The 57,671-nt window shown below is 57.3% G+C and carries 54 protein-coding genes, 1 tRNA gene and 2 pseudogenes (1 of these 57 running past the window's edge); 36 read left to right on the forward strand and 21 right to left on the reverse strand.

Annotated features, from left to right (window positions below):
- The first annotated feature begins 263 nt into the window (after positions 1-263).
- Genes fliD through amyA form a run of 4 tightly spaced genes read left to right on the forward strand, consistent with a single transcriptional unit; the run spans position 264 to position 4,034 of the window.
- The gene (gene fliD, locus HBA26_RS14735) at positions 264-1,688 is read left to right on the forward strand and encodes a flagellar filament capping protein FliD (protein ID WP_048961150.1); all 1,425 of its coding nucleotides are present in this window, start codon (positions 264-266) and stop codon (positions 1,686-1,688) included.
- A gap of 21 nt (positions 1,689-1,709) precedes the next feature.
- The gene (gene fliS / locus HBA26_RS14740) at positions 1,710-2,114 is read left to right on the forward strand and encodes a flagellar export chaperone FliS (RefSeq protein ID WP_126345773.1); all 405 of its coding nucleotides are present in this window, start codon (positions 1,710-1,712) and stop codon (positions 2,112-2,114) included.
- Positions 2,115-2,119: 5 nt separating this feature from the next.
- Entirely contained in the window at positions 2,120-2,494 is a 375-nt protein-coding gene (gene fliT, locus HBA26_RS14745; protein WP_045260347.1) for a flagella biosynthesis regulatory protein FliT, read from the forward strand.
- Positions 2,495-2,546: 52 nt separating this feature from the next.
- Positions 2,547-4,034 carry an alpha-amylase gene (gene amyA / locus HBA26_RS14750; protein ID WP_126345774.1) on the forward strand — a complete coding sequence of 496 codons (1,488 nt, stop codon included), beginning with the start codon at positions 2,547-2,549 and terminating at the stop codon, positions 4,032-4,034.
- A gap of 102 nt (positions 4,035-4,136) precedes the next feature.
- On the opposite strand, the gene yedD is transcribed toward amyA, so the two are convergent.
- Together yedD and fliE are read right to left on the reverse strand one after the other, a co-directional pair.
- Entirely contained in the window at positions 4,137-4,550 is a 414-nt protein-coding gene (gene yedD, locus HBA26_RS14755; protein WP_045260349.1) for a lipoprotein YedD, read from the reverse strand.
- A gap of 74 nt (positions 4,551-4,624) precedes the next feature.
- A complete protein-coding gene (gene fliE / locus HBA26_RS14760; protein ID WP_013097729.1) occupies positions 4,625-4,939 on the reverse strand; it encodes a flagellar hook-basal body complex protein FliE in 315 nt (104 codons plus the stop codon).
- 228 nt (positions 4,940-5,167) lie between these two features.
- Here fliE and fliF point away from each other — a divergent pair, with 228 nt between their 5' ends.
- From fliF to rcsA, 14 genes and pseudogenes are all read left to right on the forward strand, one after another.
- Positions 5,168-6,847 carry a flagellar basal-body MS-ring/collar protein FliF gene (gene fliF, locus HBA26_RS14765; RefSeq protein WP_028013700.1) on the forward strand — a complete coding sequence of 560 codons (1,680 nt, stop codon included), beginning with the start codon at positions 5,168-5,170 and terminating at the stop codon, positions 6,845-6,847.
- Positions 6,840-7,838 carry a flagellar motor switch protein FliG gene (gene fliG / locus HBA26_RS14770; RefSeq protein ID WP_008500327.1) on the forward strand — a complete coding sequence of 333 codons (999 nt, stop codon included), beginning with the start codon at positions 6,840-6,842 and terminating at the stop codon, positions 7,836-7,838. The genes fliF and fliG overlap by 8 nt, the downstream gene beginning before the upstream one ends.
- On the forward strand, positions 7,831-8,538 hold the full coding sequence (gene fliH, locus HBA26_RS14775; RefSeq protein ID WP_126345775.1) for a flagellar assembly protein FliH: 708 nt from the start codon (positions 7,831-7,833) through the stop codon (positions 8,536-8,538). The genes fliG and fliH overlap by 8 nt, the downstream gene beginning before the upstream one ends.
- Positions 8,538-9,908 carry a flagellar protein export ATPase FliI gene (gene fliI, locus HBA26_RS14780; protein ID WP_023330814.1) on the forward strand — a complete coding sequence of 457 codons (1,371 nt, stop codon included), beginning with the start codon at positions 8,538-8,540 and terminating at the stop codon, positions 9,906-9,908. Before fliH ends, fliI begins: the two co-directional genes overlap by 1 nt.
- Positions 9,909-9,929: 21 nt before the next feature.
- Positions 9,930-10,373: a flagellar export protein FliJ gene (fliJ, locus tag HBA26_RS14785; protein WP_006811155.1), complete on the forward strand. Its 444-nt coding sequence runs from the start codon at positions 9,930-9,932 to the stop codon at positions 10,371-10,373.
- Complete coding sequence (fliK, locus tag HBA26_RS14790; protein WP_126345776.1) at positions 10,370-11,602, forward strand: flagellar hook length control protein FliK; 1,233 nt, start codon at positions 10,370-10,372, stop codon at positions 11,600-11,602. The genes fliJ and fliK overlap by 4 nt, the downstream gene beginning before the upstream one ends.
- A gap of 106 nt (positions 11,603-11,708) precedes the next feature.
- Entirely contained in the window at positions 11,709-12,179 is a 471-nt protein-coding gene (gene fliL / locus HBA26_RS14795) for a flagellar basal body-associated protein FliL (protein WP_021241388.1), read from the forward strand.
- Between the two features lie 4 nt (positions 12,180-12,183).
- Positions 12,184-13,188: a flagellar motor switch protein FliM gene (fliM, locus tag HBA26_RS14800; protein WP_028013703.1), complete on the forward strand. Its 1,005-nt coding sequence runs from the start codon at positions 12,184-12,186 to the stop codon at positions 13,186-13,188.
- On the forward strand, positions 13,185-13,598 hold the full coding sequence (fliN, locus tag HBA26_RS14805; protein ID WP_166720940.1) for a flagellar motor switch protein FliN: 414 nt from the start codon (positions 13,185-13,187) through the stop codon (positions 13,596-13,598). Before fliM ends, fliN begins: the two co-directional genes overlap by 4 nt.
- 2 nt (positions 13,599-13,600) lie before the next feature.
- Positions 13,601-13,975, forward strand: coding sequence for a flagellar biosynthetic protein FliO (gene fliO / locus HBA26_RS14810; protein ID WP_126345777.1), 375 nt, complete (start codon positions 13,601-13,603; stop codon positions 13,973-13,975).
- The gene (gene fliP, locus HBA26_RS14815; protein ID WP_028013705.1) at positions 13,975-14,712 is read left to right on the forward strand and encodes a flagellar type III secretion system pore protein FliP; all 738 of its coding nucleotides are present in this window, start codon (positions 13,975-13,977) and stop codon (positions 14,710-14,712) included. Before fliO ends, fliP begins: the two co-directional genes overlap by 1 nt.
- 9 nt (positions 14,713-14,721) lie before the next feature.
- Positions 14,722-14,991 (forward strand): flagellar biosynthesis protein FliQ, encoded by a 270-nt coding sequence (fliQ, locus tag HBA26_RS14820; protein WP_008500315.1) that lies wholly within the window; start codon positions 14,722-14,724, stop codon positions 14,989-14,991.
- 7 nt (positions 14,992-14,998) lie between these two features.
- Positions 14,999-15,791, forward strand: a pseudogene (gene fliR / locus HBA26_RS14825) (flagellar biosynthetic protein FliR); the annotation flags it as partial.
- Positions 15,792-16,078: 287 nt separating this feature from the next.
- Positions 16,079-16,702, forward strand: coding sequence for a transcriptional regulator RcsA (gene rcsA, locus HBA26_RS14830; protein WP_013097740.1), 624 nt, complete (start codon positions 16,079-16,081; stop codon positions 16,700-16,702).
- 102 nt (positions 16,703-16,804) lie between these two features.
- Here the strand turns inward: rcsA and dsrB are convergent, their stop codons facing one another.
- A complete protein-coding gene (dsrB, locus tag HBA26_RS14835) occupies positions 16,805-16,993 on the reverse strand; it encodes a protein DsrB (RefSeq protein ID WP_013097741.1) in 189 nt (62 codons plus the stop codon).
- Positions 16,994-17,121: 128 nt separating this feature from the next.
- Here dsrB and yodD point away from each other — a divergent pair, with 128 nt between their 5' ends.
- Together yodD and HBA26_RS14845 are read left to right on the forward strand one after the other, a co-directional pair.
- Entirely contained in the window at positions 17,122-17,349 is a 228-nt protein-coding gene (yodD, locus tag HBA26_RS14840) for a YodD family peroxide/acid resistance protein (protein WP_028013707.1), read from the forward strand.
- Positions 17,350-17,650: 301 nt separating this feature from the next.
- Entirely contained in the window at positions 17,651-18,451 is an 801-nt protein-coding gene (locus tag HBA26_RS14845; RefSeq protein ID WP_126345778.1) for a mannosyl-3-phosphoglycerate phosphatase-related protein, read from the forward strand.
- On the opposite strand, the gene dgcQ is transcribed toward HBA26_RS14845, so the two are convergent.
- The 3 genes from dgcQ to HBA26_RS14860 all read right to left on the reverse strand — a co-directional run bounded on the left by dgcQ (position 18,436) and on the right by HBA26_RS14860 (position 21,385).
- The gene (gene dgcQ, locus HBA26_RS14850; protein ID WP_063437729.1) at positions 18,436-20,136 is read right to left on the reverse strand and encodes a cellulose biosynthesis regulator diguanylate cyclase DgcQ; all 1,701 of its coding nucleotides are present in this window, start codon (positions 20,134-20,136) and stop codon (positions 18,436-18,438) included. The genes HBA26_RS14845 and dgcQ overlap by 16 nt on opposite strands.
- Positions 20,137-20,209: 73 nt before the next feature.
- Positions 20,210-20,392: a DUF2158 domain-containing protein gene (locus HBA26_RS14855; protein WP_028013710.1), complete on the reverse strand. Its 183-nt coding sequence runs from the start codon at positions 20,390-20,392 to the stop codon at positions 20,210-20,212.
- Between the two features lie 78 nt (positions 20,393-20,470).
- Positions 20,471-21,385: a DUF808 domain-containing protein gene (locus HBA26_RS14860; protein ID WP_169804339.1), complete on the reverse strand. Its 915-nt coding sequence runs from the start codon at positions 21,383-21,385 to the stop codon at positions 20,471-20,473.
- A gap of 175 nt (positions 21,386-21,560) precedes the next feature.
- Here HBA26_RS14860 and yedA point away from each other — a divergent pair, with 175 nt between their 5' ends.
- On the forward strand, positions 21,561-22,475 hold the full coding sequence (gene yedA / locus HBA26_RS14865) for a drug/metabolite exporter YedA (protein WP_028013712.1): 915 nt from the start codon (positions 21,561-21,563) through the stop codon (positions 22,473-22,475).
- Here the strand turns inward: yedA and HBA26_RS14870 are convergent.
- From HBA26_RS14870 to HBA26_RS14880, 3 genes are all read right to left on the reverse strand, one after another.
- Positions 22,447-22,938, reverse strand: a complete 492-nt coding sequence (locus HBA26_RS14870) for a very short patch repair endonuclease (RefSeq protein WP_126345779.1) — start codon at positions 22,936-22,938, stop codon at positions 22,447-22,449. The genes yedA and HBA26_RS14870 overlap by 29 nt on opposite strands.
- Complete coding sequence (locus HBA26_RS14875; RefSeq protein ID WP_041909349.1) at positions 22,919-24,334, reverse strand: DNA cytosine methyltransferase; 1,416 nt, start codon at positions 24,332-24,334, stop codon at positions 22,919-22,921. Before HBA26_RS14875 ends, HBA26_RS14870 begins: the two co-directional genes overlap by 20 nt.
- A gap of 61 nt (positions 24,335-24,395) precedes the next feature.
- Positions 24,396-25,097: a phosphohydrolase gene (locus tag HBA26_RS14880; protein WP_045260359.1), complete on the reverse strand. Its 702-nt coding sequence runs from the start codon at positions 25,095-25,097 to the stop codon at positions 24,396-24,398.
- Between the two features lie 285 nt (positions 25,098-25,382).
- On the opposite strand from HBA26_RS14880, the pseudogene ompC reads away from it, so the two are divergent.
- Positions 25,383-26,549 (forward strand): annotated as a pseudogene (ompC, locus tag HBA26_RS14885) (porin OmpC).
- A gap of 57 nt (positions 26,550-26,606) precedes the next feature.
- Here the strand turns inward: ompC and HBA26_RS14890 are convergent.
- Positions 26,607-27,470, reverse strand: a complete 864-nt coding sequence (locus HBA26_RS14890; RefSeq protein WP_126345780.1) for an N-acetylmuramic acid 6-phosphate etherase — start codon at positions 27,468-27,470, stop codon at positions 26,607-26,609.
- Positions 27,471-27,635: 165 nt separating this feature from the next.
- On the opposite strand from HBA26_RS14890, the gene HBA26_RS14895 reads away from it, so the two are divergent.
- Positions 27,636-29,252, forward strand: coding sequence for a sensor histidine kinase (locus HBA26_RS14895; protein ID WP_126345781.1), 1,617 nt, complete (start codon positions 27,636-27,638; stop codon positions 29,250-29,252).
- A complete protein-coding gene (gene dcuR, locus HBA26_RS14900) occupies positions 29,249-29,968 on the forward strand; it encodes a two-component system response regulator DcuR (protein ID WP_028013719.1) in 720 nt (239 codons plus the stop codon). The genes HBA26_RS14895 and dcuR overlap by 4 nt, the downstream gene beginning before the upstream one ends.
- Here the strand turns inward: dcuR and HBA26_RS14905 are convergent.
- On the reverse strand, positions 29,949-30,911 hold the full coding sequence (locus HBA26_RS14905) for an FAD:protein FMN transferase (protein ID WP_063437814.1): 963 nt from the start codon (positions 30,909-30,911) through the stop codon (positions 29,949-29,951). The genes dcuR and HBA26_RS14905 overlap by 20 nt on opposite strands.
- Positions 30,912-30,969: 58 nt before the next feature.
- Entirely contained in the window at positions 30,970-33,750 is a 2,781-nt protein-coding gene (locus HBA26_RS14910; RefSeq protein ID WP_126345782.1) for a flavocytochrome c, read from the reverse strand.
- A gap of 610 nt (positions 33,751-34,360) precedes the next feature.
- Between HBA26_RS14910 and HBA26_RS14915 the strand changes: the two genes are divergently transcribed.
- Together HBA26_RS14915 and fumA are read left to right on the forward strand one after the other, a co-directional pair.
- Entirely contained in the window at positions 34,361-35,869 is a 1,509-nt protein-coding gene (locus HBA26_RS14915) for an anion permease (protein ID WP_208298181.1), read from the forward strand.
- Between the two features lie 53 nt (positions 35,870-35,922).
- The gene (gene fumA, locus HBA26_RS14920; protein ID WP_063942263.1) at positions 35,923-37,572 is read left to right on the forward strand and encodes a class I fumarate hydratase FumA; all 1,650 of its coding nucleotides are present in this window, start codon (positions 35,923-35,925) and stop codon (positions 37,570-37,572) included.
- Here the strand turns inward: fumA and HBA26_RS14925 are convergent.
- Entirely contained in the window at positions 37,561-38,454 is an 894-nt protein-coding gene (locus tag HBA26_RS14925) for a LysR family transcriptional regulator (protein ID WP_126345783.1), read from the reverse strand. The genes fumA and HBA26_RS14925 overlap by 12 nt on opposite strands.
- Before the next feature lie 106 nt (positions 38,455-38,560).
- Between HBA26_RS14925 and HBA26_RS14930 the strand changes: the two genes are divergently transcribed.
- The 3 genes from HBA26_RS14930 (at position 38,561) to HBA26_RS14940 (ending at position 42,238) form a co-directional block, all read left to right on the forward strand.
- Complete coding sequence (locus HBA26_RS14930) at positions 38,561-39,859, forward strand: serine hydrolase (RefSeq protein WP_126345784.1); 1,299 nt, start codon at positions 38,561-38,563, stop codon at positions 39,857-39,859.
- 280 nt (positions 39,860-40,139) lie between these two features.
- A complete protein-coding gene (locus HBA26_RS14935; RefSeq protein ID WP_126345785.1) occupies positions 40,140-41,453 on the forward strand; it encodes an MFS transporter in 1,314 nt (437 codons plus the stop codon).
- Positions 41,450-42,238 (forward strand): substrate-binding domain-containing protein, encoded by a 789-nt coding sequence (locus HBA26_RS14940; protein ID WP_126345786.1) that lies wholly within the window; start codon positions 41,450-41,452, stop codon positions 42,236-42,238. Before HBA26_RS14935 ends, HBA26_RS14940 begins: the two co-directional genes overlap by 4 nt.
- Here HBA26_RS14940 and HBA26_RS14945 read toward each other — a convergent pair.
- The 3 genes from HBA26_RS14945 to HBA26_RS14955 form a co-directional block, all read right to left on the reverse strand.
- A complete protein-coding gene (locus HBA26_RS14945) occupies positions 42,213-43,112 on the reverse strand; it encodes a LysR family transcriptional regulator (protein ID WP_028013727.1) in 900 nt (299 codons plus the stop codon). The two genes, HBA26_RS14940 and HBA26_RS14945, sit on opposite strands and share 26 nt — an antisense overlap.
- A gap of 90 nt (positions 43,113-43,202) precedes the next feature.
- On the reverse strand, positions 43,203-44,732 hold the full coding sequence (locus HBA26_RS14950) for a cryptochrome/photolyase family protein (protein ID WP_080461430.1): 1,530 nt from the start codon (positions 44,730-44,732) through the stop codon (positions 43,203-43,205).
- Positions 44,729-44,875 (reverse strand): DUF2256 domain-containing protein, encoded by a 147-nt coding sequence (locus HBA26_RS14955; RefSeq protein WP_072001212.1) that lies wholly within the window; start codon positions 44,873-44,875, stop codon positions 44,729-44,731. The genes HBA26_RS14950 and HBA26_RS14955 overlap by 4 nt, the downstream gene beginning before the upstream one ends.
- A 189-nt stretch (positions 44,876-45,064) precedes the next feature.
- Here HBA26_RS14955 and mtfA point away from each other — a divergent pair, with 189 nt between their 5' ends.
- On the forward strand, positions 45,065-45,862 hold the full coding sequence (mtfA, locus tag HBA26_RS14960; RefSeq protein WP_045260370.1) for a DgsA anti-repressor MtfA: 798 nt from the start codon (positions 45,065-45,067) through the stop codon (positions 45,860-45,862).
- On the opposite strand, the gene HBA26_RS14965 is transcribed toward mtfA, so the two are convergent.
- A complete protein-coding gene (locus HBA26_RS14965; RefSeq protein ID WP_166720941.1) occupies positions 45,859-47,070 on the reverse strand; it encodes an MFS transporter in 1,212 nt (403 codons plus the stop codon). The genes mtfA and HBA26_RS14965 overlap by 4 nt on opposite strands.
- 138 nt (positions 47,071-47,208) lie before the next feature.
- On the opposite strand from HBA26_RS14965, the gene HBA26_RS14970 reads away from it, so the two are divergent.
- The 6 genes from HBA26_RS14970 to HBA26_RS14995 all read left to right on the forward strand — a co-directional run bounded on the left by HBA26_RS14970 (position 47,209) and on the right by HBA26_RS14995 (position 55,415).
- Complete coding sequence (locus HBA26_RS14970) at positions 47,209-48,951, forward strand: IucA/IucC family protein (protein WP_063154977.1); 1,743 nt, start codon at positions 47,209-47,211, stop codon at positions 48,949-48,951.
- Positions 48,951-49,898, forward strand: a complete 948-nt coding sequence (locus HBA26_RS14975; RefSeq protein ID WP_049000072.1) for a GNAT family N-acetyltransferase — start codon at positions 48,951-48,953, stop codon at positions 49,896-49,898. The genes HBA26_RS14970 and HBA26_RS14975 overlap by 1 nt, the downstream gene beginning before the upstream one ends.
- The gene (iucC, locus tag HBA26_RS14980; RefSeq protein WP_126345787.1) at positions 49,895-51,637 is read left to right on the forward strand and encodes an IucA/IucC family siderophore biosynthesis protein; all 1,743 of its coding nucleotides are present in this window, start codon (positions 49,895-49,897) and stop codon (positions 51,635-51,637) included. The genes HBA26_RS14975 and iucC overlap by 4 nt, the downstream gene beginning before the upstream one ends.
- Complete coding sequence (locus tag HBA26_RS14985; RefSeq protein ID WP_126345788.1) at positions 51,634-52,959, forward strand: SidA/IucD/PvdA family monooxygenase; 1,326 nt, start codon at positions 51,634-51,636, stop codon at positions 52,957-52,959. The genes iucC and HBA26_RS14985 overlap by 4 nt, the downstream gene beginning before the upstream one ends.
- A gap of 26 nt (positions 52,960-52,985) precedes the next feature.
- Positions 52,986-55,175 carry a TonB-dependent siderophore receptor gene (locus HBA26_RS14990; RefSeq protein ID WP_061097727.1) on the forward strand — a complete coding sequence of 730 codons (2,190 nt, stop codon included), beginning with the start codon at positions 52,986-52,988 and terminating at the stop codon, positions 55,173-55,175.
- Positions 55,176-55,339: 164 nt separating this feature from the next.
- Positions 55,340-55,415 (forward strand) — tRNA-Asn (locus HBA26_RS14995).
- A gap of 54 nt (positions 55,416-55,469) precedes the next feature.
- On the opposite strand, the gene HBA26_RS15000 is transcribed toward HBA26_RS14995, so the two are convergent.
- The 4 genes from HBA26_RS15000 to HBA26_RS15015 all read right to left on the reverse strand — a co-directional run.
- Entirely contained in the window at positions 55,470-55,802 is a 333-nt protein-coding gene (locus HBA26_RS15000; protein ID WP_049138518.1) for a type II toxin-antitoxin system PemK/MazF family toxin, read from the reverse strand.
- Positions 55,803-56,060: an antitoxin gene (locus tag HBA26_RS15005; protein ID WP_041909206.1), complete on the reverse strand. Its 258-nt coding sequence runs from the start codon at positions 56,058-56,060 to the stop codon at positions 55,803-55,805.
- Positions 56,061-56,337: 277 nt separating this feature from the next.
- Positions 56,338-57,297, reverse strand: a complete 960-nt coding sequence (locus HBA26_RS15010) for a zinc-binding alcohol dehydrogenase family protein (RefSeq protein WP_126346172.1) — start codon at positions 57,295-57,297, stop codon at positions 56,338-56,340.
- A gap of 48 nt (positions 57,298-57,345) precedes the next feature.
- Positions 57,346-57,671, reverse strand: partial view of a RidA family protein gene (locus tag HBA26_RS15015; protein ID WP_126346173.1) — the 3' portion only. Its footprint extends 64 nt past the window's final position; the window shows 326 of its 390 coding nt (coding positions 65-390); the start codon falls outside the window, past its right edge; it ends in the stop codon at positions 57,346-57,348.

Genomic DNA, 57,671 nt, shown 5'->3' on the forward strand with positions numbered 1-57,671 from the left:
TCCGTCGTCGGCAGCGTCAGATGTGTATAAGAGACAGTCATAAGGTTATTATTTACGGCTTTTTATTACGCGGAATATGCCAAAAAAGGCACACACTTATCTGTGTTATTGACGCACTAAAAATCGTCCCAAAGTGCAATCGTTTCATTTAACGCGCCAGGACATGCCTATTCTTTGGATTATTTTTTTCTCACCATCGTAAACTTTTACTATTCGAGGCCGATAAGAGTCCTGAACTACTTTCGTATTTAAGGAAAATATGCATGGCTACTATCAGTAACCTCGGGATAGGTTCTGCAGGACTCGGGGAATTATATAATCAGTTGGATGCAGCAGAACGAACCAAGCTGACGACGATTACTACCCAGCAATCAACGTATAACGCACAGTTAAGCGCGTACGGCAAGCTGCAGAGTGCCATGACCTCGCTGCAGACTGCGACCGCTGCGCTGGGTAAAGCGACCACATGGAACTCAACCGCCGTAAGCAGCACCAACACGGCCTTTACTGCAACCACGACCGCAGACGCATCCGTCGGCTCTTATGTGGTTAATGTCAACCAAGTGGCAAAAGCACAGGCGCTCACGACGGGTTCGTATGCCACCAACACGGAGCTGCTGGGCGATACGACCGGCACGACGCGTAAAATTACGATTACCCAGCCGGGGACAAAAACGCCTTTAGAGGTGAACCTGGCCGATGGCGATACGTCGCTTGCCGGGATCGCGAGCGCGATTAATAAAGCTAACGGCAACGTCACCGCCAGCGTAATCAAGGCGAAAGACGGCGATTACCGCCTGATGCTCTCCTCGAAAACCACCGGTACGGATGGCGAGATGACCATCAGCGTCACCGGGGACGACAAGCTGCAAAGCGTAATCGGCTACGACTCAACCGCCAAAACCGGCGCGCTGGCGGTAAATACCGCGGCCCAGAACGCGATTGTCGTTGTGAACGACATCAAGATTGAGCGTCAATCGAACACCATTTCCGATGCGCTGCCGGGGATGACCTTCACCGTGAAGGCAGAAAGTAAAGCGGATGAAATGCTGGAAGTGACGCGCGCCACGGACGCAAACCAAAAAGCCGTAACGGACTGGGTAACCGCGTATAACTCGCTGCAGTCCACCATTAACAGCCTCACCAAATATGTGCCGGTCGACGCAGGTTCTGGCAGCCAGTCCACTAGCAACGGCGCGCTGGTGGGTGATGCAAACGTGCGCGGGATCCAGTCTCAGCTGCGCGGTCTGCTGACCGAAGTTCAGGCTGGCTCCGTTCAGATCATGGCTCAGCTGGGGATTACCCAGGATCCGGTGAAAGGTGCAGACGGTACGGTCGGTAACCTTAAAGTGGATTCCGATAAGCTGAAAAAAGCGCTGACCGACAACCCGACCGCCGTACAGCAGTACTTTATCGGTGACGGAAAGAAAACCGGTCTGGCGACTCAGATGAACAACACGCTGACCACCATGCTCAGCACCAGCACCGGCAGCGCGGGCGTGATCCAGAACGCGAAAGACGGTATCAACAAAACGCTGAAAACCCTGGGCGAACGTTACGACTCTATGGAAGCCACTATTGATGCCACCATGGCGCGTTACAAAGCGCAGTTCACCAGCCTGGACGTATTAGTCACCAAAATGACCAGTACGGCCAACTATCTGACCCAACAGTTCTCACAAAAATAGTCGTAGCCTTCAGGAGTGGATATGTATAAGACCTCTGCTGTTCAATCCTATCAGCAGATAGGAGTAGAAAGCGCAGTTATGAATGCCAGTCCACACCAGCTGATTGTCATGTTGTTCGACGGGGCGCATAGCGCCCTCGTCCGCGCGCGTTTGTTCATGGAAGCCGGACAAATTCGTGAAAAAGGCGAAGCGTTATCGAAAGCCATTAACATCATCGACAACGGTTTAAAAGCAGGACTGAACATGGAGGTTGAGAGCGAGCTGTCCAGTAATCTTGCCTCCTTGTACGAATATATGGTTCGACGTTTATTACTGGCGAACGTCAGTAATGACGTAGACGCAATTGTTGAAGTCGAGGGTTTATTAAACAACATTGCGGATGCGTGGAAGCAAATCGGCCCCAATGCGTCCTCTATTTCAGGATAATTTTGATGAATAATCCCAGCGCAGCGCTTAGCCACTGGCAGGCGTTACATGCTCAGAGCATTGCTATGCTAAATCTCGCACATTCTGGTCAATGGGATGCGCTTATTGAGCAGGAAATGCATTACGTTCAACTGGTGGAAAGGATTTCGCAAACGCCCATCATGTCATGCCCCCCGGCTCAGGTTGAGCAAGCGCGTGCGCTGCTGGAGATGATCCTCGACAATGAGAATACGTTAAAGGCGCTGCTGAAAGTGCGGATGGACGAACTGCGTAATCTCATCGATCAGACCGGCAAACAGCAATCCATCACCTCTACCTATGGAAAGCTGTCAGGGAATATTCTTTATCCAGAAAGTGTTACCCGCGACACACAATTATGATTTCTTCATCCATACTCCAGAAGTCTGCCATATGGCTTCTGGAGCACGGACGATGAAAAACCCCACCCTGTTACAATGCTTTCACTGGTATTACCCCGCTGGCGGTGAATTGTGGCGAGAAGTCACGGCGTTAGCCCCCAATCTTAATGAAATCGGCATCAACATGATCTGGCTGCCGCCCGCGTATAAAGGGGCTTCCGGCGGATATTCGGTTGGCTATGACTCTTACGATCTGTTTGACCTCGGCGAGTTTGACCAGAAAGGCAGTATCGCCACGAAATACGGTGACAAAGCGCAGCTGCTGGAAGCCATCGACGCCCTCAAAAGCAACGAGATTGCCGTCCTGCTGGACGTGGTGGTGAACCACAAAATGGGGGCAGATGAGAAAGAGCCTGTCCGCGTGCAGCGCGTGAACGAACAAGACCGTACACAAATTGATGATGAAATCATCGAGTGTGAGGCCTGGACTTGCTACACCTTCCCCGCCCGCGCCGGGCAATACTCACAGTTTATCTGGGATTACAAATGCTTCAGCGGCGTCGACCATATTGAAAACCCGGATGAAGACGGGATCTTTAAAATCGTCAACGACTACACCGGCGAAGGCTGGAATGACCAGGTCGATGATGAGATGGGTAACTTCGATTACCTGATGGGCGAAAACATCGACTTTCGCAATCACGCCGTCACCGAGGAGATCAAATACTGGGCCCGCTGGGTCATGGAACAGACGGGCTGCGACGGTTTTCGCCTGGACGCCGTCAAGCATATTCCCGCCTGGTTTTACAAAGAGTGGATTGAGCACGTTCAGGAAGTCGCTGAAAAGCCGCTGTTTATCGTGGCGGAATACTGGTCTCACGAGGTTGACAAACTGCAGGCCTATATTGACCAGGTCGAGGGGAAAACCATGCTGTTTGATGCCCCGCTGCAGATGAAATTCCACGAGGCGTCGCGCCAGGGACGAGATTACGACATGAGCCAGATCTTCACCGGCACGCTGGTGGAGGCCGACCCGTTCCATGCGGTCACCCTCGTCGCGAACCATGACACGCAGCCTCTGCAGGCGCTGGAAGCGCCGGTCGAAGCCTGGTTTAAACCGCTGGCATACGCGCTGATCCTGCTGCGGGAAAACGGCGTGCCGAGCGTCTTCTATCCGGATCTGTTCGGCGCAAGCTATGACGATACGGGAGGCGACGGTGAGACCTATCACATAGACATGCCGGTCATTGAGCAGCTTCACGAGCTTATCCTCGCCCGCCAGCGTTTTGCCCACGGCGTGCAGACGCTCTTTTTTGACCATCCAAACTGCATCGCCTTCAGCCGCAGCGGCACGGAAGATGATCCCGGCTGCGTGGTGGTGATGTCGAACGGCGACGACGGCGAGAAGGTAATTTGCCTGGGGGAAAACTACGGCAACAAAACGTGGCGTGATTTTCTCGGCAATCGTGAAGAAACGGTCACCACGGCGGCGGATGGCGAAGGCACCTTTACCTGTAAAGGGGGAAGCGTCAGCGTGTGGGTGATTGAGGATGCGTTGTAGAACGGGAAACGTGCGGCCTGATGCCCTCAGCCCGTCCCTCTCCCCGTGGGAGAGGGCGCAAACACCAAAAACGGCAACAAGGTTGCCGTTTTGCTTTTACCCTTAGGGCAGTTTACTCTCCAGTGGATTCTTGCTCAGGTAATCCGCACATTCCACCGTTGGGCGGTCAACCTTCTGCAGCTCCATCCCGTCATATTCAAGCGTAGCGCCGTCGCGATCCAGCGGATAGATATCCAGCTTGCGTGTGACGTTGTAATAGCTGTCTGAACGCAGCATGATCTTACCCGGTACGGCAATCACGCGCTGCCACTGGCGGCAGTCCAGCGTATCGCCCTCTTCCGTCACCACCAGTGTGGCAATCGCTTCAGGGCTGACCAGACTGCTCTGCGGCCCTTTCGACTGCCAGTATCCCGCCAGGTTCGCCGGGACGGGATGCTTGATCACGTCATTATAGTTATCGACCTGAACGCACCCGGTCAGTGCCAGCAGCGCGCCAGCAATTGCTATTTTTTTCATCATCTTTCCTGCATTCGAAGAAAAAAATATTGTGGCATTAAAGCGCTGAGGCTGCCAGCGAAGATCGAGGGGGCTTAAACCTGCATGCCCATCACTTCCTGATACGCCGACACCAGCTTGTTACGCACCTGGATCCCCATCTGCAGGGAAACCGAGGCTTTTTGCAAATCGGTCATCACATCATTGAGCGCCACGCCCGGCTCGCCGAGGGTGAACTTCTCCGCCTGCGTACGCGCAGCGGTCTGGGTATCGCTGATACGGTCAAGAGCGGCATGCAGTTGCCCCGCAAAGCTGATGGTCGGCTGCTGTTCTGCCACATTCTGATTACGGGCCGTCATCGCCGTTGCTTGCAACTGACTGATGACCCCTTCAATGCCCTGTATAGCCATGACTCTCCCCTGGATGGTTTTTTACGCGGTCAAGACTAACAGCTTGTCAATAAGATAATGGCGGTAAATAGCGTGAAAAAACCAGGTTATTTGACGCATAGAAAATCCGGAATCGTCAAATAATGGCAGGGCCATCAATATGGAACTTTTGTCGTGTTTGCCGACCCGGGAGTCAGTTTTGTTTCTCTACACGAATAACGTAAACCACCAGGATTTAAGAGGTGCGCAATGAGTGCAACAGCATCGACAGCGCCACAAAATAAATCACTCGAGTGGATGAACCGCCTTCGCGCGAATCCTAAAATCCCGTTGATCGTGGCAGGCGCTGCCGCAATTGCGATCCTTGTAGCGATGGTCCTGTGGGCGAAAAGCCCTGACTACCGGACGCTCTACAGTAACCTTTCCGATCAGGATGGCGGCGCCATCGTCACCCAGCTGACCCAGATGAATATCCCTTATCGCTTTGCCGATAATGGCGGTGCGCTTGAGGTACCGGCGGATAAAGTGCACGAGCTTCGTCTGCGCCTGGCGCAGCAGGGCCTGCCGAAGGGCGGCGCGGTCGGCTTTGAGCTGCTGGACCAGGAAAAATTCGGCATCAGCCAGTTCAGCGAGCAGGTGAACTACCAACGTGCGCTGGAAGGCGAGCTGGCCCGCACCATTGAAACGTTAGGCCCGGTGAAGAGTGCCCGCGTGCACCTGGCAATGCCTAAACCCTCTTTATTTGTTCGTGAACAGAAATCCCCTTCAGCTTCTGTTACCGTGAACCTCGAGCCAGGCCGCGCGCTGGACGAAGGGCAAATCAGCGCGGTTACGCATCTCGTCTCCAGCGCCGTCGCCGGCCTGCCGCCGGGTAACGTGACTCTGGTTGACCAGAGCGGTCACCTGCTGACGCAATCCAATACCGCCGGTCGTGACCTGAACGACGCGCAGCTGAAATATGCCGCCGATGTCGAAAGCCGCCTCCAGCGCCGCATCGAAGCGATCCTCGGCCCGGTCGTGGGCAACAGCAACGTGCACGCGCAGGTCACCGCGCAGATCGACTTCTCGAACAAAGAACAAACCGAAGAGCAATACAGCCCGAACGGCGATGCGGCTCAGGCGGTCATGCGTTCACGCCAGATCAACTCCAGCGAACAGATCGGCGGGGCCTACCCTGGCGGCGTGCCGGGCGCGCTCTCTAACCAGCCTGCGCCGGCAAACGCGGCGCCGATTTCCACGCCGCCGGCCAACCAGCAGAACGGTCAGCAAAATAATCAGCAGACCACCTCAACGACCAATAACGCCGGTCCGCGCTCCAGCAGCCGTAACGAAACCACGAACTATGAAGTGGATCGGACGATCCGCCACACTAAGCTGAACGTGGGCGATATTCAGCGTCTTTCCGTTGCGGTGGTGGTGAACTACAAAACGCTGCCGGACGGCAAACCGTTGCCGTTAACCGCCGAGCAGATGAAGCAGATTGAGAACCTGACCCGCGAAGCGATGGGCTACTCCGAGAAGCGCGGCGATACCCTCAACGTGGTGAACTCTCCGTTTAACTCGGTTGAAGAGACCGGCGGTGAACTGCCGTTCTGGCAACAGCAGGCGTTTATCGACCAGCTGATGTCCGCAGGTCGCTGGCTGCTGGTGCTGATTGTCGCGTGGCTGCTGTGGCGTAAGGGCGTTCGTCCTCAGCTCCAGCGTCGTGCGGAAGCCGAAAAAGCGGCGCGCGAGCAGATGAATACGCGTCAGGAAACGGAAGAAGCGGTAGAAGTTCGCCTCAGCAAAGATGAACAGATGCAGCAGCGTCGTGCTAACCAGCGCATGGGCGCTGAGGTGATGAGCCAGCGCATTCGCGAAATGTCAGATAACGATCCGCGCGTCGTGGCGCTGGTCATCCGCCAGTGGATGGGTAACGAACATGAGTAATACGCTTACGGGCACCGATAAAAGCGTCATCCTGCTGATGACCATTGGCGAAGATCGCGCGGCAGAGGTGTTTAAACACCTCTCCCAGCGAGAAGTGCAAATTCTCAGTGCGGCGATGGCCAACGTGCGTCAAATCTCCAACAAACAGCTGACCGAAGTGCTGTCAGAGTTTGAACAGGAAGCCGAACAGTTTGCCGCGCTGAACGTCAACGCCAACGACTACCTGCGCTCCGTGCTGGTCAAGGCGCTGGGCGAAGAGCGTGCCGCCAGCCTGCTGGAAGACATTCTGGAAACCCGCGATACCGCCAGCGGGATCGAAACGCTCAACTTTATGGAGCCGCAGAGTGCCGCCGACCTGATTCGCGACGAGCACCCGCAGATTATCGCCACCATCCTGGTTCACCTCAAACGCGGTCAGGCGGCCGATATTCTGGCGCTGTTCGAAGAGCGCCTGCGTCACGACGTGATGCTGCGTATCGCCACCTTCGGCGGCGTCCAGCCGGCCGCGCTGGCGGAGCTGACCGAGGTGCTGAACAACCTGCTCGACGGTCAGAACCTCAAGCGCAGCAAAATGGGCGGCGTGAGAACGGCGGCGGAAATCATCAACCTGATGAAAACGCAGCAGGAAGAGGCCGTCATTACGGCGGTTCGCGAATTCGACGGCGAGCTGGCGCAGAAAATCATCGACGAGATGTTCCTGTTCGAAAACCTGGTCGAAGTGGACGACCGCAGCATCCAGCGCCTGCTCCAGGAAGTGGACTCCGAGTCGCTGCTTATCGCCCTCAAAGGCGCCGAACAGCCGCTGCGCGAGAAGTTCCTGCGCAACATGTCCCAGCGTGCGGCCGATATCCTGCGCGACGACCTTGCCAACCGTGGCCCGGTTCGTCTGTCTCAGGTGGAAAACGAACAGAAAGCCATCCTGCTTATCGTTCGTCGTCTGGCGGAAACCGGCGAGATGGTGATTGGCAGCGGAGACGACACCTATGTCTAATGAGCTGCCGTGGAAGCGCTGGACGCCGGACGACCTGGCCCCTCCCCTTGCCGAATTCACGCCCGCGGTGGTCTCGTCCGCAGAGCCCGACGCGGACGTTGAACAGCCCGAGCTGAGCGAAGAGGAGCAGCAAGCGCAGATGCTGGCGCAGCTGCAAATGCAGGCGCACGAGCAGGGCTATAACGCCGGTCTGAACGAAGGCCGCCAGAAGGGGCACGAACTGGGGTATCAGGAAGGCCTGGCGAAAGGGTTAGAGCACGGCATCGATCAGGCGCGCCAGCAGCAGGCGCCGATCCATGCCCGTATGCAGCAGCTGGTCAGCGAGTTTCAGCACACGCTGGACGCGCTGGACAGCGTGATTGCCTCGCGTCTGATGCAGATGGCGCTGGAGGCGGCGCGTCAGGTTATCGGCCAGACGCCCGTGGTGGATAACACCGCGCTGATCAAACAAATTCAGGGTCTGCTTCAGCAGGAACCGCTGTTCAGCGGCAAACCGCAGCTGCGCGTCCACCCGGACGATCTGCAGCGCGTTGAAGAGAGCCTGGGCGCAACGCTTAGCCTGCACGGCTGGCGTCTGCGCGGCGACCCGTCGTTACATCATGGCGGCTGCAAAGTCTCTGCCGATGAAGGCGACCTGGATGCCAGCGTCGCTACCCGCTGGCAGGAACTGTGCCGCCTGGCGGCACCGGGAGTCGTCTGATGACCGCTCGCCTCACCCGCTGGCTCACCACGCTCGACAACTTTGAGACGAAGATGGCGCAACTGCCATCTGTTCGTCGTTATGGGCGACTGACGCGCGCCACCGGTCTGGTACTGGAGGCCACCGGCCTGCAGCTTCCCCTGGGTGCGACCTGCGTCATTGAGCGTCAGGATGGGCAGGAAACGCGTGAAGTGGAAAGCGAAGTGGTCGGGTTTAACGGCCAGCGCCTGTTCCTGATGCCGCTTGAAGAGGTGGAAGGCATACTGCCCGGCGCGCGCGTTTACGCGAAAAACATCAGCGGCGACGGGCTGCAAAGCGGGAAACAGCTGCCGCTTGGCCCTGCCCTGCTCGGCCGCGTGCTGGACGGCAGCGGGAAGCCGCTGGATGGCCTTCCCGCGCCGGACACCACCGAAACCGGCGCGCTGATTACCCAGCCGTTCAACCCCCTGCAGCGTACCCCTATCGAGCATGTGCTCGATACCGGCGTGCGTCCGATTAACGCCCTGCTCACCGTAGGGCGCGGACAGCGCATGGGCCTGTTCGCCGGTTCCGGCGTCGGGAAATCCGTCCTGCTCGGCATGATGGCGCGCTATACCCAGGCCGACGTGATTGTCGTGGGGCTGATCGGCGAGCGTGGTCGCGAAGTAAAAGACTTTATTGAAAACATTCTGGGTGCGGAAGGCCGCGCCCGCTCGGTGGTGATCGCCGCGCCGGCGGACGTGTCGCCGCTGCTGCGTATGCAGGGTGCCGCCTACGCCACCCGTATCGCCGAAGATTTTCGTGATCGCGGCAAGCACGTGCTGCTGATCATGGACTCCCTCACCCGCTACGCGATGGCGCAGCGTGAAATTGCGCTGGCCATCGGCGAGCCGCCGGCCACCAAAGGCTATCCGCCTTCGGTCTTCGCCAAACTTCCGGCGCTGGTAGAGCGTGCGGGGAACGGCATCAGCGGCGGCGGCTCCATCACCGCGTTCTATACGGTGCTGACCGAGGGCGACGACCAGCAGGACCCGATTGCCGACTCCGCGCGCGCGATCCTGGACGGCCATATCGTGCTGTCGCGCCGCCTGGCCGAAGCCGGGCACTACCCGGCGATTGATATTGAAGCATCCATCAGCCGCGCGATGACGGCATTGATTACCGAGAAGCACTACGCCCGCGTGCGTAACTTCAAACAACTGCTTTCCAGCTTCCAGCGCAACCGCGATCTGGTCAGCGTGGGGGCGTATGCCAAAGGCAGCGACCCGATGCTCGATAAGGCGATTAGCCTGTGGCCGCAGCTGGAGGCGTTTTTACAACAGGGCATTTTTGAGCGTGCCGACTGGGAAGATTCAATCCAGGCGCTGGAGCTGATTTTCCCGCAGGTGTAACACAGGTGGAGGGCGAAGGTCATGGCGCAAAACAGCGCGTTATCAACGCTGAAAGATCTGGCTGAAAAAGAAGTTGATGATGCCGCATTGCAGCTTGGCGCAATGCGACGCGGGTGCCAGCAGGCTGAAGAACAGTTGAAGATGTTAATCGACTATCAGCATGAATATCGCACCAACCTCAATACCGATATGACGCAGGGCATTGGCAGCCAGCGCTGGATTAACTATCAGCAGTTTATCCAGACGCTGGAGAAGGCGATAGAGCAGCACCGCCAGCAGCTAAACCAGTGGACCCAAAAAGTCGATACCGCGCTGAATTTCTGGCGCGAAAAAAAACAGCGGCTGCAGGCCTGGCAGACCTTACAGGACCGGCAGATTGCAGCCTCGACCCTGGCGGAAAACCGCCTGGACCAGAAGAAAATGGATGAGTTTGCCCAGCGCGCATCAATGAGGAAACCGGAATGATCACACTGCAACAACTGCTGATGAGCGACAGCGACCTGTCAGGCGGGATGCAAACAGGGAAAGGCACCGAGGGTGCACAGGACTTTCTCTCCCTGCTGGCGGGCGCCCTGACGGATGCAACGGGCAAGGGCAACGATGCGCCGCTAACCCTGGCGGACCTGAAAGCCGCCGGCAGCAAGCTGTCGAAGGTCGCGCAGGAGGCCAAAGGCGATACCGCTCTGCAGGCCAAAATTGCCGACCTGCTCTCGCGTCAGCCTGCGCTGAATGGCGTTGAAACGTCGGAGTCCGCGCCGCTTGAAACGTTGGTCTCCGGGCTGGTACCGCTGTCAAAAGGCGACGCGCTGAAGACGCTCACTGCGGCCAACGGTAAAGATGACGCTAAAACCGAGCTGAGCGAAGAAGAGCTGGCGGGGCTAAGCGCGCTGATGGCGATGCTGCCGCACCAGCAGACGACCGCCTCTCGTGCGGCAGGCAGCGACGGCGTTCACGCCACCTCGGCGCTGAGTTCAGCCACGCTTTCGCAAAACGGTGCGGGACAGCCGCCGTCCCTGAACGCGCCTGCGGGAAGCCATGATAAAGCGCCGCTTTCTGCGTCCTATCAGAGCCAGGCGAAGAACAACGGTCCGGATCTCGCCGCCAACGCGCCAGCCACACCGGTCGTGGCCGCAGCCGCTGAGAAGCAGGACTTCGTCAGCGCCTCTTCGTCATCTTCGCCGACCGCTACCCTGGCGCCGATTATCTCCAGCCATGCGGCCAGCCAGCCTGCCGCAACCGTTGCCACCGCCCCGGTGCTAAGCCAGCCTCTGGGCACACATGAATGGCAGCAGTCCCTGAGCCAGCACATCACCCTGTTCACTAAGCAGGGCCAGCAGACGGCGGAGCTGCGCCTGCACCCGGAAGATCTGGGCCAGGTGCAAATCTCGCTGAAGCTGGACGATAACCAGGCACAGCTGCAGATGGTCTCTGCGCACAGTCACGTGCGCGCGGCGCTGGAAGCCGCGCTGCCGGTCCTGCGGACCTCGCTGGCGGAGAACGGCATTCAGCTTTCTCAAAGCAGCGTCAGCAGCGAGAGCTTTGCCGGGCAACAGCAGTCTTCATCCCAGCAGCACCATGCTTCACGCCCGGGCCAGCACGGCGGTTTTAATGAAGAGAGCGATGAGCTCCTGCCGACCCCTGCCGCCCTGCAATCCGCGGCGCGCGGTAACGGTGCCGTAGACATCTTCGCCTAAACGCCAGAGGTAGCGTGATTATCCCCGTCTTTTCCACGCTTTGACGACGGCAGGACACGGGATAATCACCTTATTAAGCTGTACCGAAACAGGAAGCTCGTATCAGATGACAGACTCCGCTATCACCAAAAAAAGCAAGCGTTCCATCTGGATCCCGCTGCTGGTGTTGATCACGCTCGCCGCCTGCGCTACCGCGGGCTATAGTTACTGGCGTATGCAGCAGGAACCTTCAACCGCTGCGGCCAAAGCCGAACCTGCCCCTCCGCCGGCGCCGGTCTTTTTCCCTCTGGACACCTTCACCGTTAACCTCGGTGACGCGGATCGCGTGCTGTATGTCGGTATTACGCTGCGCCTGAAGGACGAAGCAACCCGCGCGCGCCTGAACGATTATCTGCCGGAAGTGCGTAGCCGCCTTCTCCTGCTGTTTTCTCGTCAGGACGCCTCCGCGCTGGCTACCGACGTGGGTAAGCAAAAGCTGGTCGACGCCATCAAGCAGACGCTGGCCACCCCGCTGGTAAACGGTCAACCTAAGCAGGAAGTCACTGACGTTCTGTACACAGCCTTTATTCTGCGGTAACGACATGGGCGACAGTATTCTTTCTCAGGCAGAAATCGACGCGCTGCTTAACGGCGACAGCGATAAGAGTGACGACCCGCAGCCGGGTCTCACCGGCGACGATAATATTCGTCCTTACGATCCCAATACCCAGCGTCGCGTGGTACGTGAACGTCTGCAGGCGCTGGAGATCATTAACGAACGTTTTGCACGTCAGTTCCGTATGGGGCTGTTTAACCTGCTGCGTCGTAGCCCGGATATCACGGTCGGTGCGATCCGCATCCAGCCGTATCATGAGTTTGCCCGCAACCTGCCGGTGCCAACCAACCTTAACCTGATTCATCTGAAGCCGCTGCGCGGCACCGGTCTGGTGGTGTTTTCCCCAAGCCTGGTGTTCATCGCGGTGGATAACCTGTTCGGCGGCGACGGGCGTTTTCCGACCAAAGTGGAAGGTCGTGAATTTACCCACACCGAGCAGCGCGTCATTAACCGCATGCTGAAGCTGGCGCTGGAATCCTACAGCGACGCGTGGAAAGCGATTAACCCGCTGGAAGTGGAGTACGTCCGTTCTGAGATGCAGGTGAAATTTACCAATATCACCACCTCCCCGAACGATATCGTCGTCAATACGCCGTTCCACGTGGAAATCGGTAACCTGACCGGTGAGTTCAACATCTGCCTGCCGTTCAGCATGATTGAACCGCTGCGCGAGCTGCTGGTTAACCCGCCGCTGGAGAACTCACGCAACGAAGATCAGAACTGGCGTGAAAACCTGGTGCGCCAGGTGCAGCACTCGCAGTTGGAGCTGGTGGCGAACTTCGCCGACATTTCGATGCGGTTATCCCAGATCCTGAAATTACAACCCGGCGACGTTTTGCCGATAGACAAACCCGACCGCATTATTGCCCACGTAGATGGTGTCCCCGTACTTACAAGCCAGTACGGCACGATTAACGGTCAGTATGCGTTACGCGTTGAGCACTTGATCAACCCGATTTTGAATTCGCTGAATGAGGAACAGCCCAAATGAGTGACATGAACAATACGTCCGATGAAAACAGCGGAGCACTGGACGATCTGTGGGCTGACGCGTTAAACGAGCAAAAAACGACTCCGACAAAAAGCGCGGCGGACGCGGTATTCCAGCAGTTAGGCGGCGGCGACGTCAGCGGCACGCTGCAGGACATCGACCTGATTATGGACATCCCGGTTAAGCTGACCGTTGAACTGGGACGCACCCGGATGACCATTAAAGAGCTGCTGCGCCTCACGCAGGGTTCAGTTGTGGCCCTTGACGGCCTGGCCGGCGAGCCGCTGGATATTCTGATCAACGGTTATTTGATTGCCCAGGGTGAAGTGGTGGTGGTTGCCGATAAATACGGCGTGCGCATCACCGACATCATCACCCCGTCTGAACGCATGCGTCGTCTGAGCCGTTAAGCATGAAAACCCAGGCAACAATATCACAGCCTTCCGCCGTTCCCGGCTCCCCGCTGCTCCAGGTGAGCGGGGCGTTGTTCGGTATTATTGCCTTTATTCTTATCGCCGCCTGGCTGGCAAAGCGTTTTGGCCTGGCGGGTAAAACTGCCGGCACCCGCGGCCTGAAGGTCAGCGCCAGCACGACGCTTGGGCCGCGCGAACGCGTGGTCATCGTCGATGTGGAAGATGCGCGTCTGGTTCTGGGCGTAACCGGCTCAAACATCAACGTATTACATAAACTGCCGCCCGCCCCGGTCACGATGGACGAGCGCGCACAAGCCCCTGCGGATTTTCAGTCCGTCATGAAGAGTTTGCTTAAGCGTTCCGGGAGAACCTGATGCGCCGTTTGTTATCCCTGACGCTTGCGGGCGTTGGCCTGTTTGCTCCTGCGGTTTATGCGCAGTTGCCCGGTCTGGTTTCCACGCCGATTGCGGGTGGCGGCCAGAGCTGGTCGCTCCCGGTTCAGACGCTGGTCTTCATCACCTCGCTGACCTTTATTCCGGCCATTCTGCTGATGATGACCAGCTTTACCCGCATCATCATCGTTTTTGGTCTGCTGCGAAACGCGCTGGGCACCCCTTCGGCGCCGCCAAACCAGGTGCTTCTGGGGCTGGCGCTGTTTTTGACCTTTTTCATCATGTCGCCGGTGATCGATAAGATTTATACCGACGCCTACCAGCCGTTCAGCGAAGACAAAATTTCGATGCAGGAGGCGCTGGAAAAAGGCGCGCAGCCGTTGCGGGAATTTATGCTGCGCCAGACGCGCGAGGCGGACCTGGCCCTCTTCGCCCGTCTGTCCAACACCGGCGAGCTGCAGGGCCCGGAAGCGGTACCGATGCGCATTCTGCTGCCGGCCTATGTCACCAGCGAGCTGAAAACCGCGTTCCAGATTGGCTTTACCATCTTTATCCCGTTCCTGATTATCGACCTGGTGATCGCCAGCGTCCTGATGGCGCTCGGGATGATGATGGTGCCGCCTGCCACCATTGCCCTGCCCTTTAAGATCATGCTTTTTGTGCTGGTCGACGGCTGGCAGCTGCTGGTCAGCTCGCTGGCGCAAAGTTTTTACAGTTAAGGAACGGCAATGACACCCGAATCGGTCATGATGATGGGCACGGAAGCGATGAAAATCGCCATTGCTGTTGCCGCGCCGCTGCTGCTTGTCGCGCTGGTTACCGGCCTGATTATCAGTATTCTTCAGGCCGCCACGCAGATTAACGAAATGACGCTGTCGTTCATCCCGAAAATCATCGCCGTGTTCGTGGCGATTATCGTAGCCGGACCGTGGATGCTGAACCTGCTGCTGGACTATATGCGCAACCTGTTTACCAATCTGCCGTACATCATCGGCTGAACTGACGATGCTGCACTTCACCAGCGACCAGTGGGTTCAGTGGCTCGGCGTCTATTTCTGGCCGATGCTGCGCATTCTGGCGCTGATCTCCACCGCCCCCATTCTCAGCGAGAAATCGATCCCCAAGCGCGTTAAGGTGGGGCTGGGCATTATCATCACCATTATCGTCGCCCCTTCCCTGCCACCCGTGGATATTCCTATCTTCTCGGCTAACGCGGTATGGGTCGCTTTACAGCAGGTGATGATTGGCGTCGCCGTGGGCTTTACCATGCAGCTCGCCTTCGCCGCCGTGCGCACGGCCGGCGAGTTGATTGGCCTGCAGATGGGGCTATCGTTCGCCACGTTTGTCGATCCCGGCAGCCATCTCAACATGCCGGTGCTGGCGCGCATCATCGATCTGCTCGCCATGCTGCTGTTTCTGTCGCTCAACGGTCATCTGTGGCTCATCTCCATGCTGGTGGATACTTTCCATACGCTGCCGATCGGTGATAACCCGGTCAACAGCAATGCCTTCCTCGCGCTGACCCGCGCGGCGGGGCTGATCTTCCTCAACGGTCTGATGCTGGCTCTGCCGATCATCACCCTGCTGCTTACCGTCAACCTGGCATTAGGCTTGCTGAACAGAATGGCACCGCAGCTCTCGGTGTTTGTGATTGGTTTTCCGCTAACGTTGACGGTCGGAATTTTATTAATGTCATTACTGATGCCACTTATCGCCCCCTTCTGTGAACATTTATTCGGCGAGATATTCAATCTGTTAGCGGATATTGTCAGCGAATTGCCACGTAAATAATAGTCCTCACGATCGCTATTGTCTTTCTGAGGATATTCCTAAAATAAAACGCGAAAAACATCTTCCAGGATATATCTGACGCGGTTTAAATGTTTCTAACCACCTCACAATACTTAATATTTACTTTACTTTAAGAAGATTCCTGGCAAATTATACGTAACTTTACGGGATAGTGAGTCCGCCTGAAAGTCTTTGTCATGCTCACAGGTTTATTATTTTTTTCCATCCCGTATGGCTGTTTTGAGCTCTCAGGCAGATGGTGAATTATCGTTACGCATTGAGTGAGGGTATGCCATGTCAACGATCATTATGGATTTATGCAGCTACACCCGGCTAGGGTTAACCGGGTACCTGGCAAGCAGAGGGGTAAGAAAGAGAGACATCAACGATGCACACACCGTTGAAGAACTCGCAGCCGCTTGTGACGAACTCAAACCAGGCGTGGTGTTTATTAATGAGGACTGTTTCATTCACGATCCAGCCAACAGTCAGCACATTAAGCAAATCATTAATCAGCATCCAAAAACCCTGTTTATTGTTTTTATGGCGATCGCGAATATCCATTTCGATGAGTATTTGTTGGTCCGTAAAAATTTATTGATCAGTTCTAAGTCGATTAAACCCGAGTCGCTGGATGACATTCTGGGTGATTATTTGAATAAAGAAGTTAAAAATGTAGGAGCGGTTAACTTACCCACCCTTTCATTAAGCAGGACTGAATCAAGTATGCTGCGAATGTGGATGGCTGGACAAGGGACTATTCAGATCTCTGACCAGATGAATATTAAAGCGAAAACCGTTTCGTCACACAAAGGAAATATTAAAAGGAAAATTAAAACGCATAATAAGCAAGTGATCTATCACGTGGTACGTCTGACCGATAATGTGACGAACGGGATTTTCGTCAACATGCGTTAGTGGCTTAAACCCCTCTGCACCCTACCTTTGATCTCTGGCCTGGCCAGAGATTTTTGCTTTTGCGGACGTGGTCGGGCACGCGCAATGCCACCCGACGCCGTACTACTCCGCTTTCTCAACAAAAATGCCGTCCGGATGCCCCAGTTCGTTAAAAAACCAGATGCCGAGCGGGTAGTCTTCCAGTGAGACCAGGTACATTGTGCCTTCACTAAACTCTTCAATTGCCAGCACCACCCCCGGGCGGCGCGGCCCACCGTCCGTTTTAACGGTTACCCGATCGTTGACCTTCATACATTCCTCCTCTGGTTTTGAGCCAGTGTAGAACAAAACGCAAAAACACACATCGCCGCACGGCGTGAATGGCGTTTTTATACACAGTCTATACTTACCGTGGACACGGTTTAATGAGGAGCCCCGTAATGAAGACCGATAAAGAGTACAGCGACACCATCAAACGCGAGGTCGAGGTGGATGTCGATGCCCTGCTGGCCGCCATCAATGAGATCAGTGAGTCAGAAGTCCGCCGCACGAACGATGGTTCGGACCACGTCATTGTTAACGGGAGGGATTATCACACCTACCGCGAGCTGGCGGAGGCCTTCGAGCTGGATATTCATGACTTTAGCGTGTCTGAAGCAAATCGTTAGCACGAAAAAAATCCCGGTCATGGGGATGGCCGGGATCAAAACTTGCTTATGCAAGAAGCACTTGAAAATTCGTTACACCAGGAAATCTGATGTACAAACAACACTATCCCCAACGATTTTGCATGACAAGCATATATTCTTACGGCGAATATAATATTTTTAACATAATCGTTTTGGTTATGAGCAACAACATACGCCGAATGCGGGTTTGGCTGGATCGGTTCTTCTCAATCCGGTTTAAGCCCAGATATTTTTTTAGGAATATTCTTAGATTAAGGCTCATTCGTTTTCGGGAGTTACTATGCTTTCACTCCGGGGTCCCCTGCTGATTTTTTCCGATCTGGATGGGTCGCTGCTGGATATTCATACCTATGAGTGGCAGCCCGCAATGCCGTGGCTGGATAAACTGCAGGACAACCAGGTGCCGGTGATTCTTTGCAGCAGCAAGAGCGCGGCAGAAATGCTGGATATTCAGCAGGATCTGGGTCTGGAAGGGTTACCGTTTATCGCTGAGAACGGCGCGGTGATTCAGCCTGACGTGCGCTGGGAAATGGGTCAGCGCCACATCAAGGGCATGACGCACCGGGAGATTCGTCCGCTTATTGAGCAAATCCGCCAGCAGGCGGGCTTCAAATTCACCACCTTTGACGACGTGGACGACCGCGTCATTAGCGAATGGACGGGGATGACCCGCTACCGTGCGGTGCTTGCCCGCAAGCATGACGCCTCCGTCACGCTCATCTGGCGTGATTCCGACGAAGCCATGGCCCGGTTTGAATCGGCGCTGGCGCAACACGGGCTGAAATGCCTGCAGGGAGCCCGTTTCTGGCATATTCTCGATGCCGGCTGCGGTAAGGACGTTGCGGCTAACTGGCTAATCGCGCAGTACCGTGAACGGGAAAATATTGAACCCACGACCCTGGGGCTCGGCGATGGGCCGAACGACGCGCCGCTGCTGGACATCGTGGACTTCGCGGTGGTGATTAAGGGGATAAACCGGCAGGGTATTACGTTACGGGACGATAACCCCCGTCGGGTTTATCACACCCGGCAGGCGGGACCGCTCGGCTGGCAGGAGGGGCTGGATCACTTCCTGTCCTGATCCCGCCACTCGACCCGGTTACGCCCGCCCTGCTTGGCCTGATAAAGCCGGGCGTCCGCCACGGACTGCAGCTGTTCAAAATCGTAGTTACCCGTTTCATCCGCGCTGCTGACGCCCAGTGACGCGCTGATGCGCAGGGTGGTGCTTTTCTTCACCAGGATCTCCTTACTGTTGATCCGGCAGCGTATACGGTCGGCGACGCCTTTCGCCTCCTCCAGACCGATCCCCGGCAGGACGACACAGAACTCTTCTCCACCGACGCGCCCGGCCACATCATTCTTGCGTAACGCGCTGGCAATCACGCCTGCCGTATGGGAAAGCACCTTATCACCGGCCTGATGGCCGAAACGGTCGTTGATGTTTTTAAAATGGTCGAGATCGATCTGAATCACCGAGAACGGCAGCGACTGCTGACGACAGGTTTCCGCCAGCAGTTTTGCGCGGTCGAACAGCGCGCCGCGGTTATTGAGCCGGGTCAGCGGATCGTGCCAGGCCTGCCACTGGAGCGAGTGCTGAAGCGTATACATGTTACTCACCATCCGACGGATCACCAGCCACGAGATCAACAGCATGGCGGTAAAGAGCGCCCACAGCAGCGCCAGCACGATGCTGATACTGCCGAAATCGTCCTGTACCCCTTCATGCAGCGTGTGGATCCGCAAGACGACGCCATCGAAGTGATCGAGCCGCTCCCAGGTAATAAACCGGCTCCCGAGGCGGATACCGCCGCCGGTATCGTGCTCAATCGCGTGGGCAATCTGCGCCGTTTCGCGTTCGTCAAACTGGTTAACCGGGCTTCCCGCATGGGCTGAGGTGGCAATCATATTGAGCCGGGTATCGTACAGCTGATACTCCCCCTCCGTCCGCTCTTCCGTCGCGTCGGTCAGCAGACGCTGCATCGTGTCTAAGGTAAAATCCATCGCCACGACGCCATACCAGTAATGATCGAAGTAGATGGGGACGCTGGCGGTGATCGTTCGTTTATCCCCGGTCCAGAATGAGGCTGTGGAGATAAACCAGCGCACGGCGCGCGCGCGATTGTTACGCTCTGACTGCTGGGTAAACCAGGACTGCGTGACCAGATGATAATAGCGGGCGGTAATATCATCCTCCCGATCCGGCGTATCCGTGGAAAGGTAAAACCCGGCGCGAGAGACGTAGAGCACCCGCGTTTCCGTTTGCGCTCTCGATGACGCCAGCCTGAGCAGATACCCCACTTCAAGCGCGGCAGAAATTTCATGACTGATGCGATCGGCGTCCCGATTCAGAAGCGTGGTTTTATCCACGAACGCGTCCGAGACCCCGTTAATGGGAAGCGTGCGCTTTTTATCAACGGCAAGCTGCCAGGTGGGAAGCATGCGGACGGCATTAAAGCGTGACACCGCGTCCTGTAAGACATCAAAGGCCAGCGGCGTCTCGATCGCATCACGCATGCCCTGGCGAAATAACAGCATCCTGTCGACGCTGTTCTGTAACTGCCTGTCCAGCGAGCTGGCCACGGTTTCCAGGTGGTTGCGCTGGCTGGAGATATACGCCTCTTCGAGGACCACCACTTCACGCCAGGTCAGGAGGGTTGAAAACACCAGGACAGTGATAAAACAGAGGTTAACAATCAAACCCGGATTGCTACGCTTATGCAGCCATTGCAGAAAAGTTCGTCTTACAACAAAGGTATCGCGCTGCACACACACTCCCTGATTACTGCCTTACACCCGGTACTTCAGGTAAAAACGCCCGGCAAAGCCGGGCGTTATGTGATTAAGCCTGATCGTGCTTGCGCTGGCCGTCACCCGGCTGAAGCTCATCTTCACGAAAGGCTTCCTGCTTAATGCTGTAGCCATCATGCCACCGACATTCCACCATTCCGCTGGAATACCCGGTGACAATCATGCGCGGGCCGCCCTTCTTAGGCTTAACTTCATCACTGACCAAAAAGACCATACCTGCCTCCTGTATCAGGGTGAAACTGTTTCAATTTAGACGAGGAATGGTCTTTTTGCACCCTGCGACGGGTAACAATTAGTGCGCCGTACCGCGCATTTTTTCGATCAGTTTCACCGCCGCCACCACGATAGCGCCAACGATAAAGCCCAGCACCAGATTAAGCAGCGTGGGCAGAATCGCTGCCACCACGCTCCCCTGCGCTGAGGCGAAATGTTCGATGGCATGGTGCAGCGGCGCAATGCCGTGGACCACAATGCCGCCGCCCACGAGGAACATGGCCAGGGTACCCACCACGGACAAGCTCTTCATCAGCCACGGCGCCAGCGTCAGTAAGCCTTTGCCGATGCCTTTAGCCACCGCGCTGGATTTCTCCTCCAGCCAGTAGCCGATATCATCCAGCTTCACGATCAGCCCGACCAGGCCGTAAACGCCCACCGTGACCAGAATGGCGATCCCGGAGAGGATCAACACCTGATTCAGCAGCGGCGCATCGGAGACAATGCCCAGCGTAATGGCAACAATTTCAGCCGACAGAATAAAGTCGGTGCGAATGGCGCCTTTGATTTTATCGCGCTCGAAAACTTTCGGATCCTGCGCGGCAAGCGCTTCAAGGCGCTGCTGGCGCGCCTCCGGGGTATCCTTCTGCTTGCGAGAGCTCAAAGAGTGCAGGACCTTCTCCACGCCTTCGAAGCACAAGAATGCCCCGCCAATCATCAGCAGCGGCGTGATGGCCCAGGGGATGAATGCGCTGATCAGCAGCGCCAGCGGCACCAGGATCACTTTGTTCAGAAACGAGCCTTTTGCCACGCCCCACACCACCGGCAGCTCACGGTTAGCCCGTACCCCGCTCACCTGTTGGGCGTTAAGCGAGAGATCGTCCCCCAGCACCCCTGCGGTTTTCTTCGCCGCCAGTTTCCCCATCACGGAAATATCATCCAGTAAGGTGGCAATATCATCCAGCAATGTTAATAAGCTACTTCCTGCCAAAATGGTGATCCTTCTTTTTTTGGTAATTAAGTGAATAGTATGGAGCAAAAGCGCAATCGCGGAAACAGGCAGCTTTCGTCAACAAAAAATTCACATCATCTACACAATTAAAGGGCTCGCCAGCGCGATAGTTTTCGCGTTTACTATCAGCGACCTTTTTATTTCGTCGTGAGGGATTATGCGTTTCCGGCAACTGCTTCCGCTTATCGGGGCACTTTTTTCGCTGTATATCATCTGGGGTTCAACCTATTTTGTCATTCGCATCGGCGTGGAAAGCTGGCCGCCGCTGATGATGGCGGGCATTCGCTTCCTCTCGGCGGGTGTGCTGCTACTGGCCTTCCTGCTGCTGCGCGGGCATAAGCTTCCACCGCTCCGCCCAATGCTGAACGCTGCCCTGATAGGCCTGCTGCTGCTGGCGGTCGGTAATGGCTTTGTGACCATTGCCGAGCACCAGAACGTACCGTCAGGGATCGCCGCCGTGGTCGTTGCCACCGTACCGCTGTTTACCCTCTGCTTCAGCCGTCTTTTCGGCATCCGCACCCGCAAGCTGGAGTGGCTGGGGATTGGCATCGGCCTTGCCGGCATTATTCTGCTTAACAGCGGCGGTAACCTGAGCGGGAATCCGTGGGGCGCAGTGATTATCCTTATCGGCTCGATGAGCTGGGCGTTCGGTTCCGTATACGGTTCGCGTATCGAACTGCCGACCGGCATGATGGCGGGGGCAATAGAGATGCTTGCGGCTGGGATTGTGCTGCTGCTGGCCTCAGCCCTGACGGGAGAGGAGCTGACGACCCTGCCGCCGTTGTCGGGCTTCCTGGCGGTAGGCTATCTGGCGCTGTTTGGCTCCATCATCGCCATCAACGCCTATATGTTCCTGATCCGTAACGTCTCTCCGGCGGTCGCCACCAGCTATGCCTACGTCAACCCGGTCGTGGCCGTGCTGCTCGGCACCGGGCTTGGCGGTGAAACGCTCTCTCCGGTTGAGTGGTTAGCTTTAGGGGTGATTGTTTTTGCCGTCGTGCTGGTGACCTTAGGCAAATATTTGCTGCCGGCAAAGCCCGTGGTTACGCCTTGCGAGGTGGAGAAACCGTAAGCGCGTGGATCCCCTGGGTGTCGATCTGCGCGGCCTGGCCGCCGCCGCAGATCCACTCTTCCAGCCGTTCGCTCAGATCGGCATCGTTCAGCTTTAACCGTCCTCTCAGCGCACACTCCCAGACGATCAGCACTCGCCAGCCCTGCGCGACAAGCGTGGCGAGATGCCGCGCATCTCGCTCAACGTTCTTGCCAATCTTTTCCAGCCAGAAATCGGTGCGCGTCGCCGGGACTTTAAACAGGTAGCAGTCGTGATGATGCCAGAAACAGCCGTGGGTGAAGATAATGCACCGATACGCGTCAATGACGAAATCCGGGCGACCCGCAAGCGCGGGATCCTGCACGCGAAAGTCGAAGCCCGCCTGTGTCAGTAGCCCGGCCAGACGCTTTTCAATCGCGGTGTCACGCGTGCCGATGGCACGCATGTTTTTGCTCCGCGTGGCCTTATCGTGAACGTCCGTCATTGACGGCCTCACCCTGGCGGAGCGCCACCGCCTGTCTGATGCGCGGGGCCAGCAGTTTTGCCACCGCCGCGAACGCGGGCACCACCACCGAGTTGCCAAACTGACGGTAAGCCTGGGTGTCCGAAACCGGAATGCGGAAGCGGTAGCCCTGTGGCGTTTCAAAGCCCATCAGCCGGGCGCACTCTCGCGGCGTGAGGCGCCGCGGACGGTGACGCTGGTTTTGCGGATCGTCGAAATCTTTCTCGCCCAGCGCTTTATCCCAGCCTCTGTCGATCAGGATTTCCGCGCCGTCTTTGTAGTAGCGAGCGGACAGCGTGCGGGTCACGCTGTGCGGATCGTTTGGGTTCACCATGCCAAACCCGAAGCCGTTGCCTTTGGCCTGATGCTTTTTGGCATAGCGGTAGAGGTATTTCCACAGGATCGGGGTAAGGATAAATTTCGCGTCGACCACCGGCTCCAGCAGGTCGGCAATCGTTGGACGACGCTCGGGGTATAAGGAGGGAATATCCCGCAGGGTGAAATCCCCCTTAAGATTGAGATCGCGGCGGAAACCGACGAGCACAATGCGTTCGCGATGCTGGGGCAGGAAATGTTTCCCGTCGATAATTTTCGGGTCATCCGCGCCCATGTCCTCGGAATCAGCCACGTCATAGCCCAGCTCGTCCAGCGTCTGCATGATAATGCGGAAGGTCTTTCCACCGTCATGGCTCTTTAAGTTCTTGACGTTTTCCAGCACGAATATGGCCGGGCGACGGGCGTCAATGATTCGGGCCACATCGAAAAACAGCGTTCCCTGCGTATCGCAGGCAAAACCGTGGGCACGCCCGAGGGCATTCTTTTTGGAGACGCCGGCCAGCGAGAAAGGCTGACACGGGAAGCCCGCCAGCAGCACGTCATGCGCCGGAATCGTCTGGCGAATGTGCTCGGCGGCTTGTTCATCCGTGACGCCGCTTTTATGGCTCAGGGTAACGTCGCGGATATCGGCGTTGAAATGATGTTCATGCGGATCGCAGTACCAGTTCGCTTTATAAGTGCGTACCGCATGTTTGTTCCACTCGCTGGTAAACACGCACTGACCGCCGATAGCTTCAAAGCCGTGCCGGATGCCACCGATGCCGGCAAACAGATCGATAAAGCGGAAGGCATAGTTCGGGTGCGCGGCAGACGGACGCGGAAGCAGGTCTTGCAGATAACGAAACTCGCTTTCGCTCAGGCGGCGCCCTGCCCGATCGCTGGTCAGCAGTCGCTTAAGGATGGCCGGGCTCCAGTGGCTTTCGCCGTGCGCCACCAGCTGGTTTGCCAGCGTTTTAGCGTCATAAATATCCAGCAGCTGGCGCAGTAATGCCTGCACCGTTGCCGTTGACTTCTCAGCCTGCTCAGGCGCGGGCTCTGTCACTGATCGATTTTCCTGCATTCTTTTAACCGGGCAATAAAGACTGGAAACAGATTACCACAGTTCACTTTCGCAAACTGCGACGGAAGCGGTGTTGAATCTGGCTATCCAGCCCGATGCAGTCGCCCTGTAATTCGGCACTGAGTTTCGCCATAAACTGAATCAGAAAATCGGCGTTGTGCTGCGCGAGCTCGCGCCCGACGTCGGTTTGCATTGTATCAGGCAAGCGCAGCAGCTTGGTCTGAAAATGATCGAGCGCAAACGCCCGGTCATCAAGCGGGCGCGCGTCGGCAAACGGATCGTCCGCGTCAAAAAGCGGTACGCCCAGCGCGCCTGACACGGCAAACACGCGCGCCAGGCCAATCGCCCCCAGCGCCTCCAGACGATCAGCATCCTGGACAATTTTGGCCTCAATCGTATACGGCGTCAGGCCGGCGCTGAAACTGTGCGCCTCGATGGCGTGCTCCACGGCGGCATAGCGATCGGACGGGAAGTCAGGGAAATCGCGGTGCAGAATGTCCCGCGTTCTGCGCGCAGCCAGACGCGACGACTGGCTGCGTTCAGGATGATTTTTCGGCAGGCTAACGATGTCGTGAAAATAGCAGGCGGTCAGGATCGTCAGCGGGTCGACGTGGTGATGAACCATGATTTTCTGTGCCGTCAGCCAGACGCGACGGAAGTGTGAAATATCGTGCGCGGTGTCATCGGTCGCGTGATGTTCATCAAGCCAGGATTCAAAGCGCTGCTGCCACTGTATGAGTTCCATCATCCTTTCCTGTTACGAAAATGGGCACTGAATTATAACATAGCTAAATAAAATAAATTTAAAAATAGAACCCCGAAATACTTAATAATAATTACCCGCAATACTTTCAAGCGATTAATTCATTTGAAAAATAAAGAGATTTTTGGAAATATCTTGTAATATTTTCACTGGTTTAATTACATTTATTTTTGAACCAAATTCACGAGCCATAGAATAGTATCAGAAACGTAATTACGGAGGGTGATTACATATATTCATATAAATTATCTTTAAAGGGAATATATAATGAAAAGAAAAGTTCTGGCAATTCTTGTACCCGCATTATTAATGGCTGGCGCGGCAAACGCGGCTGAAATGTATAACAAAGACGGCAATAAAGTTGACCTGTACGGCAAGGTTGACGCGCGTCATACCTTCTCCGACAACGCGGGCGACGACGGCGACGAAACCTATGTGCAGATTGGTTTCAAAGGCGAAACACAGATTACCCGCGATCTGGTCGGTTACGGTCAGTGGGAATATAAAACCTACGCAAATGATACCGAAGACGCCGGGGATACCTCTTTCAACCGTCTGGCCTATGCGGGCCTGAAATATGGCGAATACGGTTCATTTGATTATGGCCGTAATTACGGCGTCGTGTATGACGTTGAAGCCTGGACCGATATGCTGCCGGTATTTGGTGGCGATTCCTACACCTGGACTGACAACTATATGGTTGGCCGTACCAACGGTGTTGCGACCTACCGTAATAATGATTTCTTCGGTCTGGTTGATGGCCTGAACTTCGCGCTGCAGTATCAGGGTGCTAACGAAGGCGCAAACGCTAACGAAGATCAGGAAGGCACCAAAAACGGTCACGACGACGTACGCTTCCAGAACGGCGACGGCTTCGGTATGTCTACCACCTATGACTTCGACTTCGGTCTGACGCTGGGTGCGGCGTATTCTTCCTCTGACCGTACCAACGATCAGGTTGCTTATGGTGCGGGCAACTATAACCGCTTCAGCAAATAAGCAGGCGGTGACCGTGCAGACGCATGGACCGTTGGCGCAAAATATGATGCTCAAGGCGTCTACCTGGCGATGATGTACGCGGAAACCCGCAACATGACGCCGTACGGCAGCGACGGCATCGCCAACAAAACGCAGAACTTTGAAGCCGTAGCGCAATACCAGTTTGACTTCGGTCTGCGTCCATCCCTGGCGTGGGTCTATTCCAAAGGCATCGATCTGGGCGGTAACGATTATCACCCACGCAATGGCTATGACTATGTAGACCAGGATCTGGTTAACTACATCGACCTGGGCATGACCTACAACTTCAACAAGAACTTCTCCACCTACGTTGATTATAAAATCAACCTGCTGGACGAAGATGACGCCTTCTACAATGACAACGGTATTGCAACCGATGACATTGTTGGCATCGGCATGATCTACCAGTTCTGATCCCTGAAAATACCAAAGCCCGCATTTGCGGGCTTTTTTGTTTCAAGGGACACTATTTTACGGCGCTTCCTGCAGCGCCACGCGGATAAACCCGTTATTCTGCGCCAGCAGCTCATGGGCTTTCCACGCATCCAGACCAGTCAGCACCATCAATACCGCGGTTTTACAGTGATGGTTACAGCTCTCCAGCGCGGCTTTTGCCTGCGCCCGGGTGCATCCCCCCGCTTCCATCACAATGGCGATTTGCCGTTCAGCCCATTTGGTATTGCTTGCCTCAAGATCCACGCGCAGGTTGCTGTAAACGCGCCCGGTGCGAACGGCCAGCGCGGTGGTAATCATCGAGAGGATCATTTTTTGCGCGATCCCCGCCCTGGTATTGCGATACCCGGCAACCACATCAGCCCCAAGCTCTGGGGCAATTACCATGCTTGCCAGCTGTGCTGCTTCACTTTGTGCATCACCGGTGATGACCGCAACCGGCGCTCCCAACGACCACGCATGCCGCATTGCCCCCCAAACCCACGGCGTTTTTCCGCTGACGGTCACGGCAAGCATCATATCGTGCTCATCAAATTTAATGGCCTGCAGATCAGCCACCCCGCGCTCGTAGCTCCCATCCCCCTCTTCTGCCGTCACGGCAAATACCGGCGTTTTACCCGGCGCATACTCATCTGCAGCCTGTTGTGCGATGCAGCCTGACGGGCCCGCGCCGACAATCACCAGACGGCCGCCGTGGTTGAGCGCCGAGGCGGCGTTATCCACCGCGCGGGCGATTGTCGTTAAGCAGGGGGTTATAGCAGCAGAAATGCGTGCATCTTCCTCGTGGATAACCTTCAGCATGTCCAGCGTGGACAATCTATCTATATTCATCGTGCTGGCGTGCCGTCTTTCCTTGACTGAACCGGTAAGCGTAATGCTCATAAACAGCCTCCTTATTATGAGTACCCACACACTATAAAGTGTTTTATATAGATGACATGCGAGTGGGGTCACGAAAAGAAGAGTAAATCGACGCTTTTACATGGCTTTAAGAAAAGCCCATCATCAGCGATAATCACTCCCTTTCTTAATCATCGCGGAGTGTTGATGAGCGATTTGCAGCCTTTCCCTCTGACGCGCAAGCGCCCCATGAAACTGTACACGCTGGTCACGTTGATGGTGTCCGCGATTATCGCCTCGGTGTTGCTGGTAGTTTTTGCGCTCTATTCCGTGCAGATCACCCGGGCGACCCGCGATGATGTAAAAGATACCGCTCTGGGCATCGCCCGCACGCTGGCCGACAGCCCGGAGATCCAGCGCGGCCTGATGCAGTCGCCGCAGGCCGACATCATTCAGCCCATCGCCAAAGCCGTTACCCAACGCAACGATCTGCTGCTTACCGTGGTGACCGACATGCGGGGGATTCGCTACTCGCACCCTAACGAGGCGCTCATCGGCCTGCATTTTATCGGCAACGATCTGGAACCCGCGCTGGAAGGCAAAGAGAATGTCTCGGTTAACCGCGGCGCCCTCGCCGAGGCGCTTCGCGTTTTCACGCCGGTCTATGACAGCCAGCACGATCAGATCGGGGTCGTCGTGGTCGGGATCTCCCTCAAAAAGGTGGAAGACCAGATAGCCCGCGGGCGGCTCAACGCGCTCTGGACGATTCTGTTCAGCATCTTTATGAGTTCGATGGCGATTTGGGGTCTGGTACGGGTCCTGAAACACATCCTGTTCGGGCTTGAACCTTACGAAATTTCCGCCCTGTTCGAACAGCGCCAGGCGATGCTGCAGTCGCTTCGCGAAGGGGTGCTGGCCGTCGACATTCACGGCAGCGTGACGATGATTAACCACGCTGCCAGAGAGATATTACTTCTTCCCTCCGGCAAGCAGACCGAAAACACCAGCGAGCCGCTGCTGGCAAGCCTGCGTGAGGTATCGAAAACCGGGGTTGCGCGTCAGGATCAGGAGATCAGCTGCAACGGACGACTGCTGCTCTGCAACATGGTGCCGGTCAAAAGCCAGAATCGGGTGATCGGTGCTATCAGCACCTTCCGCGATAAAACGGAAATCAGCCAGCTGATGCAGCGTATTGATGGCATGGTCAACTACGTCGACGCCCTGCGCAGCCACACGCACGAGTTTATGAATAAACTGCATGTGATCCTGGGCCTGCTGCACATGAAGCGTTACGACAAGCTGGAGGAGTACATCATCCAGACGGCGCATAATTACCAGACGGACATTGGCACGATCCAGAGCAAGGTAAAGTCCCCGGTCGTTGCCGGGTTCCTGCTGGGTAAAATCAACCGGGCGAAAGAGGCCGGCGTCACCCTGACGCTGGCGGATGAAAGCCTGATACCGGATACCGCCAGTGAAGAGCAGGTTGCGGTGCTGATCACCGCGCTGGGTAACTTAATCGAAAACGCGCTCGACGCGATGGCAGGACAGCAGGAAGGCGAGATTGGCCTGCTGCTGCATTATCAGAATGGCTGGCTCAGCTGCGAAGTCAGCGACGACGGCCCCGGCATTGATCCCACTCAGCTGGAGGCTATTTTTACTAAGGGGTTCTCAACAAAAGGTGAAAACCGCGGCGTTGGGCTGTTCCTTGCTCGCCAGCAGATCCAGAACCTGGGCGGCGATATTACCGTCGAGTCTGAGCCTGGCGTATTTACCCAATTTTTTGTTCACATCCCCTGGGATAGCGAGAGGAATATCGCGTGATAAATGTATTAATTGTCGATGATGACGCCATGGTAGCCGATCTCAACCGTCTGTACGTCAACCGTGTTGAAGGCTTCAGCTGCTGCGGCGTCGCCTCCACGCTCAATCAGGCCAGGGCCTTTATCAATAACCCCAGCCAGCCTGTCGATCTGGTGCTGCTGGACGTCTACATGCAGCAGGATAACGGGCTGGATCTGCTGCCCGATATTCGCGCGTCAGGCCGCCCGATTGATGTGATTATGATCTCCTCGGCCGCCGATGCCGCCACGATCCAGACCTCCATCCACTACGGCGTGGTGGATTATCTGATAAAGCCGTTCCAGTTCCCGCGCTTTGAAGAGGCGCTGAACGGCTGGAAGGCAAAGCACAGCCTGATGGGCTCGCACCAGTATTACGAGCAGGCGGACGTCGACAGGCTGATCCACGGCGGCGCGCCGGAGCTGGCGGACACTAAAAAATTGCCGAAGGGGTTAACGCCGCAAACGCTGCGCACGATTTGCCAGTGGATTGATGGCCACCCGGAGACGGAATTTTCCACCGACGATCTGGCTAACGCAGTCAATATCTCCCGCGTCTCCTGCCGTAAGTACCTGATTTGGCTTGCGCAGATCAACATTCTGTTCACCAGCATTCACTACGGCGCCACCGGGCGTCCGGTGTATCGCTACCGCTTACAGCCGGAACAGATCGGGCTGCTCAAACAGTACTGCCAATAACGCGGTAGCTCTCGTCCAGAAGGGTAAAACGGAAGTGGTGCATCGAGGAGATCACCACTTCTTTTGTTTTGGTCACAAAGATAGCTTCAATATCGGGGCGCGCGCGCAGGGCGGCACAGCCCTTTTCTACCCCCATGCCGTACATCAGCGTGGTCCAGATGTCGCCGTCAATGGAGTCTTTTGAAATGATAGTGACGCTCTCCAGCTCGTTGTCGAGCGGATACCCGGTGCGCGGATCGAGAATATGGTGATAGCGCTTGCCGTTCTGCTCGAAGTAGCGCTCGTACGTTCCCGAGGTCACCACGGAGAGGTTCTCCACCGTCATCGCACCGATAAGCGCATCACCGGCGAACGGTTTTTTTAGCCCCACGCTCCAGCCCCCTTCCGGCGAGCCTAACGTCTGGATGTTTCCGCCGAGGTTGATCAGCCCCAGCTCAGCGCCCTCTTTGCGCAAGTAGTCCCGCACCCGGTCGGCGATATAGCCTTTGGCGATGGCACCCAGATCAATCTCCATCCCCGATCTGGTCAGAAACACGCTGGTCTGCGCCTCATCAAGGATGACCTCCTCGGGCCGGGTTATCGCCAGCAGGGACGCAATGTCATCGGCAGGCGGAACGCTGTCTCCCTGAAAGCCAATCTTCCAGCGCTTCACCAGCGGGCCGATCGCCAGGTTAAACGCGCTGTCTTTTAGCATGCTTGCCGCTTTGGCACAGCGGATCAGTTCAAACACCGGACGACTGACGGCAACCGGATGCTGGCCCGCCGCATGGTTGATGTCCATCACCTGGGAATGCGCCCGGTTAACGGTGAGGAGATCTTCGTACTGTTTGATCAGGCGGAAAACGCGGGACGCGAGGGCTTCGTCATGGGAGAAGAGCTTCAGGAGAATGGGCGAGCCCATCAGAACGGCGGAGTAGCTGTAAACGCGATGGCTATCAGGCATTGCATGTGTCCTCAGATGTAGCCCCGGCAGGCACCGCGCCGCCGGGGAGACAGGAGCCTTACGTTCTTTTTGAGCGCATCGCCGCCTGATGTCCTGCAAGGGTACCAAAAATAATGATATCCGCCACCGCGTTACCGCCGATACGGTTGCCGCCGTGGATCCCCCCGACCACTTCACCCGCCGCAAACGCCCCCGGCAGTACGTTGTGGTTGCTGTCCAGCACGCAGGTTTCGGTGTTGATGGTCACGCCGCCCATGGTGTGGTGCACGCCTGGCGCAATCTGAATAGCGTAGAAAGGCCCTTCGTTGATGGGCGCACGCAGCGCGGTGGTACGACCAAAATCGTCATCGTGCTGTTTTTCAACGAAACCGTTGTAACGTTCCAGGGTCGCGAGGAAAGCGTGGTGATCCATACCGAGTGCTTCCGCCAGCGCTTTTGGCGAGCTGGCGCTGGTCACGAAGCCTTTCGCAATGTACTCATCCGCGGCTTTGTTTTTGGCACGTACATGCTCGTCAAAGACGATGTACGCGTATTTCTCCGGCAGCGCGATGATTGACGCCGAGACTTTATCGCGGGTCGACATTTCGTTGTAGAAGCGCTCCCCTTTCTGGTTGACCAGAATCGCCCCGCCCCCGCGGATGGATTCGGAAATCAGGTACGAGGTGTTCTGCTCAACGGTTGGGTGAATTTGGATTTCGCCCATATCCACGGTGCCCGCCCCGATGCGCTCCAGCAGCGCGATACCGCCGCCGGTTGCCCCTTTGTGGTTGGTGGTGACGAACCCTTCCAGATCCGGACGGTATTTGACGACCATCTGGCTGTTGGCGCTGAAGCCGCCCGTCGCCACGATCACGCTTTTCGCAGCCACGGTGACGGTTTCGTTCTCTTCAGTGGTCAGGCGAACCCCGGTCACTTCACCGTTCTCGAAGATGATGTCGCTGACGGAGGTATCCAGCATCACCTCGATGTTGCGTTTGTTGACGTTACGCACCAGGCCGCTGATCAGGTAGCCCCCCACCGCAGAGCCGTCTTTTGGACGGTGAGTACGGTCGATGCTCATCCCACCGGTGGTGGTGATGTCGTTCAGCATGATGCCTCGCGTTGCCAGCCACTCAATCGCCTGCGGCGCGTTCTCGACAAAGCGGCGCAGCAGTTCAGGGTTGTTCTTGTTGCCGCCGCCTTTCAGGCTTTCCTGGTAGAACAGCTCTTTGCTGTCCTGAATGCCCTTCACGCGCTGGAAGCGGGTTTCAGCGGCATTCATACCGGCAGAGGCTTTAATGGTGTTCCCGCCGATGGTTGGCATTTTCTCGACAATCAGCACGCTCGCGCCTTCGTCGTGAGCCTGAATCGCCGCCGCCAGACCGGCGCCGCCGCTACCGACCACCACCACGTCCACGCTGCGGGTTTCGTTCGGGTCCACGCCCTCTTCCGCTGCCAGCGCTTTGCTGGATTTCAGCATCGCTTTAGAGACCGCTTTTTTCACCGCTTCACTCTGGCTGGTGGCACCGGTGATGGCATCCACGTGCGGGGTATTGGCGTCCAGAATGCGGGTACGGATCTCTTCAAAGCTGGTGACGAACTCCACGTTATCGCTCGGGCCGGAGGCCAGCTCGATGTCCGCAATGCGGTCGGTTTCCAGACTGACGTTAATCACCAGTTCGTTCGCGTCGTCCTGCACCTTCTCGGTGAACATGCCCGGTTTGAATTTCGATTCGCCCATGCTCATGTCGCGGATCATCGCTTCCACCAGCGAGAAGCGCCACAGCGGTTCAGGAATGCTCAGTTCCTCGCGTTTGGTGCTGTCCATAAACAGCTCAAGGCTTTCACCCGCCGCGATGCGGTCGGTCCAGTCCGGGTAGGCAATGGTGGCGCGGCCAACGGCAATCAGGTCGTAACCGTGGTCCAGCGCTTCATTCACGTCTGACGCATTCACCACGCCGCCCACGCCCATCACCGGAACCTGCGCCAGGGTTTCAGAGCGCATCGCGCAGTATTTTTCGATCAGCGGCGTCGGGTCCTGGGTGTCGACAATGGACGGACGCAGAGTCGCGCCGACGGAGAAGTGCAGGTAATCCACGCCGCGCGCCGCCAGTTTTTCCAGCAGGTACATGGTGTCTTCAAAGCGGATGCCCGGCACTTCCAGCTCTTCAGGGGAGAAGCGGTAGCCAATAATAAACGCGTCGTCCGCGTACTGGCGCACCATTTTGTGGGTGATGTCCAGCACCGCCAGCGGGAACTTCGCGCGATTGTCGCGGCTGCCGCCCCACTCGTCGTCTCGCTGGTTAGAATTTGGAGAGTAGAACTGCTGAATCAGGTAGGTGTTCGCCCCGTGGATTTCCACGCCGTCAAAACCGGCCTGGATGGCGCGGCGCACGGCTTCACCAAACTTGCCGATCATGCCTTCCACTTCTTCGGCGGTCAGGGCAACCGGCGTTGCGGCACCGTCACGCGGCGCGGCTACGGCGCTTGGGCCAACCGGGGTACGGCCACCGATCAGTTTCGGATCAACCATGCGGCCACCGTGGTAGATCTGCAGCAGGGCCTTAGATCCTTTGGATTTAATGGCCTCGGCGATTTTCGCCAGCCCGGCGATTTTCTCGTCGTTATCAATACCAATTGCCCCCGGGAAGGCAAGGCCGAGATCGTCGACGAAGCAGCACTCCACGATGATGGTGCCAATGCTGCCGGAACGGGCCCGATAGTACTCCACCAGCTCGCTGGTGACGGTGCCGTCATAATAGCCGGTACAGGTGGTCATAGGGGCCATTAACAAACGGTTTTTCAGTTCAGTGCCATTCGGTAATGTGAAGGGGCTAAGAATGCGTTCGTTAGTGCTCATAATAGAAACTCCAAACTTTTAAAAATTGAGAATTCGTTATCGGATTGATTTTTTATTTCGTCGTTTTTTGCCGATGTCATGATATTAATATAATGATTTTTTTAGTTTCTAAAGTTATTACGTTAGTTAAAAAACTATTTAATCCCTGTGATAACACTAATAATACATTGGTGTTAGCGATTGTCATTCAGGCATTCACAATATTTTAAAATACGTTAAATAAAAAATGGTAAAACCATTTCACCATAAACCAAAAAAACCCTTTAAAATCAACTAGATGGCAATTATTAAAAATTCAAATTGTTACAGAAATGATAAAATAAACCCGCAAAAAAGATAATAACCACATACGCCAGAGTGGTTATTAATAAAAGCATAAAAATAACGCTGCAATTCTGTTTTTTTGATCTCGATCAATAGTCATGGCATTTAAAAGCGCAATATAAAAACATCATCATTTTTTAATTTAACGCACACAAAAAAGCGTTAAATCGCTATTACTGAAAATACAAAAACGCACCTTTAATAACTAAAAAAAGCAAAGAAACTTAAGAAAGCAATTTTGACTTTTCAGTGCGACCGAATTTTTGACAACTTAAGACGTGAAACTATGAATACAAAAACTGCTGTAACGCCCCCTGTGGCGAACCAGGCATCAAATGGAAACGCAAAACGTCTGCTGATGATGGCACTGCCCGTCATCGTCGCCGTACTGCTGCTGTTTGTTCCCGTTCCTGAAGGGCTGCCGCCTTACGCGTGGCACTACTTCGCCATCTTCGTCGGCGTGATCGTCGGTCTTATCTTCGAACCCCTGCCGGGCGCGGTGATCGGTCTGACCGGCGTGGTCGCCATTGCCCTGTGCAGCCAGTGGGTGCTGTTCAGCCCTGAACAGCTGGCTGACCCAAAATTTAAGCTGGCGGGCGCCTCCTTTAAGTGGGCAGTGAGCGGGTTTGGTAACTCCACCGTCTGGCTGATTTTCGGTGCCTTTATGTTTGCCGCGGGCTACGACAAAACCCGCTTCGGCCGCCGTCTGGCGCTGATTCTGGTGAAGTATCTTGGCCGTCGCAGCCTGACGCTCGGTTACGCGATTACGTTTGCGGACCTGCTGCTGGCACCGTTCACTCCGTCTAACACCGCGCGCAGCGGTGGGACCATCTACCCGATCATCGCTAACCTGCCGCCGCTGTACGGTTCAAAACCCAACGACCCAAGCGCGCGTAAGATTGGTTCTTACCTGATGTGGGTGGCGATCACCGCGGCCTGTATCACCAGCTCAATGTTCCTCTCCGCCCTTGCGCCGAACCTGCTGGCCCTGGCGCTGGTGAAAAGTACGGTTGGGATCGACACCTCCTGGGGGACCTGGTTCCTCGCCTTCCTGCCGCTGGGCATCCTGCTGATCCTGACCATGCCGCTGCTGGCCTACTGGTTCTACCCGCCAGAAGTGAAGGTGAACAACGAAGTGCCGCTGTGGGCGACCCGTGAACTGGAAAAACTGGGCAAACTGTCGCGCAATGAGATCCTTCTGCTGGTGTTCGTATGTTGCGCGCTGCTGATGTGGATCTTCGCCGCCGCGTGGATTGAACCCGCGATGGCGGCCCTGCTCATCGTCGGCCTGATGCTGTGGACCGGCGTGCTGGAGTGGAACGATATCACCGGCAACAAAGCGGCGTGGAACACCTTCGTCTGGTTCGCCACCCTCGTGGCGCTGGCGGATGGCCTCTCCTCTACCGGCTTTATCAGCTGGCTGGGTAAAGAAGGCGGCCTGCTGATGAGCGGTATCTCTCCGGGCGTGGCGACCATCGTCCTGCTGCTGGCGTTCTACCTGCTGCACTACCTGTTTGCCAGCACCACCGCGCACACCACGGCGCTGCTGCCAGCGATGCTGACCATCGCCTCCACCATTCCGGGCATGAATATGGAAGTGTTCGTTCTGCTGATGGTGACCTCGCTGGGCGTGATGGGGATCATCACCCCGTACGGTACTGGCCCAAGCCCGATTTACTACGGTAGCGGCTACCTGCCAACCAAAGACTACTGGCGCCTCGGCACCATCTTTGGTGCCATCTTCCTGGCGGCCCTGCTGCTGATTGGCTACCCGTGGATGTCCATGATGTTCTGATTCCTGACCGCCGGACTTCTCCTCCGGCGGTTTTATTTTTGTGGAGCAATACTATGTCGAATAAACCGTTTTTTTATCAGAACCCCTTCCCTCTTTCACATGACGACACCGAATACTACCTGCTGACCAACGAGCACGTCTCCGTTGCCGAATTCGACGGCCAGGAAGTGCTGAAGGTGGAGCCCGAAGCCCTGACCCTGCTGGCGCAGCAGGCCTTCCACGACGCCGCATTTATGCTGCGTCCTTCCCACCAGAAGCAGGTTGCCGCCATTCTTAACGACCCGGAAGCCAGCGAGAACGATAAGTACGTGGCCCTGCAGTTCCTGCGCAACTCGGAAATTGCGGCGAAAGGCGTGCTGCCAACCTGCCAGGATACCGGCACGGCAATCATTATGGGTAAAAAAGGCCAGCGCGTCTGGACCGGCGGCGGTGACGAAGCGGCCCTGAGCCAGGGCGTGTATAACACCTATATTGAAGACAACCTGCGCTACTCGCAGAATGCGGCGCTGGATATGTATAAAGAGGTGAATACCGGCACTAACCTGCCCGCACAGATTGACCTCTACAGCGTCGACGGGGATGAATACAAATTCCTGTGCATGGCGAAAGGCGGCGGCTCTGCCAACAAAACCTATCTCTACCAGGAAACCAAAGCGCTGATTACCCCGGCGAAGCTGAAAAACTACCTGGTTGAGAAGATGCGTACCCTGGGGACCGCAGCCTGCCCGCCGTACCATATCGCGTTTGTTATCGGCGGCACCTCAGCGGAAGCCACGCTGAAAACCGTGAAGCTCGCCTCCACCCGCTACTACGACGCGCTGCCAACCGAAGGCAACGAGCACGGCCAGGCGTTCCGCGACGTTCAGCTCGAACAGGAACTGCTCCAGGAAGCACAGAACCTCGGCCTCGGCGCGCAGTTCGGCGGGAAATACTTCGCCCACGATATCCGCGTGATCCGCCTGCCACGCCACGGTGCCTCCTGCCCAATCGGCATGGGGGTCTCCTGCTCCGCCGACCGTAACATCAAGGCGAAGATCAACCGCGACGGGATCTGGATTGAGAAGCTTGAGCACAACCCGGGTCAGTATATTCCGGAGTCACTGCGCCAGCAGGGCGAAGGCGACGTGGTGAGCATCAACCTGAACAAGCCGATGAACGAGATCCTGGCGCAGCTTTCCGCGCACCCGGTCTCTACCCGCCTGTCGCTGAACGGCACCATTATCGTGGCGCGCGACATTGCCCACGCGAAGCTTAAAGAGCTGCTGGATAACGGCGAAGCGCTGCCGCAGTACGTCAAAGATCATCCGATTTACTATGCGGGTCCGGCAAAAACCCCGGAAGGCTACGCGTCTGGCTCACTCGGCCCAACCACGGCGGGACGCATGGACTCGTATGTTGACCTGCTGCAATCCCACGGTGCGAGCATGATCATGCTGGCCAAAGGCAACCGCAGCCAGCAGGTAACCGACGCCTGCCATAAGCACGGCGGTTTCTACCTGGGCAGCATCGGCGGCCCAGCGGCGGTGCTGGCGCAAAACAGCATCAAGAGCCTGGAGTGTGTGGCCTATCCTGAGCTGGGTATGGAAGCGATCTGGAAAATTGAGGTGGAGAACTTCCCGGCGTTTATTCTGGTGGATGATAAAGGCAACGACTTCTTCCAGCAGATCCAGAACAAGCAGTGCAAAGGCTGTTCACAGCGCTGAGTGCTTCCATACGTCCGGCAGGAGCGACAGCGTTTCAGCGATCGTGCTGCGCTTGTCGCTCCCCGGCTTCCAGATGGTGACCATCGTCTGACCAATCCCCTGGCTGCCCACTTCGGTGTGCAGCCTTTTTACGTTTTGCCACTGACCGGCATGAAAATGCGTCGGTAAGAATCCCCAGCCGCAGCCGCGCTCCAGCAGACCGCGCAGCATCTCCGGTTCGTTGGTAAAGAGAGTATGCCCGGAGATCTGCAGGCGGCGCGCCACCGGCTCGTCCGAGGCGGGGTGCATGACGACCTGGGGTACCAGGGAAAGATCGAGCAGCGACAGTGGGGAAGCACTGTCCGCAAACAGCCCGCGGGCGGCATAAAAATCCATATCAATGGCGCCGAGGGCGCGCCACTCCATGTCATTGCCCACGCTGCGGTTGCGCGCCTGGCAGATGGCCAGATCCGCGTCGTTGTTCGCCAGCAGCCGTTCCGATTCATCCCTAGAGGTGCAGATAAGGCTCAGCCGGATGTTTCGCGCGGCCATTTCAGCAATCACCCCGTGCAGAAAGGCTCTGGGCGTAAAAGGATCGTAGGCCAGCGTCAGGTCCTGCGTGGCACCGTGCGGCACCTCTCTGGCAAACGCCTCAAAGGCTTTTACCTGCCGCATCAGCAGGTGCGCCTGGCGCTGAAGCTGTTCCCCTTCGGGCGTGAGCCGCAGGGTGCGGCCGTCGCGAATAAACAGCGCGTAGCCCAAGCCATCCTCAAGAAAATCAATCAGATCGCGAAGCGTCGTGCGGTCTTTCTTCAGCGCCACCGCGGCTTTACTCAGGCCCCCGTTCTCGGCCACGGCGGTAAATGCCTCGAGTTGTGCAAAAGAGTAAATCAGTCCCGCCACGCTACGCTCCCTCTGTTTTATAGGGGGATTTTCCCCCACTACGCGTTTTTTATTATAGCCCCGGGGTTTTTAAACTGAAGCCGTTCTTAACCTGAAAGAGACGGATATGAAAAACAGAAAAGTAAACCATGCCCTGCTGGCGGGCCTTGTCTTCAGCGCCCTGCTCTCCCCTGCGGCAGTGGCCGCCTGCAAAGGCACCGACCTTAGCGCCTGCCCTGCCCCCTTTGACGCCGCGCTGCCGGACACCCATAAGATGCTCACCTGGAGTCAGGCCGACCGCGTGGTGGGCTTTCGCAATGACTACCGCAACTACGCCGGGGATGTTTTCCGCCACGGTAGCGCCGTGGCGCTGGAAATGTCGGATAAGCCGCTCACTGACGCCTGGTATCAGGTCAACGGCAGGCGCTACGGCCTTCAGGAGTACCTTAAACGCCAGAACGTCAGCGGCATGCTGGTGCTGAAGGACGGCAAAATCGCCTGGAAGTACCTTGGAGAGGGCAACACCGACTCCACGCTCTGGACCTCGCGCTCGGTTGGGAAATCGGTGGTATCGGCGCTGGTGGGCGTGGCCCTCAAAGAGGGAAAAATTCACTCGCTCGACGACCTGGTCACGCGGTATGAACCCGACCTGAAAGGCACCGCGTGGGACGGCGTGACGCTTAAGCAGCTTATCACCCATACCTCCGGCGTGGCGTGGAACGAGGATTACACCAACCCTAAATCCGACTTCGCGCAGCTCACCGAGTGCGAGGCGAAGCCGGGTACCTATGACTGCGTGCGCAAGCTGGTGAAGGGGTTACGCAGGGCGCACCCGGCCGGAGAGAGCTGGTCTTACTCTTCGGGCGGCGCCTGGCTGCTGGGTGACGTGCTGGAGCGGGCCACCGGCATGACGCTGGCGGCCTATCTGGAGAAAAGCATCTGGCAGCCTTACGGCATGGCGAGCGACGGCGTATGGCATGCGTACAGCAAAGGCCAGCACGACGTTGGCGCGCACGGCTTTAACGCCACGCTGGAGGACTGGGGACGCTTCGGGCAATTTATCCTGAACAACGGTACGCTGCCGAACGGTAAGACCATCCTGCCGGAAAACTGGATTCGGCAGTCGTCAGACTGGACGAAGGCCAAAGGCTCGGTCTCTGACGCCCATCCCGAAGGGCTTTACGGCTATCAGTGGTGGAACAACGAAGTGCCCGCCAACGCCACGGGCGTAGAGCCGACGGCCCAGGATTCGCTGAAAGGTTCACTCTGGGCGCTGGGCATTTTCGGGCAGATGATTATGGTGAACCCGAAGGAAAATCTGATCATCGTCCAGTGGTCTACCTGGCCGCAGGCGGAACCGTCCTTCAGCGCCCAGCCGCTGGAAGCCTCTCTGATGTTTAGCGCGATTGCCAGGGCGCTGCGCTAAATGGCCTCCGCCGGGTAACGACGCGGTTACACGGCTCATTCTAAAACGCGCCTCTGCGCTACATCACAAAATCGCAATATCAGAGACTTACAGAATATTGGTGAATAAAAAGCCAATATTTTGTTAAGTTATTGTTGCCATTAAATGTATTTATTCGCCGGATTATATTCATGCAAGAAACGCATCAGTCGATGCGGCATTTGCGCTTATCGAATTCCTCATCCTGATCCAGTTTTCAGAAACAGACGCGTAAAACGTCAACAATAAACTGGAGATAACCATGTTTTCCTCAACCTCACCTGCAACCGTACGCTCTAAGGCGGGCGCGATACTTCGCGTGACGTCCGGCAACTTTCTTGAGCAATTCGATTTCTTTCTTTTCGGCTTCTACGCCACCTACATCGCCCACACGTTCTTCCCAGCGAGCAGTGAATTTGCGTCGCTGATGATGACCTTCGCGGTCTTCGGCGCGGGCTTCTTGATGCGTCCAGTCGGGGCCATTGTGCTGGGGGCTTATATTGACAAGGTCGGTCGCCGCAAAGGGCTGATCGTGACGCTTTCCATCATGGCGGCAGGCACCTTCCTGATCGTGCTGATCCCGTCCTATCAAAGCATCGGGCTTTGGGCACCGTTGCTGGTACTGACGGGCCGTCTGCTGCAGGGCTTTTCCGCCGGTGCGGAGCTTGGAGGCGTCTCGGTCTATCTCGCTGAAATCGCCACGCCGGGCCGCAAAGGGTTCTATACCAGCTGGCAGTCCGGCAGCCAGCAGGTTGCCATTATGGTCGCCGCGGCGATGGGCTTTGCCCTGAACGCGCTGATGGAAGAGAGCGCCATTCGTGAATGGGGCTGGCGCATACCGTTCCTGTTCGGCTGTTTAATCGTGCCGTTTATCTTTTTCCTGCGCCGCAAGCTGGAGGAGACGGAAGAGTTCAGCGCGCGCCGCCATCATCTTGAGATGCGTCAGGTCTTTAAAACGCTGCTTGGCAACTGGCAGGTGGTGGTCGCGGGCATGCTGATGGTGGCGATGACCACCACCGCGTTCTACCTGATCACCGTCTACGCGCCAACCTTCGGCAAAAAAGTGCTGATGCTGAGCGCCTCGGACAGCCTGCTGGTCACGCTGCTGGTAGCGATCTCTAACTTCATCTGGCTGCCGGTGGGCGGCGCGCTGTCGGACCGCTTCGGGCGTAAACCGGTGCTGATTGCCATGACCCTGCTGGCGCTGGCCACCAGCTATCCGGCCCTGACGCTGCTGGCTGACGCGCCAAGCTTCTCCATGATGCTGAGCGTCCTGCTGTGGCTCTCCTTCCTGTACGGGCTGTATAACGGGGCGATGATCCCGGCGCTGACGGAAATTATGCCCGCTGAAGTCCGCGTGGCGGGCTTCTCGCTGGCTTACAGCCTCGCAACGGCGATCTTCGGCGGCTTTACCCCGGTGATGTCCACCGCGCTGATTGAATACACTGGTGACAAAGCCTCGCCGGGCTACTGGATGAGCTTCGCCGCGGTGTGTGCCCTGCTGGCAATCCTCTACCTTTACCGTCGTCGCGCGGTTTCGGTGCAAAACACCGTTAAGTCGCAGGAGGCCGCATGACTCACACTTCTCGTTATACCGTTACCGCGCTGATGCTGACGTTCCTGAGCGCCAATGCCTGCGCTCAGGAGGTGAAGGTGATGATTTCAGGCGGTTTCAAAGCCGCCCTTGAAAAGCTGGCACCGGAATATGAACGCCAGACCGGCGATACCATCGTGATTATTCCCGGTCCGTCAATGGGCGCTACGCCGCAGGCGATCCCAAACCGGCTCGCGCGCGGCGAGAAAGCCGACGTGGTGATTATGGTGGGCGATGCGCTGGCGAAGCTCGAAAAAACCAGCCAGACCCAGCCGGGTTCGCGAACGGAACTTGCGGACTCCCCCGTCGGAATGGTGGTGAAAAAAGGGGCGGATGTCCCTGATATCAGCAGCGAGGCGACGCTACGTAACGCGCTGCTTCAGGCCAGCTCCATCGCCTACTCAGACAGCGCCAGCGGCAGGTATGTCAGCCAGACGTTGTTTAAAAAGCTGGGGATTGAAAAGGAGGCGGCGGCTAAAGCAACGATGATCGAACGCATTCCGGTTGCTTCGGAAGTGGCAAAAGGGAAATACGCCGTGGGCTTCCAGCAGGTGAGCGAGCTGCTGCCGGTTCAGGGCGTCACTTTTATCGGTAAAATCCCGGATAATCTGCAGTACATCACGCGCTTCGCAGGCGCGGTCACCCGTCACGCTGAACATCCTGACGAGGGGAAAGCGCTGCTGACCTATCTCGCCTCACCGCCCTCGCGTGCCGTCATCGAGAAGACGGGGATGATCCCCGTTACGTCCGGCGATACCGCTCGGTGATCTCTTTTTCCAGTTCAGCCGCGATATAAGACTGGATGCGCCCCCGGCGCCGGATAAGCCCCACGGTGCGTTTCACTTCCGGCGCCACCAGTGGCAGATGCGTCAGCGGCGTGTACTCTGACGTCGGCATCGACATGGCGGGAACGGCGGCAATGCCGATCCCCGCCTCAACCATACCGAGCATCGTGGTGACGTGGCGCGTTTCGCAGACGCTGGGGCGCTCGGGAATGATATCCCCCAGCATCCGATCCAGCAGGTTGCGGTTCCCCGACGTTTTATCGAGGGAGATATAGTCCTGCTGGTAAAACGCCTGCCAGGTCAGGTGGCTCTTCTGCGCCAGCGGGTGGTCCTTTCTGCACGCCACAACGTAGACATCCTCCACCAGCGGGAAAAATTCAATTTCAGACGGCAGGTTTCCCGCAAAGCAGATGCCAAAATCCGCCTGGCTTCGGGCCACGGCGTCAATCACATTCCCCGCGCTGCTGTCGATGAGCTTAATGCGAACGCGCGGAAAGCGGGACTGAAAGCGACGGATCACATCAGGCATAAAGTAACAGGCGGCGGAAGGTACCGCGGCGACCGTAATCAGCCCCGTCCGCTCTTCACTGGCCTTATCGACATCCGCCAGCATTGATTCTACGTTGTCGAGCAGCTGTGCTGAGCGTTCAGCAAAGTTTTGCCCGTATAACGTCAGGGCGACGCGGCGGGTGGTTCGGTCAAACAGCCTGGTTCCCAGCGCGGCTTCCAGCTTTTCGATCCTGCGGCTCAGCGCCGACTGGGATATGCAGATTGATTCAGCGGCGACACGGAAGTTACCGTATTCCACTAACGCCCTGAAGGCATAGAGATCGTTAAGGTCGAAATTCACGGGCATAGCGTCTGGATGTCCTGTCAGGGAAAGCAACAAAGTCAAAAATAATAGCGTCTTATTGACCTTCCGCAACCGGCGCGGTGTTGAAATAGGTCAGAGGTCGTTGAGAATGAGGCGAATGCGCCCGGCCTGGTCAGCAATCGCCTGCCGTTCCTCTTCCTTCATATCCGCAAGCTGTTTATAGACAATGCCCAGGCGGGGATTGTTACCGAGGCGCGCCCGGTTGCGCGCAAAGAAATCCCAGTAGAGGGCATTGAACGGGCACGCCAGCTCTCCGGTGCGCTGGTTGTGCTGATACCGACACCCCTGACAGTAATTACTCATCTTATGAATGTAGGATGCGCTTGAGACATAGGGCTTACTGGCCAGTAACCCGCCATCGCCAAACTGGCTCATGCCGAGAGTATTGGGCAGCTCCACCCATTCAAACGCATCAATATAGACCCCCAGATACCACTCATGGACCGCCTGCGGCGACAGACCGCTGAGCAGACTAAAGTTCCCGATCACCATCAGGCGCTGGATATGGTGGGCGTAAGCCTCGGTGAGCGATTGCCCAACGGCATGCGCCAGGCAGCGCATCTGCGTTTTGCCCGTCCAGAACCAGTCCGGCAGCGGGGCGTGCTGCTCCAGGGCATTCAGCTCGCGATAGCCCGGCATTTGCGACCAGTAGATCCCGCGCACGTACTCCCGCCAGCCGAGGATTTGTCGGATAAACCCTTCAACGGCAGGCAGCGGCGCGTGGCCAGAACGCCATGCCTGCTGGGCGGCGGCCACAACTTCCCGGGGATTAAGCATTTTGGTATTCAGCGCAAAAGAAATTAACGAATGAAAAAGAAAAGGTTCTTCCGCGTGCATCGCATCCTGCCAGTTTCCAAACTGCGGGAGCACGTGAGAAATAAACGCATCCAGACTGGCTTTGGCTTCCGAACGGTTGAGCGGCCAGCGAAAATTGTCGGCCTGCGGTTCGCCGAAGGTCTTTACGCCGCAGCGTTGGATCTCTGCCCACAAGGCTGAACGATCCTGGCGGGGGCGCGAGTCACCCGGTGCGGGCGGCTCGCCGGACCAGCGCCTGCGGTTTTCAGCATCATAATTCCATTTCCCCCCTTCCGGCTCGCCTTCAGAGGTCAAGAGAATCCCGTGCCGACGGCGCATTTCCCGATAAAAGTATTCCATTCGCCAGCTTTTACGCGACGCAAAAAACGCGCTTACCGCGTCCCGGGGGGTGAAAAAATGCTCGCTGCTAACGCAGGCTGTTTCGACGGACGCTGTTTTCGCCCACGCCTGCAGCTGCGCATCAAGACGCCATTCGTCGGGCTCCTGCCACAACACCCTTCCGGCGCTGTAATGCGTAACAAGCGCGTTGAGATTGTCTTCCAGCGCGCCGCGGTTTGAACCGTCAGAGAGCCGGACATACCTTACCCGATGCCCCTTCTCTTTCAACGCTGAGGCAAACGCCCGCATGGCGGCGAAGATAGCGATAACTTTCTGGGCATGATGCAGCACGTATGCGGTTTCCGCCCGCAGTTCCAGCATCACGTAAATGACGTTTGGGTTGCGGGTATCAAACCAGCTGTGATGCGGATTAAGCTGATCGCCCAGGATCAGGCGCAGCTCGGTCAACGGTGGCTCCTGCGGCAACGCTCGGAACAGTATTTGACCTCATCCCAGCATTTTGCCCATTTTTTGCGCCACGTCATGGGCCGCTGGCAGTGCACACACAGCCGACTGGGCAGGTCCTGCTTGTTGCCTTTGAAATCGCTCATCTTTTCAATACCGTACTGATTTATTCACCCCACCTGCGGATAAAGGCTACGACAGACGTCACAAAATGAAGGTGATGCCTGCAAAGCGCTACCCACCGCTACGTACGAAATGATAGTTTATTCGGGCTGTAAGTGTTGCAATGATAACGTTCCCCTTTGTATTCAAGTGACGAGTTTGCGAGCAAAGCGATGATTAAGTGGCCCTGGAAAACGAATGAGGCTGGCCGGGATATGGCGCTGCCGTGGGATGACGCGCTGGCGATCCCTGTTCTGGCGAATCTTAAGCCGGATGAACAATCGAAGCTGGTTCAGATGGCGGATCGTTTTTTGCAGCAAAAACGCCTGGTGCCGCTGCAGGGGTTCGAGCTTGATCCGCTGAAAAACGCCCGCATCGCCCTGCTTTTCTGCCTGCCGGTGCTGGAGCTCGGCATTGAGTGGCTGGACGGTTTTCATGAAGTGCTGATTTATCCTGCACCGTTCGTCGTCGATGACGAGTGGGAGGATGATATCGGGCTGGTACACAACCAGCGGGTGGTGCAGTCCGGGCAAAGCTGGCAGCAGGGGCCAATTATCCTCAACTGGCTCGACATTCAGGACTCGTTCGACGCCTCAGGCTTTAATCTGATTATTCACGAGGTGGCGCATAAGCTTGATACCCGCAACGGCGATCGCGCCAGCGGCGTGCCTTTTATTCCGCTACGTGAAGTCGCAGGATGGGAGCACGACCTGCATGCGGCAATGGATAACATCCAGGATGAGATAGACCTGGTGGGCGAAAGCGCGGCCAGCATTGATGCCTATGCGGCAACTGACCCCGCCGAGTGCTTTGCGGTGCTCTCGGAGTACTTCTTCAGCGCCCCCGAACTCTTCGCGCCCCGTTTCCCGGCGCTGTGGCAGCGTTTCAGCCAGTTTTATCAGCAGGATCCGCTCCAGCGCCTGCGGCAAAATGAGGGCGCAGGCGGCCCTTCATCCCACCACGTCCATTAATTTTTTTCGACAGGGGTACGCTCGGTTAACCGTACCCCGATGCTCAGCGCTAAAAACAGCGCCGCCACGCCAAAGGCCGCCGTCGTTAAATAGTGTTCGCCGAAAAAGCGCGTCACAACGGGCACCAGCAGCGCGGTTACGCCATAGCCCAGCGTGTGGCTGGTCGCAATAGCGCCCGCCCCCTTCCCCGTGGTCAGGCGATCGTTCAGCAGCAGCTGATAGCCCGGCGTTGCCATTGCCGCGCCGAGCGAAGTGATAGCAATCCCCACATAGAACAGCGCCAGTTCGGCGATACACATTAGCGCCAGCCCAGCCACCATCAGCACCGCCGCCATGCAAAGCAGGGTCAGCGGGCTGAAATGCTGCGGACGAACCACCAGGAACTGCGCCGCGAGCGTAGCCAGTGCGGCCAGGCTCAGCAGGAGCGCAACATGATGGCTGATATCCCGGGCGTTGCCGTCCAGCAAGGGGCTGAGGTGCGGTGACAGGCCGAGCTGCATCAAACTCACCAGCGCCGCCAGCAGCATCGCCAGCAGCAGGAACGGCAGCATGGTCATCTGCAGACGGGTCGCCTGGTGTGCCACCGGCGGCAGCGGCGGATCCGCCACTTCGCGCAGCACCAGTAGCAGAGCGATTAACGGCGCGATCGCCATCAGCCAGAGCGGCGCGACCGGGTTAACGCTGAGCATCAGCGCCGCCAGCGGAGGCCCCAGCAGGCGGCCACAGCTGAGGCCGGAACTGATGGTTGCCAGCGCCGCCATGCGTTTATCCAGGCCCGCACGCTGAATGGCCCACGTCTGCGCGGCAGGCACCATGCCCGACACCGTCAGGCCATACAGCAGACGCGAGAGGATCAGCCCCGCCAGCCCCCAGGTGCTTTCCAGCCTCCCTGCCGCCATCGCCCAGACCACCAGCGCCATGACGCCAAAGCTGGCGAGATAGCCGCTGAGGGAGGCCACCATAACGACCTTACAGCCGCGGCGCTCGCTCTGGCGTCCCCACCAGGGGGACGCGGGTAAAAAAAGCATGGAGCCGAACATCAGCAGCCCGGCCCAGACCGAGAGTGAAAGTCCGGTCAGGGTCACCAGCTGCGGAAGCATGACCAGCAAACCGTTTTGCCCAATGCCCAGCAGGCCCGCGCAGAGCGCCAGGGGCCAGTTGGCTTTGGTGGTGATGTTTTCGGTCAACGTTTCAGAATCAACGTGCATGAGAATGTGAACATAGTGTCAATAAATGTGTGGAAATTATGAAGTTAATGAAAACAAATATTGCAAAAATAGTTGCCACTGTAAACAGAATGAATATCATAACGAGAATTATTATCAGTCATGGAATGAGGTACATCTATGCGTGCTCTGCCCCGCTCTGCCGGTACAGACGTTGCAGCCCAGTGTTTTTTAAACGCCCTGTTACGCGAAACGAAGGACTGGCGCTATCTCCCCGCAGCCGCAGCGGATGAGTTAGCGCACATTCATATTCCACTCTCTTCCTCCCAGGCCCTTCGGGTTCCGGTACGCTATTTCTCCCCAACCCAGCACCATCAGTACCGTTTCCCGGCAACGCTTATTCAGAGCGATAGCGACAGTGGTGACGCCGTCACTTTCACTCAACTGATTGATTTAATTCTTGAAAAACCCTCAGTAAAAGGCTCACTGGATGCCGATACGCTGACGCGTTTTAAACTGCGCGCGCTGGAAAGCCATACCCATACCTGGCAGGCGATTGATTTGCGCCACGGCTGGGCAACGCTGCGCGACAAGCCGCTGACGTTTGCCGAAGCGGAACAGGCGCTGCTGGTGGGCCACGCGTTTCACCCTGCGCCAAAATCCCACGAGCCATTCAACGAAACCGAGGCGCGCCGGTATCTGCCGGATTTCGGCTCCCGCTTCCCGCTGCGCTGGTTTGCCGTTGAGAGCACGCTCGTTGCCGGCGACAGCCTGAACGTCTCCCTGCGCGAGCGTCTGCTGCGCTTCGCCGCCCAGAGCGCGCCCGAACTGCTCGGCCACTTCACCGACACCCGCTGGCTGCTGCCGATGCATCCGTGGCAGGCCGACTATCTGCTGGAGCAGGACTGGTGTCAGCGTCTGGCGGCAAACGGTTCATTACAGGACCTGGGTGAAGCGGGCGCACAGTGGCTGCCCACCAGCTCCTCACGCTCGTTGTACAGCGAAACCAACAGCGACATGATTAAATTCTCCCTCAGCGTGCGCCTGACCAACTCCGTGCGCACGCTGTCGGTCAAAGAGGTTAAGCGCGGTATGCGCCTGGCGCGGCTGGCGAAAACAGAACGCTGGCAAGATTTACAGGCCCGCTACCCGACCATGCGCGTGATGCAGGAAGACGGCTGGGCGGGACTGCGTGATGAAAACGGCGTCGTTCAGGAAGAGAGCCTTATGGCCCTGCGCGTTAACCTGCTGTTTGACACGCCAGACACCCAGACCAACGTGCTGGTCAGCCTGACGCAGGCCGCGCCTGACGGCGGCGACAGTCTGCTGGCCGCAGCGGTACGCCGTCTTAGCCAGCGTCTGGATTTACCGCTCGCCCAGGCCGCCCGCTGCTGGCTGGACGCCTACTGCGACCGCGTGTTGCTTCCGCTGTTCAGCGCCGAGGCGGACTACGGTCTGGTGCTGCTGGCGCACCAGCAAAATATCCTCGTTGAGATGCAGCAGGATTTCCCCGTCGGGCTGATCTACCGCGACTGCCAGGGCAGCGCCTGGACCGAAGGGGCCGACGCGTGGCTGAAAGAGGCGGGCGAAACCGACGTGGAAAACCGCTTCGGTGAAAGCCAGCTGCTGCGCTACTTCCCTTATTACCTGCTGCTGAACTCCACCCTTGCGGTCACCGCCGCTCTCGCCGCCGCCGGTTTCGACAGCGAAGAGCACCTGATGTCCCGCGTGCGTGACGCGCTGGCCGGGCTGCGCACGACGGCGAAGCAGACCCGCTGCCTCGACTACGTGCTCGACAGCCCGACCTGGAACTGCAAAGGCAACTTCTTCTGCTACCTGCACGATCGCAATGAGAACACCATCGTCGATCCGGCGGTGATCTATTTCGACTTTAGCAACCCGTTTTACAAGGAGAAGGCGTGATGGCCATCGCGAATATCGTCCATTCCGGCTACGGCTTTCGCTGCACCGCAACGGAACAAAATCTGCCGCTGACGCTGGGTCTTGACGGCAGCGCGGTGCTGGAGCGTCTGACCGGGATCCCGGCCGGCTGGCTGGTGGAAGCCCTCGATCAGCTGTTTGTTGCCGCGCCCGCCCTGACCGGCATTACCCTGCCGTGGGCGGACTGGCAGGATGAACCCCAGGCGCAGGCGCTGTTTAGCCAGGCCCACGGGGATTATCTGGCGCGTGCAACCTTCTGGCAGCTGCCGCTGTGGCTGCAAGGCGAACGTCCGCAGGCAAGCGGTGGGATGCAGTTTGATGAGAGCCGCCAGCTGTACTTCCCGCTGCGTCCTCGTCGCCCGCAGGGCGAGGTGTATCGCCGTTACGATCCGCAAATCAAGCGCACTTTGAGCTTCCGCGTGGCGGACGTGGCGCTGGACGGCGAGCGTTTCACTCAATGGATGAATAACCCGCGCGTGAACGCCTTCTGGGAGATGGCGGGCCCGCAGGCCGAGCAGGAAAACTACCTGCGCCGCCAGCTTGACTCGACCTACTGCTACCCGGTTATCGGCTGCTTCGACGACCAGCCGTTTGGCTATTTTGAACTCTACTGGGCGGCAGAAGACCGCATTGGCCGTCACTACCGCTGGCAGCCGTTTGACCGCGGGCTGCACATGCTGGTGGGCGAAGAAAACTGGCGCGGCGCGCAGTATATCCGCAGCTGGCTGCGCGGCCTGAGCCACTATCTGTATCTCGATGAACCGCGCACCGCGCGCATCGTGGCCGAGCCGCGCTTCGACAACCAGCGCCTGTTCCGCCATCTGGCCTCCGCCGGTTTCGACACGGTAAAAGAGTTCGACTTCCCGCACAAGCGCTCGCGCCTCATCATGAGCCAGCGTCACCGCTTCTTCAGCGAGGTGGGCCTGTGAACGCGCTCTGGCAGAAAGTGAACCGCGAGATGGTGGCGAAGATCCTCGCGGAGCTGGAATACGAACGCACCCTGCGCGCTGAGCCGGTTTCATCGGACGGCTGGCGCATCGCCATGGGCAACGAGTCCTGGCAGTTTCGCGCCGCGCGCGGGATCTGGGGCTGGCTGCATATCGATCCGGACAGCCTGACCACCGCCAGCGGCGCCGCCGTGGAAGCGGAGAGCGCGCTGCTGCAGCTGGCGACGGTGCTGGAGATGAGCGACGCGCAAACGGCGGAGCACATGGAAGATCTCTACGCCACGCTGCGCGGCGACATGCAGCTGCTGCAGGCGCGTGAAGCGCTGGACGCGGACGCGCTGATCCACCTCGACCCGGACGAATTACAGTGTCTGATGAGCGGCCACCCGAAGTTTATTTTCAACAAAGGCCGCCGCGGCTGGGGTCTGGACGCGCTGCGCCAGTACGCGCCGGAATACCGCGGGCGCTTCCGCCTGCACTGGGTCGCCGTCCAGCGTGAACATCTGGTCTGGAGCAGCGACGCCGATTGCGACATTCACGCTCTGCTGGCCAGCACCATGGATGATGCCGAGCGCGCCCGGTTTGACGCTCGCTGGCAAGCGCTGGGTCTCGACGACGGCTGGCTGCCCGTGCCGCTGCACCCGTGGCAGTGGCAGCAAAAAATTGCCATTCATTTTCTTGCGCAACTGGCGCGCGGTGAAATGGTTGAGCTGGGCGAGTTTGGCGATGAGTACCTGGCCCAGCAGTCCCTGCGCACGCTCACCAACGCCAGCCGTCGCGCGCCGTATGACATCAAGCTGCCGCTGACCATCTACAACACCTCCTGCTATCGCGGCATTCCGGGCAAGTACATTGCCGCCGGTCCTCTGGCCTCGCGCTGGCTGCAGCAGCAGTTCGCCGCTGACGCCACGCTGATCCGCTCTGGCGCGCAGGTGCTGGGCGAACCCGCCGCCGGGTATCTGTCGCATCCGGGCTACGCGGCGCTGCCGAAAGCGCCCTACCGCTACCAGGAGATGCTGGGCGTGATCTGGCGCGAGAACCCATCCTGCTATTTACAGGACGGCGAACAGGCGGTGCTGATGGCGGCGCTAATGGAAACCGACAATGCCGGGCGTCCGCTGATCGACGCGTGGATTAAACGCTCGGGGTTAACCGCCGACGCGTGGCTGGAAAAGCTGTTCGAGGCAACGGTGATCCCGTTCTACCACCTGCTCTGCCGCTACGGCGTGGCGCTGATTGCCCACGGCCAGAACGTGACGCTGGTGATGAAGGACTACGTCCCGCAGCGCATCCTGCTGAAGGATTTCCAGGGCGATATGCGCCTTGTGGACGAGGATTTCCCACAGGCGCAGAGCCTGCCGGAGCAGGTAAAAGCGGTAACGGCGCGCCTGAGCGCGGATTACATCATCCACGACCTGCAAACCGGCAACTTTGTGACGGTGCTGCGCTTTATTTCACGCCTCACGCTGCAAAGCGGCGTCAGCGAAAACCGCTTCTATCAGATCCTCGCCGGGGTGCTGCAGCGCTATATGGCCGCGCACCCGGAGCTTGCGGAGCGCTTTGCGAAATTCGACCTGTTTAAGGCGCAGATTATTCGCGTGATCCTCAACCCGGTCAAACTGACCTTCTCCGAACACGACGGCGGCAGCCGCATGCTGCCGAACTACGTCACCGATCTTGATAACCCTCTTTTTCTGGCCTCCCGGGAGTCCGCGCAATGAAAACCTTTGATTTCATCGGCATTGGTATTGGCCCGTTTAACCTCAGCGTCGCCGCCCTCGCAGAAGGTCTGGACGGCTTTAGCTCGCTGTTCCTTGAGCGTAAACCGCACTTCTCGTGGCACCCGGGCATGATGGTGCCGGACTGCCACATGCAGACCAGCTTCCTGAAGGATCTGGTCAGCGCCGTGGAGCCGACCAACCGCCACAGCTTTCTGAACTACCTGGTGCAGCGCAAAAAGTTCTACCGCTTCCTGACCACCGAACAGCGCACCGTCTCCCGCGAAGAATTTGCGGACTACCTGTGCTGGGCGGCGGACAACCTCACCAATCTCGCCTTCAGCCAGCAGGTGCAGCAGGTGAGCTTTGATGAGAAAAACGGCCTGTTTGAGGTGGTGACCCAGCGCGACCGCTTCCTGGCGCGCCACGTCTGTGTGGGGATTGGCAAACAGATCAACCTGCCTGACTGCGTCACGGCGCAGGACGATACCTGCTTCCACGCCAGCGAGATGATGCTCCGCACGCCGGATCTCGCCGGCAAGCGCGTCACCGTTGTCGGCGGCGGCCAGAGCGGCGCCGACCTGTTCCTGAATATTTTCCGCGGCGAATGGGGCCAGCCGCTGAGCCTGAACTGGGTCTCGCGCCGCAATAACTACAACGCACTGGATGAAGCCGCCTTTGCTAACGAGTATTTCACGCCGGAGTACGTGGACAGCTTCTCCACGCTCGGTGAAGAGGCGCGTCGTCAGATGCTGCACGAGCAGAAGATGACCTCCGACGGCATCACCACCGAGTCACTGCTGGCGATTTACCGCGCCATGTACCACCGCTTCGAAGTGCTGCGTGAAAAACCCTGGGCGCACCTGATGCCGTCCCGCTCGGTGACAGCCCTGACGCGCCAGGAAAACGGTCAGCGCCTGAGCATACAGCATCACCTCGACGGCGGCCACGAGCAGCTGGAGAGCGACGTGGTGATTTTCGCCACCGGCTACCGCGCCGTGCAGCCCGCGTTCCTCGCACCGCTGTCTCACCGCCTGCATCTGGATGCGGACGAAGCGTTCTGCATTAACAACGATTTCACCCTCGAATGGGACGGTCCGCAGAGCAACCGCCTGTTCGCCGTGAACGCCGGGATGCACCGTCTCGGCATTGCCGAACCCCAGCTCAGCCTGATGGCCTGGCGCGCGGCGCGAATTCTGAATCGCGCACATGCCGACGAGCCGTTTGAACTGGCCACCACCCCTGGCGTTATCCACTGGCGGAGCACCACCAGCCCGGAGAGCAGCCAGGTTTTTAAATCGTTAGCAAAAACCACTGAGTACTGACACACACAATCAGGATCAACATAACAATGAAACGTTCTCATCTTTGGGTTTTAAATCCTTGCTTGCTTGCAATGCTTTCTACCTCTGCGTGGGCGGAAGAACAAAAGGAAGAAAATATCGTGGTCTCTGCCAGCCGCGCGCACCGCAGCGTGGCCGAGATGGCGCAGACCACCTGGGTCATTGAACGCTCTGAGATCGAGCAGCAGGTTCAGGGCGGGAAAGAGATTAAAGAGGTGCTGGCGCAGCTGATCCCGGGCATGGACGTCAGCAGCCAGGGGCGTACCAACTACGGCATGAACCTGCGCGGCCGCTCCATGATGGTGATGGTGGACGGCGTGCGCCTGAACTCGTCCCGCAGCGACAGCCGCCAGCTCGACTCCATCGACCCGTTCAACATTGACCGCATCGAAGTCATCTCCGGCGCCACGTCACTGTACGGCGGCGGCAGCACCGGCGGCCTGGTGAACATCGTCACCAAAAAGGGCCAGCCGGAGACCGAAGTTGAGTTCCAGACCGGAGCAAAAAGCGGGTTTAACAGCCACAATGACCACGATGAGAACGTGTCGGCTGCGGTCAGCGGCGGCAACGACAACGCCTCCGGCCGTCTGTCGGTGTCGTATCAGCGCTACGGCGGCTGGTATGACGGCAACGGCGATGAGGTGATCATCGATAACACCCAGACCGGCCTCCAGTATTCCGACCGTATTGATGTGATGGGAACAGGCACCCTCAACATCGACGATCACCAGCAGTTGCAGCTCACTACCCAGTACTACAAGAGCGAGTCCGACGGCAAGCATGGGCTGTATCTCGGGAAGAACTTCTCGGCGGTAACGGGCGATGCCACCGCGTACAACAAGGATAATCTCGACTCTGACCGCGTGCCGGGCACCGAGCGCCATCTGATTAACCTGCAGTACTCCAATACTGATTTCTGGGGCCAGGATCTGGTCGCGCAGATTTACTACCGTGACGAGAGCCTGACCTACTACCCGTTCCCGACCCTGACCAAAGGCGTGGTGAGCAGCATCGGCGCGTCGCAGCAGAAAACCGATTTTTACGGCGGCAAGCTGACGCTGAACAGCAAGCCGGTGGACGATTTGACGCTGACCTGGGGTGTTGATGCCGACCACGAAACGTTCGACGCCAACCAGCAGTTCTTTGACCTGAGCAAAGCGGCGGCGAGCGGCGGCATGGAGCTGGACAACGCCTACAACGTGGGCCGTTATCCGGGCTACAGTATCACCAACCTCGCTCCGTTCCTGCAGGCGAGCTACGACATTGACGCCATCACCCTGAGCGGCGGCGTGCGCTACCAGTACACCGAAAACAAGGTGGATGATTTTGTTGGCTACACCCAGCAGCAAGCCATCGCCACCGGGAAAGCCACCTCCGCCGACGCGGTGCCGGGCGGGAAAACCGATTACAACAACTTCCTGTTTAACGCCGGGATCCTCGGTCGTCTGACCGAACAGCAACAGCTGTGGTTTAACTTCTCCCAGGGCTTTGAAATTCCTGACCTGGCGAAGTACTACGGCTCCGGCACCTACCAACTCAGCAACGGCCACTATCGCCTGCTGAACAGCGTGAACGTCAACGACTCAACGCTCGACGGCATCAAGGTCAATGCCTACGAGCTGGGCTGGCGCTACACCGGTGACAACCTGCGCACGCAGGTCGCGGCGTATTACTCGCTCTCGGATAAAACCATCACCATCAACAAGACGGATATGACCATCAACCTGGAAGACGATAAGCGTCGTATCTACGGGATTGAAGGCCAGGTGGACTATTTCTTCACCGACAGCGACTGGAGCACCGGCGCGAACTTTAACGCCATCAAGTCTGAAACCCGCGAAAACGGTAAGTGGGAGAAGCTGACGGTCGACAGCGCCAGCCCGTCGAAAGCCAGCGCATGGGTGAACTGGGCGCCGGGCGACTGGACCCTGCGCGTGCAGAGCACGCAGACCTTTGACGTGTCTGACGCTGACGGCAAGAAGATCGATGGCTATAACACGGTCGATTTCCTGGGCAGCTACGCCCTGCCGGTGGGGAAAGTCAGCTTCAGCGTGGAAAACCTGCTGGACAAAGACTACACCACCGCCTGGGGCCAGCGCGCGCCGGGACTGTATAGCCCAACCTACGGTGCACCGGGCCTGTACACCTACAAAGGCCGAGGACGTACGTTTGGTCTGAACTACTCCGTACTGTTCTGATCCTTCGCGCCGCCTGCGGGCGGCGCATTTCGTTGTGTAATTTCAACGCGAATTTGCTATAAAATCAGCGATTTGCTGAAATAGTCGGCAAACGAACAAAAAGCGCGTTTTCACCCTTTGACAAGGCGTACCGAGGTCGATAATATGCGCCTCGTTCACACGATTCCTCTGTAGTTCAGTCGGTAGAACGGCGGACTGTTAATCCGTATGTCACTGGTTCGAGTCCAGTCAGAGGAGCCAAATTTGAAAAGCCTGCTTTTGAAGCAGGCTTTTTGCTTTTCTGCGTCTCTGATGCTAACTCAGAATTGCATCCAGCCTGGCAAGCACTTCATTTATAACAGCATCAGGTATGCGTTCCAGCCGCATGCCGTTTCGGGCAGCCATATCAATAGTTCTGGGCTGGTCGCAGCGAATAACGCCCATCGTTTTTGTCCCCGCCCCTTCCAGTGAAACGGTGAAACCTGCCGTGCGAGCAAAGTTACCGCCGCTGGTGACGGGAACCACTACCGGTAGCCGGGTCAGCTTGTTAAACGATGCCTTCGACACGATGAGAACCGGACGTTTTCCGCTTTGCTCGTGGCCTGCAATCGGATCCAGTGAAACAAGCCAGATTTCCCCTCTGTCCATTTACAGGATCTCCTTTCCTACCGCAGGCGCATCAATCCATTCCCGATCCTCTTCACTCATTTCAGCGTGCGGATCGCACTGCGCCAGCAGCTCCTCAAGCGAATAATGAGGCCGTTTTTGGGGTTCAATGATCAGGCAGCCATTGTTAATGGTCATGCCGACTTCGCTGTCCGTCGACAGCTCCAGCGTTTTCAGCACGGCGGGAGGAACCGCCAACATGATGGATCCGCCGACCTTTTTCAGGCGAGTTTTATACATAGCGCACCTCCTAATATTATATTTTAATATAACATTTATGCCAGGAGATGCGCAGTTATTCATCAGATTCATGGTGATTTCCTTTTCGTAATTAAGTGGGCAGAGAGCCGTTATCCATCGAAGGGCAGCGCTGGTGGGAACGAATTGCGTCACTAAGAAGGCTGATAATAAAAAACTGTTTTTACGGTTAAAAGAATTATGGCGGATCGGATAAACGAAATGCGAGGCGGCTTCCGCATCGGGAGCATTGTGGGGGCCAGGCTAAGGTCAACCCCCATCATGGCTTCATAACAATACGGCCAAGCGGTTTCGCTGTCTCGGCGTATTCATGGGCCGCGGCAGCGTTAACCAGGGGGAAGATGCGGTCAATGACAACCCTGATGCGCCCTGCCGCTACAGCCTGCAACATCTCGTCCACGCTTGCCCGAACCTCAGGCCTTTCAAAAAGGGGGCCCATGAATACCCCCATGAGCGTCTGGTTAGACTGCATTGCTGGCCATAAGTCGGCTGTAAGGCTGCCACCGCCCGCATTACCGACGAAAACAAGACGCCCTTCCGGCGCGAGTGCAGAAAGCGACGCAGGCAACGTCGTCCCTACCGGATCGATGACGAGGTTAACACCGGTGCCACGAGTGACCTGTCGGACACTCTCCACGACGTTATTCTCTACACGATCCACAACATGATCGGCTCCCAGTTCCAGCAATCGGTTTTTTCGCTGCGTTCCGCTTGCCACGGCGATGACCGTCGCGCCAGCTTGTGAGGCAAGCTGAACGGCCGCGAGCCCCACGCCACCCGCTGCTGCCTGAATCAGAACGGTTTCTCCGTGCCGGAGCATGCCTCGTGTGAAGAGGCAGTGATATGCGGTTCCAAAGGAGATCGGTACCACCGCCGCTTCTGCTGCATCCACTCCGTCTGGTATAAGCCAGGTTCGTTCCGCAGGCACAGCCCAACGTTCCGCATGCGATCCCTGCATGCTAAAAGCAGTCACTCTGTCTCCAACCTTGCGGCTACGGACTTTCGAGCCGACGGCAACCACCGTCCCCGCGGCCGCGTAGCCAACAATCCATGAAGGAAAAGGCGGCGGAGTTGAACGTCGGTTGATCAGATCTCCCCCTTCAATTGAGATAGCCTCGACTGAAATCAGCACATCGTCAGCCCCTGCGACCGGATCCGGAACATCGACATATTGCAGGACGCCGGGAGCGCCTTCCACGTCATAAACCGCTGCCTTCATAAATTTTCCTCTGTCTCGTCTTTTGACCGTCAGAAAGATCCGTAACGCTCAGGGTAGCCTGGCAATCACCTTTATCTCAAACTGGAATCCGTACAGCCACGTCACGCCGATCCCGGTCAAGGTTGGGTGAGGTGCTTCCCCCCAGTATTCTGGCAGGACACTCCAGATAGCGTCGAGGTTTGACTCGGGATCGACAACAAAAAGGGTAACGTCAACCACGTCATCGAACGTGCAGTCCGCAGCCGTGAGAACAGCATTAAGGTTATCAAACGCCAGACGGATCTGCGCTTTTATATCCTCTTCAGGCGAACCATCTTCCCGGCTACCCACCTGCCCCGAAACAAACAAGAAGCCATTAGATTTGATGGCGGGTG

This window comes from Enterobacter sp. 725m/11, assembly GCF_011683705.1.
GTDB lineage: Bacteria > Pseudomonadota > Gammaproteobacteria > Enterobacterales > Enterobacteriaceae > Enterobacter > Enterobacter bugandensis.

Coding starts and splice junctions, on each gene's coding strand:
- yedD (WP_045260349.1), bottom strand. CDS start 4,550: ATGAAAAAAATAGCAATTGCTGGCGCGCTGCTGGCACTGACCGGGTGC.
- fliD (WP_048961150.1), top strand. CDS start 264: ATGGCTACTATCAGTAACCTCGGGATAGGTTCTGCAGGACTCGGGGAA.
- HBA26_RS14945 (WP_028013727.1), bottom strand. CDS start 43,112: ATGCCCGTGAATTTCGACCTTAACGATCTCTATGCCTTCAGGGCGTTA.
- fliQ (WP_008500315.1), top strand. CDS start 14,722: ATGACACCCGAATCGGTCATGATGATGGGCACGGAAGCGATGAAAATC.
- HBA26_RS14890 (WP_126345780.1), bottom strand. CDS start 27,470: ATGAGCATTACGCTTACCGGTTCAGTCAAGGAAAGACGGCACGCCAGC.
- fliK (WP_126345776.1), top strand. CDS start 10,370: ATGATCACACTGCAACAACTGCTGATGAGCGACAGCGACCTGTCAGGC.
- HBA26_RS14970 (WP_063154977.1), top strand. CDS start 47,209: ATGCGTGCTCTGCCCCGCTCTGCCGGTACAGACGTTGCAGCCCAGTGT.
- HBA26_RS14965 (WP_166720941.1), bottom strand. CDS start 47,070: ATGCACGTTGATTCTGAAACGTTGACCGAAAACATCACCACCAAAGCC.
- HBA26_RS14895 (WP_126345781.1), top strand. CDS start 27,636: ATGAGCGATTTGCAGCCTTTCCCTCTGACGCGCAAGCGCCCCATGAAA.
- fliP (WP_028013705.1), top strand. CDS start 13,975: ATGCGCCGTTTGTTATCCCTGACGCTTGCGGGCGTTGGCCTGTTTGCT.
- HBA26_RS14910 (WP_126345782.1), bottom strand. CDS start 33,750: ATGAGCACTAACGAACGCATTCTTAGCCCCTTCACATTACCGAATGGC.
- HBA26_RS14990 (WP_061097727.1), top strand. CDS start 52,986: ATGAAACGTTCTCATCTTTGGGTTTTAAATCCTTGCTTGCTTGCAATG.
- HBA26_RS14930 (WP_126345784.1), top strand. CDS start 38,561: ATGAAAAACAGAAAAGTAAACCATGCCCTGCTGGCGGGCCTTGTCTTC.
- fliL (WP_021241388.1), top strand. CDS start 11,709: ATGACAGACTCCGCTATCACCAAAAAAAGCAAGCGTTCCATCTGGATC.
- HBA26_RS14905 (WP_063437814.1), bottom strand. CDS start 30,911: ATGCCTGATAGCCATCGCGTTTACAGCTACTCCGCCGTTCTGATGGGC.
- fliM (WP_028013703.1), top strand. CDS start 12,184: ATGGGCGACAGTATTCTTTCTCAGGCAGAAATCGACGCGCTGCTTAAC.
- HBA26_RS15000 (WP_049138518.1), bottom strand. CDS start 55,802: ATGGACAGAGGGGAAATCTGGCTTGTTTCACTGGATCCGATTGCAGGC.
- amyA (WP_126345774.1), top strand. CDS start 2,547: ATGAAAAACCCCACCCTGTTACAATGCTTTCACTGGTATTACCCCGCT.
- HBA26_RS15010 (WP_126346172.1), bottom strand. CDS start 57,297: ATGAAGGCAGCGGTTTATGACGTGGAAGGCGCTCCCGGCGTCCTGCAA.
- fliN (WP_166720940.1), top strand. CDS start 13,185: ATGAGTGACATGAACAATACGTCCGATGAAAACAGCGGAGCACTGGAC.
- fliJ (WP_006811155.1), top strand. CDS start 9,930: ATGGCGCAAAACAGCGCGTTATCAACGCTGAAAGATCTGGCTGAAAAA.
- fliH (WP_126345775.1), top strand. CDS start 7,831: ATGTCTAATGAGCTGCCGTGGAAGCGCTGGACGCCGGACGACCTGGCC.
- HBA26_RS14870 (WP_126345779.1), bottom strand. CDS start 22,938: ATGACGGACGTTCACGATAAGGCCACGCGGAGCAAAAACATGCGTGCC.
- fliS (WP_126345773.1), top strand. CDS start 1,710: ATGTATAAGACCTCTGCTGTTCAATCCTATCAGCAGATAGGAGTAGAA.
- fumA (WP_063942263.1), top strand. CDS start 35,923: ATGTCGAATAAACCGTTTTTTTATCAGAACCCCTTCCCTCTTTCACAT.
- HBA26_RS14880 (WP_045260359.1), bottom strand. CDS start 25,097: ATGGAACTCATACAGTGGCAGCAGCGCTTTGAATCCTGGCTTGATGAA.
- HBA26_RS15005 (WP_041909206.1), bottom strand. CDS start 56,060: ATGTATAAAACTCGCCTGAAAAAGGTCGGCGGATCCATCATGTTGGCG.
- HBA26_RS14985 (WP_126345788.1), top strand. CDS start 51,634: ATGAAAACCTTTGATTTCATCGGCATTGGTATTGGCCCGTTTAACCTC.
- dsrB (WP_013097741.1), bottom strand. CDS start 16,993: ATGAAGGTCAACGATCGGGTAACCGTTAAAACGGACGGTGGGCCGCGC.
- HBA26_RS14975 (WP_049000072.1), top strand. CDS start 48,951: ATGGCCATCGCGAATATCGTCCATTCCGGCTACGGCTTTCGCTGCACC.
- fliF (WP_028013700.1), top strand. CDS start 5,168: ATGAGTGCAACAGCATCGACAGCGCCACAAAATAAATCACTCGAGTGG.
- HBA26_RS14955 (WP_072001212.1), bottom strand. CDS start 44,875: ATGAGCGATTTCAAAGGCAACAAGCAGGACCTGCCCAGTCGGCTGTGT.
- rcsA (WP_013097740.1), top strand. CDS start 16,079: ATGTCAACGATCATTATGGATTTATGCAGCTACACCCGGCTAGGGTTA.
- fliO (WP_126345777.1), top strand. CDS start 13,601: ATGAAAACCCAGGCAACAATATCACAGCCTTCCGCCGTTCCCGGCTCC.
- fliT (WP_045260347.1), top strand. CDS start 2,120: ATGAATAATCCCAGCGCAGCGCTTAGCCACTGGCAGGCGTTACATGCT.
- HBA26_RS14940 (WP_126345786.1), top strand. CDS start 41,450: ATGACTCACACTTCTCGTTATACCGTTACCGCGCTGATGCTGACGTTC.
- fliE (WP_013097729.1), bottom strand. CDS start 4,939: ATGGCTATACAGGGCATTGAAGGGGTCATCAGTCAGTTGCAAGCAACG.
- fliG (WP_008500327.1), top strand. CDS start 6,840: ATGAGTAATACGCTTACGGGCACCGATAAAAGCGTCATCCTGCTGATG.
- yodD (WP_028013707.1), top strand. CDS start 17,122: ATGAAGACCGATAAAGAGTACAGCGACACCATCAAACGCGAGGTCGAG.
- HBA26_RS14935 (WP_126345785.1), top strand. CDS start 40,140: ATGTTTTCCTCAACCTCACCTGCAACCGTACGCTCTAAGGCGGGCGCG.
- yedA (WP_028013712.1), top strand. CDS start 21,561: ATGCGTTTCCGGCAACTGCTTCCGCTTATCGGGGCACTTTTTTCGCTG.
- mtfA (WP_045260370.1), top strand. CDS start 45,065: ATGATTAAGTGGCCCTGGAAAACGAATGAGGCTGGCCGGGATATGGCG.
- HBA26_RS14855 (WP_028013710.1), bottom strand. CDS start 20,392: ATGGTCTTTTTGGTCAGTGATGAAGTTAAGCCTAAGAAGGGCGGCCCG.
- HBA26_RS14845 (WP_126345778.1), top strand. CDS start 17,651: ATGCTTTCACTCCGGGGTCCCCTGCTGATTTTTTCCGATCTGGATGGG.
- fliI (WP_023330814.1), top strand. CDS start 8,538: ATGACCGCTCGCCTCACCCGCTGGCTCACCACGCTCGACAACTTTGAG.
- HBA26_RS14915 (WP_208298181.1), top strand. CDS start 34,361: ATGAATACAAAAACTGCTGTAACGCCCCCTGTGGCGAACCAGGCATCA.